The sequence below is a fragment of the Paracoccus zeaxanthinifaciens ATCC 21588 genome (assembly GCF_000420145.1).
Lineage (GTDB): Bacteria > Pseudomonadota > Alphaproteobacteria > Rhodobacterales > Rhodobacteraceae > Paracoccus > Paracoccus zeaxanthinifaciens.
On record NZ_ATUJ01000007.1, the window covers coordinates 55322 to 110375 of the forward strand.

The 55054-nt window shown below is 67.3% G+C and carries 56 protein-coding genes, 2 tRNA genes, 1 other RNA gene and 2 pseudogenes (2 of these 61 cut by a window edge); 19 read left to right on the forward strand and 42 right to left on the reverse strand.

Features of this window, described 5'->3' with window-relative positions; all coding sequences use genetic code 11:
• The 11 genes and pseudogenes from F804_RS17170 to F804_RS0108665 form a co-directional block, all read right to left on the reverse strand.
• A pseudogene (locus F804_RS17170) lies at positions 1-59 on the reverse strand (transposase); its annotated part reaches 232 nt to the left of the window's first position; the annotation flags it as partial.
• A 250-nt stretch (positions 60-309) separates the two neighbouring features.
• Positions 310-945, reverse strand: coding sequence for a phosphoribosylanthranilate isomerase (locus F804_RS0108620; RefSeq protein ID WP_022707349.1), 636 nt, complete (start codon positions 943-945; stop codon positions 310-312).
• Positions 946-949: 4 nt separating this feature from the next.
• Positions 950-1333 (reverse strand): LapA family protein, encoded by a 384-nt coding sequence (locus F804_RS0108625; protein ID WP_022707350.1) that lies wholly within the window; start codon positions 1331-1333, stop codon positions 950-952.
• Positions 1334-1390: 57 nt separating this feature from the next.
• Complete coding sequence (gene ihfB / locus F804_RS0108630; protein WP_022707351.1) at positions 1391-1675, reverse strand: integration host factor subunit beta; 285 nt, start codon at positions 1673-1675, stop codon at positions 1391-1393.
• 178 nt (positions 1676-1853) lie between these two features.
• The gene (rpsA, locus tag F804_RS0108635) at positions 1854-3533 is read right to left on the reverse strand and encodes a 30S ribosomal protein S1 (RefSeq protein ID WP_022707352.1); all 1680 of its coding nucleotides are present in this window, start codon (positions 3531-3533) and stop codon (positions 1854-1856) included.
• A 187-nt stretch (positions 3534-3720) separates the two neighbouring features.
• Positions 3721-4512: a metallophosphoesterase family protein gene (locus F804_RS0108640; RefSeq protein WP_022707353.1), complete on the reverse strand. Its 792-nt coding sequence runs from the start codon at positions 4510-4512 to the stop codon at positions 3721-3723.
• Complete coding sequence (locus F804_RS16055; RefSeq protein WP_022707354.1) at positions 4509-5456, reverse strand: diacylglycerol/lipid kinase family protein; 948 nt, start codon at positions 5454-5456, stop codon at positions 4509-4511. Before F804_RS16055 ends, F804_RS0108640 begins: the two co-directional genes overlap by 4 nt.
• A 63-nt stretch (positions 5457-5519) precedes the next feature.
• Positions 5520-6314 carry a formate dehydrogenase accessory sulfurtransferase FdhD gene (fdhD, locus tag F804_RS0108650; RefSeq protein WP_022707355.1) on the reverse strand — a complete coding sequence of 265 codons (795 nt, stop codon included), beginning with the start codon at positions 6312-6314 and terminating at the stop codon, positions 5520-5522.
• Complete coding sequence (locus F804_RS16060; RefSeq protein ID WP_022707356.1) at positions 6311-7378, reverse strand: ABC transporter substrate-binding protein; 1068 nt, start codon at positions 7376-7378, stop codon at positions 6311-6313. The genes fdhD and F804_RS16060 overlap by 4 nt, the downstream gene beginning before the upstream one ends.
• Entirely contained in the window at positions 7348-8739 is a 1392-nt protein-coding gene (locus F804_RS0108660) for a sensor histidine kinase (protein WP_051142332.1), read from the reverse strand. Before F804_RS0108660 ends, F804_RS16060 begins: the two co-directional genes overlap by 31 nt.
• Positions 8736-9401, reverse strand: coding sequence for a response regulator transcription factor (locus F804_RS0108665; RefSeq protein WP_022707358.1), 666 nt, complete (start codon positions 9399-9401; stop codon positions 8736-8738). The genes F804_RS0108660 and F804_RS0108665 overlap by 4 nt, the downstream gene beginning before the upstream one ends.
• A gap of 108 nt (positions 9402-9509) precedes the next feature.
• Between F804_RS0108665 and F804_RS0108670 the strand changes: the two genes are divergently transcribed.
• Genes F804_RS0108670 through F804_RS0108690 form a run of 5 tightly spaced genes read left to right on the forward strand, consistent with a single transcriptional unit; the run spans position 9510 to position 14099 of the window.
• Entirely contained in the window at positions 9510-10469 is a 960-nt protein-coding gene (locus F804_RS0108670; protein WP_022707359.1) for a Bug family tripartite tricarboxylate transporter substrate binding protein, read from the forward strand.
• On the forward strand, positions 10466-10909 hold the full coding sequence (locus F804_RS0108675; protein ID WP_022707360.1) for a tripartite tricarboxylate transporter TctB family protein: 444 nt from the start codon (positions 10466-10468) through the stop codon (positions 10907-10909). Before F804_RS0108670 ends, F804_RS0108675 begins: the two co-directional genes overlap by 4 nt.
• 4 nt (positions 10910-10913) lie before the next feature.
• Positions 10914-12440, forward strand: coding sequence for a tripartite tricarboxylate transporter permease (locus F804_RS0108680; RefSeq protein WP_022707361.1), 1527 nt, complete (start codon positions 10914-10916; stop codon positions 12438-12440).
• A gap of 1 nt (position 12441) precedes the next feature.
• Positions 12442-13791 carry an acyclic terpene utilization AtuA family protein gene (locus F804_RS0108685; RefSeq protein ID WP_022707362.1) on the forward strand — a complete coding sequence of 450 codons (1350 nt, stop codon included), beginning with the start codon at positions 12442-12444 and terminating at the stop codon, positions 13789-13791.
• Positions 13788-14099: a DUF4387 family protein gene (locus F804_RS0108690; protein WP_022707363.1), complete on the forward strand. Its 312-nt coding sequence runs from the start codon at positions 13788-13790 to the stop codon at positions 14097-14099. The genes F804_RS0108685 and F804_RS0108690 overlap by 4 nt, the downstream gene beginning before the upstream one ends.
• Here F804_RS0108690 and doeB read toward each other — a convergent pair.
• The 10 genes from doeB to ehuR form a co-directional block, all read right to left on the reverse strand.
• Positions 14096-15088, reverse strand: coding sequence for a N(2)-acetyl-L-2,4-diaminobutanoate deacetylase DoeB (doeB, locus tag F804_RS0108695; protein ID WP_022707364.1), 993 nt, complete (start codon positions 15086-15088; stop codon positions 14096-14098). The genes F804_RS0108690 and doeB overlap by 4 nt on opposite strands.
• Positions 15085-16281: an ectoine hydrolase DoeA gene (doeA, locus tag F804_RS17350; protein WP_022707365.1), complete on the reverse strand. Its 1197-nt coding sequence runs from the start codon at positions 16279-16281 to the stop codon at positions 15085-15087. Before doeA ends, doeB begins: the two co-directional genes overlap by 4 nt.
• Positions 16282-17241, reverse strand: a complete 960-nt coding sequence (locus F804_RS17355; RefSeq protein WP_022707366.1) for a cyclodeaminase — start codon at positions 17239-17241, stop codon at positions 16282-16284. It abuts the gene before it with no gap.
• Positions 17238-18188 carry a hydroxyectoine utilization dehydratase EutB gene (gene eutB / locus F804_RS16065; RefSeq protein ID WP_022707367.1) on the reverse strand — a complete coding sequence of 317 codons (951 nt, stop codon included), beginning with the start codon at positions 18186-18188 and terminating at the stop codon, positions 17238-17240. The genes F804_RS17355 and eutB overlap by 4 nt, the downstream gene beginning before the upstream one ends.
• The gene (locus F804_RS16070) at positions 18182-18886 is read right to left on the reverse strand and encodes a maleate cis-trans isomerase family protein (protein ID WP_022707368.1); all 705 of its coding nucleotides are present in this window, start codon (positions 18884-18886) and stop codon (positions 18182-18184) included. Before F804_RS16070 ends, eutB begins: the two co-directional genes overlap by 7 nt.
• Positions 18887-18896: 10 nt before the next feature.
• Complete coding sequence (locus tag F804_RS0108720) at positions 18897-19340, reverse strand: universal stress protein (RefSeq protein WP_022707369.1); 444 nt, start codon at positions 19338-19340, stop codon at positions 18897-18899.
• A 3-nt stretch (positions 19341-19343) separates the two neighbouring features.
• The gene (locus tag F804_RS0108725) at positions 19344-20630 is read right to left on the reverse strand and encodes a TRAP transporter large permease (protein WP_022707370.1); all 1287 of its coding nucleotides are present in this window, start codon (positions 20628-20630) and stop codon (positions 19344-19346) included.
• Between the two features lie 3 nt (positions 20631-20633).
• Positions 20634-21293: a TRAP transporter small permease gene (locus F804_RS0108730; protein ID WP_022707371.1), complete on the reverse strand. Its 660-nt coding sequence runs from the start codon at positions 21291-21293 to the stop codon at positions 20634-20636.
• Between the two features lie 113 nt (positions 21294-21406).
• Positions 21407-22420, reverse strand: coding sequence for a TRAP transporter substrate-binding protein (locus F804_RS0108735; RefSeq protein WP_022707372.1), 1014 nt, complete (start codon positions 22418-22420; stop codon positions 21407-21409).
• 198 nt (positions 22421-22618) lie between these two features.
• On the reverse strand, positions 22619-23980 hold the full coding sequence (gene ehuR, locus F804_RS0108740; RefSeq protein ID WP_022707373.1) for a MocR-like ectoine utilization transcription factor EhuR: 1362 nt from the start codon (positions 23978-23980) through the stop codon (positions 22619-22621).
• A 72-nt stretch (positions 23981-24052) separates the two neighbouring features.
• Between ehuR and F804_RS0108745 the strand changes: the two genes are divergently transcribed.
• From F804_RS0108745 to F804_RS0108755, 3 genes are all read left to right on the forward strand, one after another.
• Positions 24053-24544: an Lrp/AsnC family transcriptional regulator gene (locus F804_RS0108745; RefSeq protein ID WP_022707374.1), complete on the forward strand. Its 492-nt coding sequence runs from the start codon at positions 24053-24055 to the stop codon at positions 24542-24544.
• A 116-nt stretch (positions 24545-24660) separates the two neighbouring features.
• A complete protein-coding gene (locus F804_RS0108750; protein WP_022707375.1) occupies positions 24661-26121 on the forward strand; it encodes an NAD-dependent succinate-semialdehyde dehydrogenase in 1461 nt (486 codons plus the stop codon).
• Positions 26122-26132: 11 nt separating this feature from the next.
• Positions 26133-27503, forward strand: coding sequence for an aspartate aminotransferase family protein (locus tag F804_RS0108755; protein ID WP_022707376.1), 1371 nt, complete (start codon positions 26133-26135; stop codon positions 27501-27503).
• Positions 27504-27639: 136 nt separating this feature from the next.
• Here the strand turns inward: F804_RS0108755 and rpmG are convergent, their stop codons facing one another.
• From rpmG to F804_RS0108770, 3 genes are all read right to left on the reverse strand, one after another.
• A complete protein-coding gene (rpmG, locus tag F804_RS0108760; RefSeq protein WP_022707377.1) occupies positions 27640-27807 on the reverse strand; it encodes a 50S ribosomal protein L33 in 168 nt (55 codons plus the stop codon).
• Between the two features lie 183 nt (positions 27808-27990).
• Positions 27991-28065: transfer RNA gene (locus F804_RS0108765), tRNA-Glu, on the reverse strand.
• A gap of 167 nt (positions 28066-28232) precedes the next feature.
• Positions 28233-28307, reverse strand: a tRNA-Glu gene (locus tag F804_RS0108770).
• Between the two features lie 233 nt (positions 28308-28540).
• Here F804_RS0108770 and gatC point away from each other — a divergent pair.
• The 5 genes and pseudogenes from gatC to rnpB all read left to right on the forward strand — a co-directional run bounded on the left by gatC (position 28541) and on the right by rnpB (position 31705).
• A complete protein-coding gene (gatC, locus tag F804_RS0108775; protein ID WP_022707378.1) occupies positions 28541-28828 on the forward strand; it encodes an Asp-tRNA(Asn)/Glu-tRNA(Gln) amidotransferase subunit GatC in 288 nt (95 codons plus the stop codon).
• The gene (gatA, locus tag F804_RS0108780; RefSeq protein ID WP_022707379.1) at positions 28825-30309 is read left to right on the forward strand and encodes an Asp-tRNA(Asn)/Glu-tRNA(Gln) amidotransferase subunit GatA; all 1485 of its coding nucleotides are present in this window, start codon (positions 28825-28827) and stop codon (positions 30307-30309) included. Before gatC ends, gatA begins: the two co-directional genes overlap by 4 nt.
• A gap of 28 nt (positions 30310-30337) precedes the next feature.
• Positions 30338-30667, forward strand: coding sequence for a hypothetical protein (locus tag F804_RS16935; RefSeq protein ID WP_022707380.1), 330 nt, complete (start codon positions 30338-30340; stop codon positions 30665-30667).
• Positions 30664-31308 (forward strand): annotated as a pseudogene (locus F804_RS16080) (N-acetylmuramoyl-L-alanine amidase); the annotation flags it as partial. The gene F804_RS16935 and the pseudogene F804_RS16080, both read left to right, overlap by 4 nt.
• Positions 31309-31328: 20 nt before the next feature.
• Positions 31329-31705: RNase P RNA component class A (gene rnpB / locus F804_RS16940), an RNA gene on the forward strand.
• A 6-nt stretch (positions 31706-31711) separates the two neighbouring features.
• Here the strand turns inward: rnpB and F804_RS0108795 are convergent.
• The 6 genes from F804_RS0108795 to nth form a co-directional block, all read right to left on the reverse strand.
• Positions 31712-32158, reverse strand: a complete 447-nt coding sequence (locus F804_RS0108795) for a hypothetical protein (RefSeq protein WP_022707381.1) — start codon at positions 32156-32158, stop codon at positions 31712-31714.
• A 91-nt stretch (positions 32159-32249) separates the two neighbouring features.
• The gene (gene mltG / locus F804_RS0108800) at positions 32250-33434 is read right to left on the reverse strand and encodes an endolytic transglycosylase MltG (RefSeq protein WP_022707382.1); all 1185 of its coding nucleotides are present in this window, start codon (positions 33432-33434) and stop codon (positions 32250-32252) included.
• Positions 33434-34693 carry a beta-ketoacyl-ACP synthase II gene (gene fabF / locus F804_RS0108805; RefSeq protein WP_028725803.1) on the reverse strand — a complete coding sequence of 420 codons (1260 nt, stop codon included), beginning with the start codon at positions 34691-34693 and terminating at the stop codon, positions 33434-33436. The genes mltG and fabF overlap by 1 nt, the downstream gene beginning before the upstream one ends.
• A gap of 186 nt (positions 34694-34879) precedes the next feature.
• On the reverse strand, positions 34880-35017 hold the full coding sequence (locus tag F804_RS17360) for a Hint domain-containing protein (protein ID WP_022707384.1): 138 nt from the start codon (positions 35015-35017) through the stop codon (positions 34880-34882).
• A 219-nt stretch (positions 35018-35236) separates the two neighbouring features.
• Complete coding sequence (locus tag F804_RS0108815) at positions 35237-36247, reverse strand: adenosine kinase (RefSeq protein ID WP_022707385.1); 1011 nt, start codon at positions 36245-36247, stop codon at positions 35237-35239.
• Positions 36244-36900 (reverse strand): endonuclease III, encoded by a 657-nt coding sequence (gene nth, locus F804_RS0108820; protein ID WP_022707386.1) that lies wholly within the window; start codon positions 36898-36900, stop codon positions 36244-36246. Before nth ends, F804_RS0108815 begins: the two co-directional genes overlap by 4 nt.
• Positions 36901-37107: 207 nt before the next feature.
• Between nth and F804_RS0108825 the strand changes: the two genes are divergently transcribed.
• Positions 37108-37779, forward strand: a complete 672-nt coding sequence (locus tag F804_RS0108825) for a YiaD family glycine zipper/OmpA-like lipoprotein (RefSeq protein ID WP_022707387.1) — start codon at positions 37108-37110, stop codon at positions 37777-37779.
• 102 nt (positions 37780-37881) lie between these two features.
• Here F804_RS0108825 and F804_RS0108830 read toward each other — a convergent pair whose 3' ends face one another.
• From F804_RS0108830 to F804_RS0108850, 5 genes are all read right to left on the reverse strand, one after another.
• The gene (locus F804_RS0108830; protein WP_022707388.1) at positions 37882-38445 is read right to left on the reverse strand and encodes a F0F1 ATP synthase subunit B; all 564 of its coding nucleotides are present in this window, start codon (positions 38443-38445) and stop codon (positions 37882-37884) included.
• Positions 38442-39071: a F0F1 ATP synthase subunit B' gene (locus tag F804_RS0108835; protein ID WP_022707389.1), complete on the reverse strand. Its 630-nt coding sequence runs from the start codon at positions 39069-39071 to the stop codon at positions 38442-38444. Before F804_RS0108835 ends, F804_RS0108830 begins: the two co-directional genes overlap by 4 nt.
• Positions 39072-39145: 74 nt before the next feature.
• Positions 39146-39382, reverse strand: a complete 237-nt coding sequence (locus tag F804_RS0108840; RefSeq protein ID WP_022707390.1) for a F0F1 ATP synthase subunit C — start codon at positions 39380-39382, stop codon at positions 39146-39148.
• Positions 39383-39464: 82 nt separating this feature from the next.
• Positions 39465-40214 (reverse strand): F0F1 ATP synthase subunit A, encoded by a 750-nt coding sequence (locus F804_RS0108845; RefSeq protein WP_028725805.1) that lies wholly within the window; start codon positions 40212-40214, stop codon positions 39465-39467.
• 2 nt (positions 40215-40216) lie between these two features.
• Complete coding sequence (locus F804_RS0108850) at positions 40217-40564, reverse strand: AtpZ/AtpI family protein (RefSeq protein WP_022707392.1); 348 nt, start codon at positions 40562-40564, stop codon at positions 40217-40219.
• A 181-nt stretch (positions 40565-40745) separates the two neighbouring features.
• Between F804_RS0108850 and F804_RS0108855 the strand changes: the two genes are divergently transcribed.
• The 3 genes from F804_RS0108855 to F804_RS0108865 are packed head-to-tail and all read left to right on the forward strand — an operon-like array spanning position 40746 to position 42890.
• Positions 40746-41114, forward strand: coding sequence for an ArsR/SmtB family transcription factor (locus tag F804_RS0108855; protein WP_022707393.1), 369 nt, complete (start codon positions 40746-40748; stop codon positions 41112-41114).
• Positions 41098-41979 carry a PfkB family carbohydrate kinase gene (locus F804_RS0108860; protein ID WP_022707394.1) on the forward strand — a complete coding sequence of 294 codons (882 nt, stop codon included), beginning with the start codon at positions 41098-41100 and terminating at the stop codon, positions 41977-41979. Before F804_RS0108855 ends, F804_RS0108860 begins: the two co-directional genes overlap by 17 nt.
• Positions 41979-42890: a pseudouridine-5'-phosphate glycosidase gene (locus tag F804_RS0108865; protein WP_022707395.1), complete on the forward strand. Its 912-nt coding sequence runs from the start codon at positions 41979-41981 to the stop codon at positions 42888-42890. Before F804_RS0108860 ends, F804_RS0108865 begins: the two co-directional genes overlap by 1 nt.
• On the opposite strand, the gene F804_RS0108870 is transcribed toward F804_RS0108865, so the two are convergent.
• Positions 42891-43952: a patatin-like phospholipase family protein gene (locus F804_RS0108870; RefSeq protein ID WP_022707396.1), complete on the reverse strand. Its 1062-nt coding sequence runs from the start codon at positions 43950-43952 to the stop codon at positions 42891-42893.
• A 72-nt stretch (positions 43953-44024) separates the two neighbouring features.
• Complete coding sequence (gene prfB / locus F804_RS0108875) at positions 44025-45152, reverse strand: peptide chain release factor 2 (protein ID WP_022707397.1); 1128 nt, start codon at positions 45150-45152, stop codon at positions 44025-44027.
• A gap of 204 nt (positions 45153-45356) precedes the next feature.
• Here prfB and F804_RS0108880 point away from each other — a divergent pair, with 204 nt between their 5' ends.
• The gene (locus F804_RS0108880) at positions 45357-46799 is read left to right on the forward strand and encodes a peroxidase family protein (RefSeq protein WP_022707398.1); all 1443 of its coding nucleotides are present in this window, start codon (positions 45357-45359) and stop codon (positions 46797-46799) included.
• On the opposite strand, the gene F804_RS0108885 is transcribed toward F804_RS0108880, so the two are convergent.
• From F804_RS0108885 to F804_RS0108895, 3 genes are all read right to left on the reverse strand, one after another.
• Positions 46796-49348, reverse strand: a complete 2553-nt coding sequence (locus F804_RS0108885; protein ID WP_022707399.1) for a penicillin-binding protein 1A — start codon at positions 49346-49348, stop codon at positions 46796-46798. The two genes, F804_RS0108880 and F804_RS0108885, sit on opposite strands and share 4 nt — an antisense overlap.
• 67 nt (positions 49349-49415) lie before the next feature.
• Positions 49416-50624, reverse strand: coding sequence for an N-acetylmuramoyl-L-alanine amidase (locus tag F804_RS0108890; protein ID WP_022707400.1), 1209 nt, complete (start codon positions 50622-50624; stop codon positions 49416-49418).
• A complete protein-coding gene (locus tag F804_RS0108895) occupies positions 50621-51754 on the reverse strand; it encodes a pyridoxal phosphate-dependent aminotransferase (protein ID WP_022707401.1) in 1134 nt (377 codons plus the stop codon). Before F804_RS0108895 ends, F804_RS0108890 begins: the two co-directional genes overlap by 4 nt.
• A 159-nt stretch (positions 51755-51913) precedes the next feature.
• Here F804_RS0108895 and F804_RS0108900 point away from each other — a divergent pair, with 159 nt between their 5' ends.
• Positions 51914-52660, forward strand: coding sequence for a DsbA family protein (locus F804_RS0108900; protein WP_022707402.1), 747 nt, complete (start codon positions 51914-51916; stop codon positions 52658-52660).
• A 309-nt stretch (positions 52661-52969) separates the two neighbouring features.
• Here F804_RS0108900 and F804_RS0108905 read toward each other — a convergent pair whose 3' ends face one another.
• On the reverse strand, positions 52970-54400 hold the full coding sequence (locus F804_RS0108905) for a mannose-1-phosphate guanylyltransferase/mannose-6-phosphate isomerase (protein WP_022707403.1): 1431 nt from the start codon (positions 54398-54400) through the stop codon (positions 52970-52972).
• Positions 54401-54552: 152 nt separating this feature from the next.
• Positions 54553-55054: the 3' portion of a TSCPD domain-containing protein gene (locus F804_RS16085; RefSeq protein WP_022707404.1), read on the reverse strand. 2462 nt of this gene lie beyond the right edge of the window; only the last 502 of its 2964 coding nucleotides appear in the window; the start codon falls outside the window, past its right edge; its stop codon occupies positions 54553-54555.

Consider the following 55054-nt stretch of genomic DNA (forward strand, 5'->3'; position numbering starts at 1 on the left):
GATATCCGTCCGAGCTTTTCCTTCCGGCCGCTGGAATTTGCTCGCGGCGTGAGGCCGACCCGCCCCATTCCATGTCATTCATCTGAAACTGCCCCGCCTCGTGTCCTGTCCGCACGAGCAGAGAAACGAAAAGGCGGCCCGAGGTGTCACCCCTTGCCCACTTCTCCCAGCATGTAAACTTTGTACCCAAGGGCGTTCGCAAAGTCAATCACTATCGCATGGGTTGTGCGCAACAGGCGAACGCATCAAGTGATTTCAAGGACTTGCCCGCGCAACACCCGTTGCACGGATCGCGCAACGCGGGACGCTTCAGCCCCGCGCAGCGTCGATGAAGTCACGAATCCGGTCGGGATCCTTCACCCCCGGCGCGGATTCCACGCCCGAGCTGACATCGACGACCGGCGCACCGGTCAGGCGCACGGCCTCGGCGACGTTGTCCGGCGTCAGGCCGCCCGCAAGCATCCAGGGCCGCAGCCAGCGCCGCCCCACCAGCAGGCGCCAGTCGAAGGCCAGGCCGTTGCCACCCGGCAGCACGGCATCCTTCGGGGCCTTCGCATCGACCAGCAGCATGTCGGCCACCAGCCCGTATTCGGTCAACTGGCCCAGATCGTCGGGGCCGGAAACGCCGATGGCCTTCATGACCGGCAGCCCCGTCAGGGCGCGCACTTCGGATACCCGTTCGGGGCTCTCCTTGCCATGCAGCTGGATGATGTCCAGGGGGGCCTTGTCCAGCACCTCGGTCAGCAGCGCGTCGTCGGGGTTCACGAACAGCCCGACGCGGGCCACGCCCACCGGAACCTCGGTGACCAGTTGCGCGGCCTCGTCGGGCGTCACCGCACGCGGGGATTTCGGAAAGAAGACGAACCCAACGTAACGCGCGCCCGTCTCGATCGCGGCAGCAAGCTGCGCCTTGTCGCGCAGCCCGCAGATCTTCACATCGGCCATGGGATCAGCGCGCAGGCAGGCTGGCGCGCGATTTCGGTGCCGAGGGCGCATCGAGGATGGCGACCACGTCGTCCTTGGGCGCCTTGTGACGCTCGCGCAGGTGATCCATCTCGGATTCCAGGCGGTTGACCTGTGCATTGCCGCGCTTGGCCGCACGGCGGAAATGCGCCTCGCGCAGCCATTCCCAGATCAGACCCGCCAGCATCCCAAGCGCGAACGCGACGAAGATGATCAGGAACAGCGGCAGTTCCAGCGACCACGTTCCGCCAAGAAAACGACCCATATCGGCCGGAAAGGCCTTGAGAACGACAGCCTGCCGGTTCGCCAGGGCGACGGCCACAAGCACCAGCGCCAGCGCGGCGACAAAGATCAGTCGGATGAAACGCATATGGCCCTTCCCTTCACAGCCTTGGGGCCGGATCGGCCCGGATACGTTCTACGACGATCACGCCTCGTCGTTCAACCGATCCCGCAGCAGCTTGCCGGTCTTGAAGAAGGGAACGTGCTTCTCGTCGACATCGACGGATTCGCCGGTGCGCGGATTGCGCCCCAGACGGGCATCCCGCTTCTTGACCGAGAACGCGCCGAAGCCGCGCAGCTCGACCCGGTCGCCACGCGACATGGCGTCGATGATCTCCTCGAAGACCGTGTTGACGATCCGCTCGACGTCTCGGCGGAACAGATGCGGGTTCTCGTCTGCGATCATCTGGATCAGTTCGGACCGGATCATGCTTCCCTCCAATGGACCACGTGGCAATCAACGCGCGATGCAAATCGGTGGTTCACAGCGTTGCCAGCTTTACCCCCACCACGCAAGGCGCTTGACGCACAACCCTTCGATTCGGCAAGAAAAAGCCCGCCCCGCGTGATGCGGGGCGGGCAATGTGCAGGTGCTGAACCCGAAGGGATCAGTTGCCGCGGTTCAGCGCGGCGCCCAGGATGTCGCCCAGCGAAGCGCCCGAATCCGAGCTGCCGTACTGTTCGATGGCGTCCTTTTCCTCGGCGATCTCGCGTGCCTTGATCGACAGGCCCAGACGACGGGTCTTGGTGTCGATGTTGGTGACGCGCGCATCGACCTTGTCGCCGACCTGGAAGCGCTCGGGGCGCTGGTCCTGACGGTCGCGGGCCAGATCCGAACGGCGGATGAACGACTTGACGCCGTTGTATTCCACCTCGACGCCGCCGTCTTCGATGGCGGTGACTTCGACGGTCACGATGGTGCCACGCTTCACGCCGTCAACGGCTTCGGCCATGCCTTCGTTTTCCAGCGACTTGATCGAGAGCGAGATGCGCTCCTTCTCGACGTCGACGTCCTGGACGACTGCCTTGACGACGTCGCCCTTGCGGAAGTCCTGGATCGCGTCTTCGCCGCGGGTGTCCCAGCTGATGTCCGACAGGTGAACCATGCCGTCGATATCGCCTTCGAGGCCGACGAACAGACCGAACTCGGTGATGTTCTTGACTTCGCCTTCGATGACGGTGCCCGACGGATGGGTCTCCGAGAAGACTTCCCACGGGTTGCGCATGGTCTGCTTCAGACCCAGCGAGACGCGGCGCTTGGCTTCGTCGATCTCCAGGACCATCACGTCGACTTCCTGCGAGGTCGAGACGATCTTGCCCGGATGGACGTTCTTCTTGGTCCAGCTCATCTCCGAGACGTGGACCAGGCCTTCGACACCGGCTTCCAGCTCGACGAACGCACCGTAGTCGGTGATGTTCGTGACGCGGCCCTGGTGGACCGAACCGATCGGGAACTTCGATGCGACGGTATCCCACGGATCGGCCTGGAGCTGCTTCATGCCCAGGCTGATGCGGTGGCTTTCCTTGTTGATCTTGATGACCTGAACCTCGACCGTCTCGCCGATCGACAGGATCTCGGACGGGTGGTTCACGCGGCGCCACGCCATGTCGGTGACGTGCAGCAGGCCGTCAACACCGCCCAGATCGACGAAGGCGCCGTATTCGGTGATGTTCTTGACGACGCCCTTGACGGTCTGGCCTTCCGACAGGTTGGCGATGACCTCGGCGCGCTGCTCGGCGCGGCTCTCTTCCAGGATCGCACGGCGCGAGACGACGATGTTGCCCCGGCGGCGGTCCATCTTCAGGATCTGGAACGGCTGCTTCAGACCCATCAGCGGGCCGGCGTCGCGCACGGGACGGACGTCAACCTGCGAACCGGGCAGGAACGCGACAGCGCCACCCAGATCGACGGTGAAGCCACCCTTGACGCGGCCGAAGATCGCGCCTTCGACGCGCTGCTCGTCGGCATATGCCTTTTCCAGACGGTCCCAGGCTTCCTCGCGGCGTGCCTTCTCGCGGCTGATCGAAGCTTCGCCACGGGCGTTCTCGACGCGGTCCAGATAGACCTCGACTTCGTCGCCGACGCTCAGGTTGGCTTCTTCGCCGGGATTTGCGAATTCTTTCAGATCGACGCGGCCTTCCATCTTGTAGCCGACGTCGATGATGGCCTGGCCCGCCTCGATGGCGATGACACGGCCCTTGACAACCGAACCTTCGTCCGGAGTGTCGATTTCGAGGCTTTCATTCAGGAGGGCCTCGAATTCCTCCATGGTCGCTTTAGCGCACATGCGTTTACAGTTTCCTTTACGTCCGTTTGACTGGCCTGACGGTTGGCTCCGCCGGTCTGTAGCGCCCCCCGTGGCAACGACAAAGGGTCCGGCGAATACGCCCGACCCATGTGCAAGCGGTCTGTTCTGACCATGTCGCCCGTGTGACTGGCGTCCACATAACGCCGATCGCGGGAAAACTCAACGCCTAAACGCGTGCCCAGCGCCCGCCGCGCAGGGCATATTCGCGGATTTCGGGCGGGCCGAAGCCATCGCGGTCCATCGGCGCGACATGGCGTTCCAGCCGGACCGCGTCGCGTTCCACGTCCAGGACCGCGATCTCGTTCCGGGCGTCGCTTGGGCGCGCGCACAGCGCGGTACCGCCCTGCAACTGCAACAGGCCCGGATGCCGCCCCGTCGCCAGCAGCTCGTCCAGCGCGAAGATGTGCAGATGCCCCGACAGCGCGATCCGCACGCCCGCATCCTGCAACCGACGCGCGGCCTCGGGGGCGCGGCGCGCGGTCCGCTTCTCGACCGAGGGAAGCTGTTCCAACGGATGATGCAGCGCGACGATGTTCACGGCATGGGGATCGGCGCTGCCGACAAGGCGGCCGATCTCGCCCTCGCGGAACAGGCCGCGCTGCCAGGCAAAGGGATCGGCGCTGTTCACGCCCAGCACCCGCGCATCGCCCGCCTGCGCCACCGGCGACAGGTTCGCGCCGAAATGCCGCCGGAATCCCCGAAACGGCCAAAGCAGACGCGCCAGCGGGTTCAGCAGTGGAATGTCGTGATTGCCCGGCACGATCAGCGTCCGGGCCTCGATCCGGTCCAGGAAACGCTGCGCCTCCTCCATCTGCGGGACCAGCGCGCGATGCGTCAGGTCGCCCGTCACGACCACGATATCCGCATGCGCCTCGGCGATCAGCGCCAGAAGCGGCTCGACCAGGTCCTGCCGGTGGAAGCCGAAATGAAGGTCCGACAGGTGAACGATCCGGGTCATGCGCGCGTCTTGTCCCGTCCATCCGCCGGCAGCAGGACGCGCAAGGCATCGCGCCGGACCGACATGCGGAACGGGCTGGCCAGCCGCGTCTTCTCGCCGTCATGGGCCACCAGCTGCGCCTTGGCGGGGGTCTCTATCTCCATCCGGTCGGTGACGATCATGTCGAAATCCTCGTCCCGCGCGCTGTGACCGAAGGCAAGGCGCAGCGCGGACCGGAACAGGGGCATCGCGCGGCTGGCCTTGGCGACCAGCACCACCATGCGCCCGTCGCGGATCGCGTCCGCGCCCTCCAGCCCGAAGGTCTCCAGCTGATAGGCGCTGCGGGCCACGAAGACCAACGCGCTGGTGAAGTGACGCTCCTCTCCGTCGACGCGCGCAGTCAGGCGCATCGGGTTGCGCAGCCGCCGCAGCGCCACCGCGACCGACCAATAGGCCGCCAGCCGCGACCGCCCCCAGCGGCGATAGATCCCCTCGCGGGTCTTCAGGATCTGCGGATAGGCCCCGAGGCTGATGTTGTTGAGGAAGATCAGACCGTTCACCTCGCCCAGATCGGTCAGCGACTGGCGCGCATCGAGGATGGTGTCGATCCCCTCCTCGATCGTCTCGCCCACGCCAAGGTCACGCGCGAAATAGTTGAAGGTCCCGCCCGGCAGGACGCCCATCGGGATCCCCGTCCCCGCAAGCGCGCCCGCCACCGCCGATTGCGTGCCGTCGCCGCCCACCGCGATCACCAGGTCGAACCCTTCGGACGCCACATCGCGCGCAAGCTGCGGCAGATCGCGGCCATGTTCGGCCACGCGCGTCTCGAACCGGCCGCAATGCGGGGCAAGGCGCTTGTTCAGCAGGGCGGCGGTCTCGTGGTGCCTGCGCCGCCCCGAGCCCGAATTCATCACCGCGCAGACCCGGGCCGTGCCCAGATCGAACCGCAATTCCGCCTTGTCCATGATCACCTGTCCCCGTGTCGCGCAAATCGGCAGCGGACCAACACCGCGACGCGGCGCAGGGTTTCATGCGGTCACGACGCGCCCCGGATGGCAGAACAGCTCGAACCCGCCGCCACGGGCCAGCGCCGCAAGGGTCAGGCCCGCCCCTTCGGCCAGCCGCAGCGCATGGGCGGTGGGCGCGGACACGGCGACCAGCACCCCCGCACCCGCCATCGCGGTCTTCTGCACCATCTCGACCGAGACGCGGCTGGTCAGCACGATCGCCCCCTTTGACGCATCCATCCCCTGCCGCACCATCGCGCCGATCAGCTTGTCCAGCGCGTTGTGACGGCCCACATCCTCGCGGGCCAGGACGATCCCCTGCCCCGGCAGCAGAAAGCCCGCCGCGTGAACGGCGCGCGTCTCGTCGTGCAGGGGCTGCATCGCGCGCAGGGCATCGGTCGCGGCGGCGATCTCGGGTTCGGGGATGCCGACGCCGCCGACCTGCGGCAGATCGCGCATGGCGGCGGACAGGCTCTCGATCCCGCACAGCCCGCAGCCGACCGGGCCGGCCATGCTGCGACGGCGGGCGGCCAGCCGCTCTCCGCGGTCGCCCGCAAGCCACATCTGCGCCTCGATGCCCGCGTCATGGGCGACGATGCGCAGATCCTCGATCTGGGAGGCATCCTCGATCACGCCCTCGGTCAGGGTGAAGCCGGTCGCGAAATCCTCGATGTCCTGCGGGCTGGCCATCATCACCGCATGGGTCGATCCGTGATAGACCATGGCGATCGGCGTCTCCTCGGGCAGCGACCGCAGGATGGGGCTGGCGCCGGGGTGGCGGGTGGCGGCATGTCGGGCAAAGGGGTGCTGGCTCATGGTGCCTCGGGGGTCGTCGGGGTTTCGCCCGCAGGCATATCCTGTATCAGCGCCGCCCGCCATTCCGACAGAAGTGAGGCCCGCCGCAGCCGATCGTCATAGACCAGCAGCCCCGCATCCAGCCGGATCGGGCGCAGCGACGGCCCCGGCGCGGGCCCCGTCCCGGGGATCAACGCGACACCTGCGCTGTCGGCGATGATGCCCTGCGACCAGGGCGACAGCAGATGCGCCAGCAGCAGCTCTCCTCCTTCGGGGTCGGGGGCCGCCACGGGGACGAAGGCCGACCGCAGGATCGCCAGCACGTAATCGTCCAGCTCCAACTGCACCAGGTCGGGGTCGTCGGGCCGGAACCGCGCGGCATAGCTGGCGACGACGTTATAGGCCAGCGCCACGCGCCCCGCGCGCAACTCCTCGATCATGTCGCCCGAACAGCAGAACAGCCGCGCATCCAGGCGGCCCATCACCTCGGCCAGGCGCCAGAACCCGTCCGAGCCCTGATCGTCCTGCGACACGAGGAAGTAACCCACGCCCGACACCTCGGGGTCGTAGGATGCGATGCGCCCCGCGAAACGGTCGGGGTTCTCGCGCAGGGTCGCGATCAGTTCCCGCCTGCTGCGCGGCAATGGCAGATCCCCGAACCCCCTGCGCGAGGCCAGCGTCACGACCGGCTCCAGCGCCATGCCCCACAGCTGATCGCGCCAGCGCGCCCAGTCCGGCAGGCCCGGCACATCCAGTTCGACCGAGGCCGCGAAGCCGTCATTCGCCAGCTTCATCTGCAGATCCATCGCGGACGAGATCACCAGGTCGAACCGCGCCCCCTCGTCGCGGATCGCGCGCTGGATCTCGGCCGAGGAAGCCTGGACGTAATGCACGCGCCGCGTCGGATGACGGGCGGCGAAATCGGTCAGCACGGCGGCCATCGCCTCGATATCGGCATTCGACAGCACCTCGATCGGGGCGGCCGGCGGCAGACCGAAATCCTGTTCGGCCTCGATCTCGAATGCATGGGCCGGATTTGCGGACAACCAGGCCGTCAGGCCCAGGGAAATGATAATGCGGCGCATGTTCCCCCCGTTTCGCGCGGCGCGACGATCAGCCGCCCGCCATGTGCGGCGGCGACCTCGGACACGATGGTCAGCCCCAGCCCCGATCCGCCGGTATCCCCGACATTTCCCCCGCGCCGGAAGCGGGCGACCAGCGCGGCCGGGTCCCCCTCGATCCCGCGCCCGTCATCCAGCACCTCGATGCGCAGTTCGGTGCGCGAGGGGCGGATGGCGACATGCACATGCCCTTCGGATGGGGTGTATTTCAACGCGTTGTCCATCAGGTTGCGCAGCGCGATCTCGAACATGCGCGCATCGCCATGCATCTGGACGGGCAGCGCCAGCCCTTCGGTCGTGACCTCGATCTCGCGCATCTCGGCGATGGGGGCGGTCGCGCGCACGACCTCCTGGACGATGGCGGCGATGTCCAGCGGCCCCGCCGCGAACTGGTCGCTGCGATAGAGCACCATCGCATGATCCAGGATCTGGTTCGCCGAACGGCTGCTCTCGCCCACCGCGCGCACGATGCGGCGCAGCCTTGCGGCGGTGGCGGGGTCGTCGGTCTCCGACAGGGCCAGCTCGGCCTCGGTGCGGACCAGCGACAGGGGGGTGCGGATGCGGTGCGCGGCCTCGAAGATGAAGGTCTCGGTCATCTCCAGCGCGGCACGCAGGCGCGCGATCAGCCCGTTGATCGAGCGCAGCAGCGGCTGCAACTCGCGCGGCGTCTGGTGGCGCACGGGGCGAAGATCGCGCGGACCGCGCGCGGCCACGACCTGTGCCAGCCGCCGGATCGGCCCCAGCACCGCGCCCGCCGCCAGCAGCGCGACAGGCAGCGCCAGCGCCATGAACGCCGCCGCCGCCCATGCCGCGCTGCGGGCCGTGTCGCGGGCGATCGCGGCCTGCCCGTGGCGCGTCTGGCCCAGTGTCACCACCACCTGCCGCGCCCGATCCTCGATCAGCAGGCTGCGACTGACCGAGGCAAGCCGCAGCCGCGCATCGCGGAAATCAGTGGACCAGAAGACGGGCACCAGCCCCTCGGGGGGCATGGGGGGCATGGGCAGGTCGTCATACCCGGTCGCCGGATCGCCATCGACGCGCACGGCATAGAAGATGCGTTCCTCGCCCATCGCCCCCAGCATCGAGAAGGTGCCATAGGGCAGCTCCAGCTCCAGCCCGTCATCGACGCTGCGGATACCGTCCGCGACCGCCGTGACCGCCGCCCCCAGAACCGCGTCCTGCGACGCCCGCGACGCGCGATCCGCCACCCAGCCCACGGTGAAGGCCAGCCCCGCCACCAGTACCGCCGACAGCAGGATGAATTGCCAGACCAGCCTGCGCCGCAGCGAGACGCCGCCGCCCGGGCGCATCATCGTGCGGATCATTCGGGAAACAGCCGATAGCCGACGCCGCGCAACGTCTCCAACCGCGCGCCCGACCCTTCCAGCTTGCGGCGCAGGCGCCCGACATAGACCTCGATCGCGTTGTCGCTGACCTCTTCGTCGAACGAAAACAGCCGGTCGATCAGGTGCGACTTCGAGAAGGCCTGCCCGGGCCGCGACAGCAGGATCTCCAGCAGGCGCAGCTCGCGGGCGCGCAGTTCTCGGGTCTCGGGGCCGATGGTAATGCTGGCGGCCAGCGCGTCGAAGGTGAAGCCCGCGAAATGGCGGCGGCTGTCGGCGGCCCCGTCGCGTCGGCGCAGGACGGCACGGCAACGGGCCTGCAACTCGGCAAAGTCGAAGGGCTTGGTGATGTAATCGTCGGCACCCTGATCCAGTGTCAGCACCCGGTCGCCGACCGAGGCCGAGGCCGTCATCATGATCACCGCCGTATCGCGCCGCGCCGATCGCTCGCGCGCAAGAAAGTCGCGACCGTCTCCATCCGGCAGCGAAATATCAAGCAGTATCAGATCGTAAGGCGCGGAATCCAGAAATTCTCGAGCGTCGCCAAGCGTGGCCGCGTGATCGACGGCATGCCCCTCCATCGCCAGACGAGAGGCGACCGCATCCGCAAGCTCGCGGCTGTCCTCGACCAGAAGAAATCGCATTCGCCCAAACTTTCGGCATCCGTGACAGGTTCGTGTCAGCTTTCCACCAAAACATGAATCCCGCAAGCCTGCCGGGACCAACCCGCAGGCACGTCTGGGAGGACAAGCATGAAAATCATCGTTCGCGGGGCCGCCCTGGCCCTTCTGACCTCGGTTGCGCTGCCGGCATCGGCCGCCGAATGCATCGCGCCCGCCAACCCGGGCGGCGGCTGGGACTTCACCTGCCGCCAGATCGGCCGCATCATGACCGAACTGGAACTGGTTCCGAACATGGTGCAGGTGACCAACCTTGCCGGTGCGGGCGGCGGCGTCGCCTATGCGCAGGTCGTCTCGAAGCGCAGCGACGACCCCGAACTGTTCGTCGCCGCATCCTCGGCCACGACGACGCGCCTTGCGCAGGACGCCTTCGCGGGCGCAACGGCCGACCAGGTGCGTTGGGTCGGCTCGATCGGCGGCGATCCCGGCGTCATCGTGGTGGCCAAGGACAGCCCGATCCAGGGCCTGAACGACCTGGTCGAGGCCGTGAAGGCCGATCCGGGCAGCGTGGCCTTCGCGGGCGGGTCGGCCGTGGGCGGCTTCGACCACCTCAAGGTGCTGATGCTGCTGGGCGATGCGGGTGTCGAGGACATGCGCAAGATCAAGTATATCGGCATGGACGGCGGCGCGGACGCGATCACGCAGACCGTGGGCGGATTCGCGCAGGCCATGACCGGCGACATGTCCGAGATCACGGGCTTCATCCGTTCGGGCGATGTGCGTCCGATCGCGGTCCTGTCCGAGGAACGCGTCGCGGGCTTCGACGACGTGCCGACCGCGAAGGAACAGGGCGTCGATACCGTCGCGATGAACTGGCGCGGGATCTATGTCCCCAAGGACATCAGCGACGAGGATTACCAGCGTTGGGTCGATCACCTGACCGCCGTCGGCCAGTCCGAACAGTGGCAGACCGTCATGGCCGAGAACGGGCTGGAGCCGTACCTGGTCACCGGAGCCGAGTTCCAGAGCTTCGTCGACGAGAACATCGCCGAGATCCAGGAACTCTCGCGAGAGATCGGGCTGCTGAAATGATCCGAGGCGACCGCATCTTCGGCGTCTGCATGATCGTCCTGGCGTTGGGGTACATCCTCAGCGCCAGCGGCATCCAGACCAGCTTCATGTCGGACCCGGTCGGTCCGCGCGCCTTCCCCTACATGGTGGCGGGCGTGGTGATCCTGACCTCGGTCGTGATGATCCTGCGCCCCGATCCGGACCAGGAATGGCCGGCCGGGCCGATGCTGGGTCAGCTGGCCATCGCGCTGGCGGTGCTTGCGGGCTATGCCAAGGCGATCTCGCCGCTCGGGTTCCTGATCCCGACCGCCATCGCGGCGGGCGTCCTGTCCTGGCAGATCGGAGGCCGCCCCGTGCGCGCCGCGATCGCGGGGATCGGGCTGTCGGTGGGCCTGTTCGTCCTGTTCCGCGTCATTCTGGGCCTGGGCCTGCGCGGCCTTCCCTCGGGCATGGGGTTCTGATCCGATGGACATTCTTTCCAATCTTGCGATGGGTCTGTCCATCGCGCTCTCTCCCTACACGCTGGTGCTGGCGATCGTCGGCTGCTTCGTGGGCACGATCATCGGCGCGCTTCCGGGCCTCGGCCCGTCGAACGGCGTGGCGCTGCTGATCCCGATCTCGTTCTCGCTCGGGCTGGATGCGATCTCGGCGCTGGTGCTGCTGACTTCGGTCTATTACGGGGCGATGTATGGCGGGCGCATCAGCTCGATCCTGCTGAACATCCCGGGCGACGAGCCCGCGATGATGACGACGCTGGACGGATACCCGATGGCCCGGCAGGGCATGGCCGGCGAGGCGCTGGTCGTTTCGGGCGTCGCATCCTTCGTCGGCGCCTTCCTTGCGACCGTCGGCCTGATGGTCTTCGCCCCCTACCTGGCGCGCGTGGCCTACCAGTTCGGTCCGGCCGAGTATTTCGCGCTGTACATGCTGGCCTTCTGCACGCTTGGCGGCATCGGTTCGTCGAACCAGGCCAAGGCCGCGCTGGCCGCCGCGATCGGCCTTGCCATCGCGATGATCGGGCTGGACAAGACCACCGGCATGCCGCGCTTCACCTTCGGTGAACTGCACCTGATGGACGGCGTGGACTTCCTCGTGGCGATCGTCGGCCTGTTCGCCGTGGCCGAGATCTTCCACTTCATCGAGAGCCATGGCCGCGACAGCGCCATCGGCGTCAAGCTGGGCAAGATCCTGGTGCCGTGGAAGATGCTGCGCCAGACCTCGGGCGCGATGCTGCGCGGGTCGGGCATCGGCTTCATCGCGGGCGTTCTGCCCGGCGCGGGCGCCTCGCTCGGGTCGTTCCTGGCCTATATGGGCGAGAAGTCCGCAGCCTCGGACAAGGACAGCTTCGGTCGCGGCAACCCGCGCGGCGTCGCCGCCCCCGAGGCCGGCAACAACGCGGCCGCAGGCGGGGCGCTGGTCCCGATGCTGACGCTTGGCGTGCCGGGTTCGGGCACGACCGCCGTGCTGCTGGCGCTGCTGCTGACGCTGAACATCACCCCCGGCCCGCTGCTGTTCACCGAACGCCCCGAGGTCGTCTGGTCGCTGATCGCGTCGCTTCTGGTCGCCAACGTCGTGCTGCTGCTGATGAACGTGCCGATGGTCAAGGTCTTCGTGAAGATCCTGTCGGTCCCCGCATGGGTGCTGCTGCCGGGTGTGACGATGATCGCCTTCGTGGGCATCTACTCGTTGACCGGGTCCAGCTTCGACATGCTGATGATGGTCGGTTTCGGGGTGCTGGGTTATGTCATGCGCAAGCTGGACATCCCGACCGTGCCGGTGATCCTGGGCATCCTCTTGGGCAACTCGATGGAGGACAACCTGCGCCGCGCCATGGTGCTGTCGGACGGGGACTGGACCTATCTCTTCTCCTCGCCCATCGCATTGGGGCTGTGGATCGCCGCGATCATGGGCTTCGTCGCCCCGATCTTCCTGCGCCGCTTCCTGAAGAAGCCGCCGCTGCCTGCAACCGACCCGACCCTGAACGAGGACTGAGATGGCAACCCGCGTACTTGTTCCCTCGGGCGTGCTGGGCCTCGGCTTCGATGCCGACGCGCTTGCCCGGGGGGTGGACATGGCACCCGACATCATCTGCATCGACGGCGGGTCCACCGACAGCGGGCCGTTCTCGCTCGGGGCCGGGGTGTCGAAATATTCGCGCGCGGCGACGCGGGCGGAATGGCGCGTGCTGATGCAGGCGCGTGCCCGTGCGGGCGTGCCGCTGGTCATCGGCACCGCGGGCACTTCGGGGACCGACAGCACGGTCGACTGGATGTACGACATCACGACCGAGCTGGCCGCCGAACTGGGCCAAAGCCTGCGCATCGCCCGCATCTACAGCAGCCAGCCGCAGGACCGTATCGCCGCGGCCCTGCGCGCGGGCGCGATCACGCCCCTGACGCCCGCGCCCGAATGCGACCCCGAGGGGCTGGCCAATATCGTGGCGCTTGCGGGGGCCGAACACATCCAGGCCGCGCTGGAAGGCGGCGCCGACATCGTGATCGCGGGCCGCACGACCGACACCGCGACCATCGCCGCCCTGCCCCTGATGCGGGGCGAGGCTGCGGGCGCGTGCTGGCACGGCGCCAAGATCGCGGAATGCGGCGCGCTGTGTTCGACGCATCCGACCTCGGGGGTGATCATGGTCGATTTCGACCGCGATGGTTTCACCGTCGAGGCGCTGCACCCCGATGCGCGCTGCACGCCGCATTCGGTCTCGGCGCATATGCTCTACGAGAATTCGGACCCGTTCCGGCTGTACGAGCCGGGCGGATACCTGGACGTGACGGCTGCGCGCTATGCCGCGCTGGACGACCGCCGCGTCCGGGTCGAGGGGTCGGAATGGGTGCCCGGCCCCTATACCGTCAAGCTGGAGGGCGCGCGCATCGCGGGTTTCCAGACGACGATCATGGCGATCCTGCGCAACGCCCATTACGTCGCGAACGCGCAGGCATGGGTGGACCGGCTGAACGGCTTCCTCGCCCCCGAGATCGAGCGCCGCATGGGCCTGACCCCCGACGCCTATTCGCTGGATTTCCGGCTGATCGGCGTCAACGGCGCGCTTGGTCCCATCGAGAACCGCAAGGGCGACCCGGTCGAGGTCGGCGTGCTGGGCATCATCACCGCCGCCACCCAGGCCGAGGCATCCGAGATCGGCAAGCTGATCAACCCCTTCGTCCTGCACTATCCGCTGACCGACGACGAGGAACTGCCGACCTTCGCCTTCCCCTATTCGCCGGCCACGACGGATCGCGGCGCGCTGTACGAATTCGCACTGAACCACGTCATGGCGCTGGACGATCCGATGTCGGCCTTCCGGCTGCAATTCGACGAGGTGACGGCATGACCCGCAATCCGACGCTTGGCCAGATCGTGACCAAGGTGCGGTCCAAGAATGCCGGACCGTTCTGGGTGACCATCGACATCTTCTGCGGCACCGAGGACGCGTTCACGCGCGTCACCGAAGGGCTTGCCACGGATCGCGTCGCGCGACTGTTCGCGGTCGAGCCGCAGCTGCTGAAACGCTTCGACATCGCGGATCTGCGCGTGGTCAAGTTCAGCCTGCCGCGCCCCGTCATCCAGGGCGCGGCAGCGGATCGCGACATGCACGGGGCGCAATACGCCGCCCTGCTCGAGGAGCTGGCGCTGGACTAGGCGCCCGTTTCCGGCACGGCGATCACCGCGACGCAATCGCCCAGCTGCACGAGGCCGGGGAAATGGCGCGCGGCGATCACGCCCGCACGGTTCGCACGCAGCTCGACCGGCTGGGCGCCCATGCGGTCGCCCGCCCAGATCCGGGCGATGGGCTGACCTTCGGTCACGCTCTCGCCCAGATCGACCAGCGGGTGCAGCAGGCCTGCACGCTCGGCAAAGTGGAAGCAGTCGTCGCCCGGCATGTCCAACATCACGCTGTCCGCCTGCGCGACCGCATCCGACAGGATGCCCGCATGGGCCAGCACATTGCGCGCCCCGCGAATGGCGATCCGCGCCGATGCCGCGGTCGCGGTGCCGCCGCCGCCCAGCTCGGTCGTGACGAAGACCTTGCCCTTCTCCTCGACGGCGGTGTCGAACATGCCGACCGCGTCGATTTCCCGCATCATCATCGAATATGGCGCGCCGAAGGCCCGCATCGCCGCGACGCAGGCGGCCTGCTGGTCCGCATCGTCCAGGTAATGCGCCGCCGCATAGGGCAGGAAGTCCAGCGTCTTGCCCCCCGAATGGTAATCCAGCACCACATCCGCCATCGGCACCAGCACGCTGTCGAAGTAATGCGCGATCTTCTGGGTCACCGTCCCGTCCGGCCTGCCCGGAAAGCAGCGGTTCATGTTCACCTGGTCGATCGGGCTGACCCGCGTGCCCGCCGCGAAGGCGGGCATGTTCAGATAGGGCACGATGATGACGCGCCCGGTGATGTCCTGCGGCTCCAGCTCCCATGCAAGCTGCTGCAGCGCGATGGGGCCTTCGTATTCGTCGCCGTGATTGCCGCCGGTCAGCAGGGCCGTCGGCCCTTCGCCATTGGCGATGACGGTGATCGGGATCATCACGCTGCCCCAGGCGCTGTCGTTGCGCGAATGGGGCAGCCGAAGGAAGCCGTGATGCTTGCCGGGCCCGTCCAGCGGGATGGTGGGACTGATCGGGTTCATGCCTTCACCAGCATTCGACGGGGGATGTTGCAGAACAGCTCAGGCTCTCGTTCGGTGATGACGATGGATTCCGTCGTCTCGTAGCCCCAGCCCTCCATCCAGAGACCGGTCATGAAGTGGAAGGTCATGCCCGGCTTCAGCTCGGTCTGGTCGCCGCGGCGCAGGGACATGGTGCGCTCGCCCCAGTCGGGCGGATAGGACAGCCCGATCGGATAGCCGGTGCGGTTGTCCTTGACGATGCCATAGCGGTCGAGGACCGTGAAGAAGGCATTGGCGATATCCTCGCAGGTATTGCCCGCGCGCGCGGCCTCGAGGCCCGCGTCCATGCCCTCCAGCACCGCCTTCTCGGCGTCCAGCATTTCCTGCGGGGGCGTGCCCAGGAAGATCGTGCGCGACAGCGGCACGTGGTATCGCTGATAGCAGCCGGCGATCTCGAAGAAGGTGCCCTCGTCCTTCTTCAGCGGCAGGTCGTCCCAGGTCAGATGCGCCGCCGCCGCGTCGGGGCCGGAAGGCAGCATCGGCACGATGGCCGGATAATCGCCGCCATGCTGGGACCATTCGTCGTAACGCAGACCCGCGTCATAGATCTCGGCCACGAGGTCGCATTTGCGCATCCCCACCTCGATCTTGTCGGCGATGCGGCGATGCATGCGCTCGACGATGCGGGCGGCCTTGCGCATATAGGCCAGCTCCTTGGGCGTCTTGACCGCGCGCTGCCAGTTGACCAGCCCCGTCGCATCCAGGATCTGCGCGTCGGGCAGGCCATAGACCAGCCGTTCATGCGCCTTGGCGGAATACCAGTAATTGTCCATCTCGACGCCGATGAAGCCGGTATGCCAGCCCCGGTCGGCCAGCTGCGCCCACAGGTAATCCATCGGGTGCCGCTCGACCGACATGACGTAGTAATCGGGATAGCCGACGATGCACTCCTCGGGCATCCAGACGGTGCGCAGCGCGCCCGGCGCGTCGATGCCGCGACCGTACCAGATGGGCGGCCCCTCCGGCCCCACGATGACGCATTGATGGACATAGAAGGACCAGCCGTCATAGCCGGTCAGCCAGGCCATGTTGGACGGGTCGCTGACGATCAGCAGATCGAGGCCCAGCTTTTCCATGCTGGCGCGGGTCTTCTTCAACCGTTCCTCGTATTCCTCGGTCGAGAAACGCTCGGGGGTCCTTTGCAGTTCGGGCATTCACGTGTCTTTCGAAAACGCGGCAAGCGCGTGGGTGGCAATGGCGGTGTCCTGCACGCCGGTACCCGTCAGGTCGCAGATGGTGATCTGATCGGGATGGGTTCTGCCGGGGCGCTGCCCGGCAATGATCTGCCCCAGTTCGGGGATGACGGTGCCGTCATGGGCACCCGCGGCGATGGCGGCACGCAATTCGCCCATCAGCCGCACCTGGTCCGCGCGATCCGCCACATAGAGATCGGCGCGGGAAATGCATTCGGGGGTCAGCTCGTTCTTGCCGGGCTGGTCGCTGCCCATCGCGGTCACGTGCTGACCGGGGCGCAGCCATTCGGCCCGCAGGATCGGCTGCGCGGCGGGCGTGGTCGTGACGACGATGTCGGCCATGCCCACGGCCTCGGCCGGGTCGGCGGTCGCGCGGATGCGCAGGTCGGGTCCGTCCAGTTCGCGGGCCAGCGCCTGTGCGCGATCCGGGTCGCGCGCCCAGATGGCCGCGCGCGTGATCGGCCTGACCAGCCGCAGCGCCCGCAGCTGCATCCGCGCCTGCAGCCCCGCCCCCATGATCGCGGCCGTGCTGGCATCGCCCCGCGACAGGTGCCGCGCCGCGACGCCCCCCGCCGCCGCCGTCCGCAGGTCGGTCAGGTATCCGTTGTCCAGAAGCACCGTCCGCACGCGCCCCGTCACCGCATCCAGCACCACCATCAGCCCCGAGGTGGACGGCAGCCCCCGCGCCGGATTGTCGAAGAACCCCGGCGAGATCTTGACCGCGAAGCCGTCGAAGCCCGGAACCCAGGCGGTCTTGACATCCACCTCTCCGTTCACCTCGGGCAGGTGCATGGACATGACCGGCGGCTGAACCACGCCGCCCGTGGCCAGCCTGCGGAACGCGTCTTCGATCACGTCGATGGCGGCGTGGTCCAGATGCAGCCTGTCGCGCAGCTGCGCCTCGGTCAGAACGGCGGTCATGGCCCCTCGCGGAGGATGGCGGCATGGGCCGCGGGGTCGATATTTCCGCCCGACAGGATCAGGACCAGCGGCCCGCGAGAGGTCAGCTGCCCCGACAGGACCGCGCCCGCGCCGACCGCCGCCGCCCCCTCGACCACGTGGCCCTCGGATGCAAGGTGGCGGATGCCCGCGGCGATGTCCCTCTCTCGGACCAGGATCAGGTCGTCCATCAGGGCGCGGACCATGTCGAAGGTCAGGCGGTTGCGCAGCCCGATCCCGCCGCCAAGGCTGTCGGCAAGGGTCGGCAGTTCCTGCACCTCGACGGGGTGGCCCGCCCGAAGGCTGGCGGCCATCGCCGCACCGCGCTTCATGCTGATGCCGACGATGCGGATGTCGGGGCGGCGGGCTTTCATCGCCGCGGCGACGCCCGCCAGCAGGCCGCCCCCCGACAGCGGGATCGCGACGGTCGCGGCATCGGGCACCTGCTCCAGCAGCTCCAGCCCAAGCGTGCCCTGCCCCGCGATCACGTCGGGATGGTCGAAGGGCGGGATCAGGGCGAACCCCTCGTCACGCTTCAGGCGGCGAGCCTCGTGGAATGCCTCGTCCTGGCTGTCGCCGATCACGCGGGCCTCGGCGCCCAGATCGCGGATGGCCTCCAGCTTGTTGTCCGGCACCAGCGAGGACATGCAGATCACCGCCCGCGCCCCCGCCTGACGCGCGGCATGGGCCAGCGCCCGCCCGTGGTTCCCGGTCGAGGCCGTGGTGACGCCCGCCACCCGGCCCATCCGCATCACCGCGTTCGTGGCCCCGCGCAGCTTGAACGCCCCGGTCGTCTGGCGATGTTCCAGCTTCAGCCAGACGGGGGCGCCGACCAGCGCCCCAAGCGCCGCCGAGGGCGCGACCGGCGTTTCCAGCACCTGCCCCGCGATGCGGTCGCGGGCGGCAAGGATGTCGTCCAGCCCTACCACGTCCGTCTGCCGAACAGCGCCCCCGAACCGGTCGCGGGGATCTGCGCCTGGTCCAGCATCGCCCAGAACAACGCCTGGTTCGCGCTGAGGACGGGCTTGCCCAACGCCTCCTCGATCCGCGGGATCAGGGGCATCACCGGCAGCGCGGTGCAGCTGATGAACAGCGCCTGCGCGTCGGGATGATCGCTGCCGACGGCCATTTCCACGATCCGTTCCGCCGGCAGGACCGCCATGTCGCGGTCGTCCGGGAAGTTCATGGAGACGCGGCGGACCACGTCGATGCCATGCGCCTCGAAATGGTCGCCGACCAGGTTGGTCGTGGCCTCGAGATAGGGTGTCATCAGCGCGACGCGTTCCGCGCCAAGCGCCGCGAAGCCGCGCAGCGCGGCGCCCGCGGGCGTGGTCACATGCGCCCGCCCCCCGGCCAAGGCGTCCATCTGGTCGCCCAGCACCGCCGAGGCCGAGGTGCAGCCGAAGCCGATCCCGTCCAGATGCACCCCCGGCACGATCAGGTCCACCGCCGCCCGCAGGCGCGGGCCGGTATTGCGCAGGTTCTCTTCGGTGGTGGGGTTGTCGAATTCGATGCGGGTCACGTGCAGGCGCGTGCCCTCGGGCATGACCAGGCGGGCATCCCCCTCGATCGTCATGTCGGTCGCCAGCGCGATCAGCCCGAAGCGGCGGATGTCGTCCTTCCACATGGCGGCCACCTCAGACGGTCAGCACGGGACAGGGCGCAAGCCCGGTCACCTTGTGGCTGACGGAACCCAGCAGGTAATTCTCGGTCGCGCCCAGCCCGCGCGAACCGATGACGATCAGGTCGCACTCCTTTTCGCGGGCGACGGCGACGATTGTACGGGCGGGCTGCCCCGCGCGGATGAAGGCGCTGACCCGTTCGACGCCCGCATCGCGCGCCAGGCTTTTGGCGTAATCGGCCGCGTCGCGGGCATGGCTGCGCATGGCGTCGTCCAGGCTGCCGCCCTGATCGCGCGCGCCGCGCGTCATCGACAGCGACGCCTCCAGCATCGAGTGGTGGCGATAGACGGTGAGGATGATCAGCTGCGCATCGCACAGCCTGGCCATCTCGGCCGCCTTTTCCAGCGACCTTTCGGCCCCGTTCGATCCGTCATAGGCGACAAGGATGCGTTGGAACATGGATCACTCCGCAAAGGCCAGGTCGCGCAGGAACAGCGCGATGTCGGGGAAGAAGATCAGCCCCACCGCGACCGACAGCAGGATCACGATGAAGGGCGGCGTGCCCGCGATCACCTCGGCATAGGGGCGCTTGAAGACCGCGATGGCCGTGAAGATGTCGCAGCCGAAGGGCGGCGTGGCGCTGCCGATGGCCACCTGCAGGGTGATGATCGTGCCGACCAGCACCGGGTCCAGCCCGACCGACGCCACCACGGGCGAGAAGATCGGCACCAGGATCAGGATCACGACGATCGGGTCCACGAACATGCAGCCCACGAAGAACGCGATCGAGATGGTGAACAGCACGCCATAGGGGCCCATGTCGTCGATGCCGATGCCGCCCAGGATCGCCTGCGGGATCTGCGCGAAGCTGATGATATAGCTGAAGGCCGCGCCCGCACCCACCAGGATGAACACGACCGCCGTGATCAGCCCCGTCGATTTCGCGGTCGCATAGAGCTGCTTCACCGTCAGTTCGCGGAAGACGATCATCTCCAGGATCAGCGCATAGAGGACGCAGGCCGCCGCAGCCTCGGTCGGCGAGAAGACGCCCCCGTAGATGCCGCCGATGATGATGACCGGGAAGCCAAGCGGCCAGATCGCGCGGCGGATGGCGCGGGCGCGTTCGCCCCAGGTCGCGGGCGGTTCGGTCGGCACGTCGTGGCGCACCGCATAGATATAGGCATAGATCGAGAACAGCACGAGGATCAGCACCCCCGGCCCGATGCCCGCGATGAACAGTTCGGAAATCGAGGTGCCCGACACCACGCCATAGATGATCATCCCGATCGAGGGCGGGATCAGGAAGGCGATGTCGGATGCGTTGATGATCAGCGCCAGGCTGAACTTGTCGCTGTAACCCGCCTTCAGCAGGCGCGGGCGCAGCGGGCCGCCGATGGCGACCACGGTGGCCTGCGTCGAACCCGACACCGCGCCGAACATCGTGCAGGCGCCCGCGGTCGAAATCGCCAGCCCGCCCTTCACATGGCCCAGGAAGGCCATCACCAGGTCGATCAGCCGTTCGGCCGACTGGCCGCGCGTCATGATGTCGGCGGCGAAGATGAACATGGGCACCGCGATCAGGCTGGCGGGCTGGATCCCCGCGATCACCTGCTGGACCAGCGTGTCCAGCTGGCCGATGCCCCCGAAGATGCCGACGAAGCCGACGGTCGCGCCGATGATCAGCGGCACCATCATCGGAAAGCCCAGCAGAAGCAGGACGATCATCGTCCCCAGAATGGCCGTGGTCATCGCTCAGACCTCTTCTTCGTCGTTGTTGTCATAGCCTTCGAGCGTCGAGGTCGAGAGCCAGATGGCCCGATCGATCAGGTTCTTGATCGCCGTCAGCGCGTATTGCAGGCCGGTCAGGAAGAACCCGAGCGGCGCCCAGACCAGGATCCACCAGTTCGGGATCTGCAGCGCGGGCATCACGCGGCCCCGCTGCGCCTGCGTCATGACGTAATCGAAGGCGTACCAGGCCAGCCCCAGCATCACCGTCGCGGTCACCGCCGAGATGACGAACATCGCCACCTTGCGCGGGCGGAAGGGCAGCGCGTCGAAGAAGGCCGACATGCGGATGTGCCGACCGTGCCGCGCGGCATAGCTGATGCCCGCAAAGGTGATCAGCACGATCAGCGCCGTGTTCACCTCCTCGGAGAAATAGAGAGAGCGTCCGAAGCCGAAGCGGCCCACGACATTGGCCATGGTGTTCAGCGCCATCAGCAGGACGCCCGATGCCAGAAGCACCGCCTCGATCCGGGCGATCACGGTATCGACGACCCCCAGGATCCCCGGCAGCCCCGAGGAATAGGAGCTGTCGTCGATATCGTCATCGGCCAGCGAGACGGCCTCGGCGGCGGCGATGATGTCCGGGTCGACGGCAGGTCGGCGGTCGGGTTCGGGGTGCGATGTCATGGCTGGGGTCCGATGGGCAGGGGTCCGATGGGGAGAGGTTCGGAGAATGTCGGACCCGGGCCGGTCCGACCGGTGGGCGGGCCGCGCGATACGCGGCCCGCGATGTCAGGGGATCAGCCTTCGCTGCCCGCGGCCTCGAGGTCGGCCTTCATCTGGTCCAGCACTTCCTGCGCACGCGGACCGCCGATTTCTAGGAAGGTCGCCTCGACATCCGATGCGGTGTCGCGGAAGGGCGCGCGCTCTTCCTCGGACAGCTCGGTCACGGTCATGTCGGGCTTGGCCTCCATGATCATCTCCAGCGACTTGGCGGTCAGGCCCTGCTGGTATTCGACGATATGGTCGAAGGCGGCCGAAACGGCGTCCTGCACGACGGTCTTGTCCTCGTCGGACAGGCCCTCGTAGAACTCCTGGTTGGCCATCAGCGCGGTGGTGAAGTTGTTGTGGCCCAGGCGCGTGATGTGGTCCGTGACTTCGTACATGCGGGTGGATTCGATGTAGAAGGCAGGGTTTTCCTGACCGTCGATGATGCCGGTCTGCAGGCCGCCATAGACCTCGCCCCAGGGCAGCGGCGTGGGCGTCGCGCCGAAGGCCTTGTAGCTTTCGACCAGCAGCGGGTTGGTCATGACGCGGACCTTCACGTCGCTCAGGTCGTCAGGCCCCGATACGGGCTCCTTGGTGGTCAGCATGACCTCGCCCTCGGGATACATGCTCAGCAGTTCCAGCCCCTGCTCGGCATAGAGTTCCGGGAAGATCGAGTTGATGGCTTCCGAGTTGCGGAAGAAGCTGACCAGCTGCTCCTGATCCTCGGGCAGCAGGTAGGGCACGAAGAAGACCTGCGCCTCGGGGATGACCGCGCCGGTGAAGCCGGGCGACTGGTTCACGAATTGCAGGATGCCCGACTGGGTCTGTTCCAAGATGTTGTCGCTTTCGCCCAGCGTGCCATAGGGGAACAGCTGGACCTCGTGGTCGGAATTGGCCTCGACCTCTTCCTTGAACTTCTGGGCGAAGACGCCCTGCACCTCGTCCAGCGCCTCCTCGAAGGCATAGCGCCAGGTGTCGGCGGTGGCTGCGCCCGATCCCAGCATCAGTGCTGCGATACTGGCGGCGGTCAGGGTCTTGATGGTCATGTTACCTCCTTTGGGGGGTCGTCTCTTCGCGTTGCGCGTCCGGCCCTCGGGGTTGCGGGATACCGTCCGGCATCCCGATGGCGCTTGGGCCGAGAGTTCTGCCCATGCGGATTCCAAGTCAATTTCTATATTAAACCATGACAATTATACCGATGGGTGTCAAATAGCCCCCCGGAATGTCCTGCTTTGGAAGTAATCTCAGCGGTGCAATACTGCCGAAAGGTTGCGCAGCGCCTGTTCCAGTTCGCCCATGCCCGCCCCCCCGATCGAGACCCTGATCGCAGGCCCCGAGGGCAGTACGGCAAAGCCCGCGCCGGGCGCGATGGCGACCTGCCTGTCCAGCGCGGCAGCGACGGTGGCGGGCTCGTCCGCGCCTTCGGGCAGCGGCAGCCAGCGGTGCAGGCCGTGCAGGAACCCCTGCGAGCCCGTGCCGAGGTATCGCAGGGCCATGCGGTTGCGGGCGGCCAGCTCGGCCCTCTGGGCCTCGAGCAGGGCGTCGGCGGTGCCCCCGGATATCCAATCCTGCGCGATCTCGGCCATCAGGGGCGTCGCCATCCAGGCCATCGACAGATGCCGGTTCAGCGCGGCCTCTGCCAATTTTTCGGGCAAGGCAAGAAAACCCAGCCGCAGCCCCGGCGACAGGCATTTCGACAGCCCCGTGAAATAGAAGCTGCGTTCCGGCGCAAAGCCCGAGATGGCGGGCGGTCGGCGCGGCGGCATCGGTCCGGTCGGATCGCTTTCGAGGATCATCAGCCCGGCGGTCGCGGCGGCCTCGGCCAGCGCCTCGCGGCGGTCGCGGTCCACGATCCGCGCCTGCGGCCCCCCGCCCGAGGGCAGCAAGAACACCGCGCGCATCCGACCCCCCGAACGCGCGGCGGCCTCGATCAGGGCCTCGGGGATCATGCCGCGGTCGTCGCATTCCACGCCCTTCAGCCGCAGGTGCAGATGCTGGGCCGCTGGCTTGATCGTGTGGCAGGTGACCGCTTCCGTCGCGATCCAGTCGCCCGGCTGGGCCACCGTCAGCAGCGCCACGAACATCGCGGGCGTGGTGCCGTTGGTGATCAGGATGCGCTGCGCGGGTACGGTGATCCCGCAGCGCGACAGCCATGCCGCCGCCATCCCGCCGTAAAGCGACATGGTCTGGCGCGGGCGAAAGGACAGCATCGCGGATTGCGGCAGCCGGTGCGCAAGGCGCGTCATGCTGTCGGCCCAGGCATCCGCGATGCGCGGCAGGTGGACGGGCGTCATCATCGACAGATCCACCGGCGGGCGGTCGGTGGGCGCGCGGAACCACGGCACCTCGATCGATTCGCGGGGGCCGGACCTGACGAAGCTGCCGCGACCCACCTGCCCCGAGATCAGGTCGGCGCGGATCAGTTCCTCGTAGGCGCGGCTGACGGTCTGGACCGACACGCCCAGCTGCCATGCCAGGTCGCGATGCGGCGGCAGGCGCTGGCCCGGACGCAGGCTGCCCGCGTCGATGGCGGCGGCAATGCCCTGCGCAAGGCTGCGATAGGCGGGGCGGATGATATCCTCGCGGCGGAGTGGCCAATGCGACATGGCCGCAAGATCGCCGCAGGCGAAGCCATTGTCCAGATTGACATTCGTGCGGCGCAGGGGAACAACCCCGACATGACCCCGCCCAACGCCCCGAAACTGGACGACCGCGACATCGCGATCCTTGCGACCCTGACCCGCGAGGGGCGGATCGCCAAGACCGAGCTTGCCGCGCGGGTGAACCTGTCGCCCACCCCCTGCTGGGACCGCATGAAGCGGCTGGAGAAGGCGGGCCTCATCCGTGGCTACCGGGCCGAGATCGACCTGACCCGCATGGGCCCGCATGTCCATGTCTTCGTCACGGTCGAGCTGGACAGCCACCGCGCCGAAAGCTTTCAGACCTTCGAACGCATCATGGCGCGGATGGATGCCGTCACCGGCTGCTGGGCCATCGGCGGGGGCTTCGATTACCTCATGTCGGTGATCTGTCGCGACATCGCGGAATTCCAGGACATGATGGACGGCCTGCTGGAAAGCCGCGCGGGTGTGCGGCGCTATTTCAGCTATATCGTGACGAAGCCGGTCAAGGACCTGCCGCCCGTGACGGCGCTGCTGCCGCAAGGGTAATTCTCGGGTTCGGGGGGCCTGCGGCAGCGGATTCCTCTGCGGAATAACTTGCATTCAGTGAAAACCACCCCGCGCCACGGCGCATCCTGACCGCGCAATCAGTCAGGAGGTGGCCCATGTTCGACGATCATCGCAGCCCGCTGGAAGATCGGCTGGCCGATCCGGGCCTGCTGCCCGGCGCGGGCGATTTCCCCGCCGCAGGACGGCTGGCCGTCCGCGATCCCGCAAACGGCGCGCTTGTCGCGCAGGTCGCGATCAGCGACGCGAACGGCGCCCGCGCAGCCGTCGATGCCGCGCAGGCGGCCTTCGGGGACTGGTCCACGACCCTGCCCCAGAACCGCGCCGCGATCCTGCATCGCTGGCACGCGCTGCTGACCGAGGCCAAGGAGGATCTGGCCCGCATCATGGTCGCCGAACAGGGCAAGCCCATTTCGGAAGCCCGCGGAGAGATCGACTATGCCGCAAGCTTCGTGCAGTTCTATGCCGAGGAGGCCCTGCGCCCGAATATCGAGGGTGTCACCAGCCACCTGCCCGATGCCGAGATGGAGCTGTGGCGCGAACCCGTGGGCGTCGCGGCACTGGTCACGCCCTGGAACTTCCCCTGCGCGATGATCACCCGCAAGGCCGCGGCCGCGCTGGCGGCAGGCTGCACCGTGGTCATCCACCCCTCGGCGGAAACGCCACTGTCGGCGCTGGCGCTGGCCGAACTGGCGCGGCGCGCGGGCTTCCCGGACGGCGTGGTCAACACGGTGATCGGCGATGCCGCCACCATCGTGGGCGAATGGACCGCCGACAAGCGCGTGCGCGCGCTGTCCTTCACCGGCTCGACCGAGGTGGGGCGGCTGCTCTATCGTCAATCGGCCGACACGGTGAAGCGGCTGGTCATGGAGCTGGGCGGCCACGCGCCCTTCATCGTCTTCGAGGGCGCCGACCTGGATCGCGCCGTGGCCGAGGGCATCAAGGCCAAGTTCGCCACCAGCGGCCAGGACTGCCTGGGCGCCAACCGCTTCTATGTCCAGGACGCGATCTATGACGAGTTCTGCGCCCGCTTCGCCCGCGCGACCGAGGCGCTGAGCCTCGGCGCAGGCATGCAGGATCCCGATATCGGCCCGCTGATCCACGACCGGCAGGTGGCGAAATCGCAGGCCCATGTGGACGACGCGCTGGAACGCGGCGCGCGCCTGCTGACGGGCGGCGGCGTCGATGCCGAACTGGGTCCGCTGTTCTTCCGGCCCACCGTGCTGGCCGACGTCTCCGACGACGCCGCCATCATGTCCGAGGAAACCTTCGGCCCCGTCGCGGCCATCAGCCGCTTCACCACCGAAGAGGAAGTCACTGCACGCGCCAACGCCAGCGAATACGGGTTGGTCGCCTATGTCCACAGCATGGACCCGCGCCAGATCTATCGCATGACGCGGGCGCTGCAATACGGCATGGTCGCCGTGAACCGCACCAAGGTCACGGGCGCACCGATCCCCTTCGGGGGCATGAAGCAATCGGGGCTGGGCCGCGAAGGCGCCCGCCAGGGCCTCGAGGCATTCACCGAAATCAAGTATATCTGCCGCAACTGGGCCTGAAAGGAGCAATCATGCTGACGAATGACGAACTTGCGAAATGGGACCGCGAGAGCTTTTTCCACCCCTCGACCCATCTCGGTCAGTTCGAACGCGGCGAGGCCCCGCAGCGGATCGTGACGGGTGGCGAAGGCGTCCACATCACCGACCGTGACGGCAACCGCCTGCTGGACGGGTTCGCGGGGCTGTATTGCGTGAACGTGGGGTATGGCCGCACGCAGATCGCCGATGCCATCGCCAAGCAGGCGCACGAGCTGGCCTATTACCACTCCTATGCCGGCCATGGGTCCGAGGCGTCCATCACGCTGGCCAAGATGGTGATGGACCGCGCCCCCGAGGGCATGGCCCGCGTCTATTTCGGCCTTGGCGGGTCGGACGCGAACGAGACGAACGTGAAGCTGGTCTGGTACTACAACAACATCCTGGGCCGCCCGCAGAAGAAGAAGATCATCAGCCGCTGGCGCGGTTATCACGGGTCGGGCCTGGTGACCGGGTCGCTGACGGGGCTGGAGCTGTTCCACAAGAAGTTCGACCTGCCCCTGTCGCAGGTGGTCCATACCGAGGCGCCCTATTACTTCCGCCGCCCCGACCTGAACATGTCCGAGGCCGACTTCACCGCCCATTGCGCGCAGAAGCTGGAGGAGCTGATCGAGGCCGAAGGCGCCGACACCATCGCGGCCTTCATCGGCGAGCCCGTGCTGGGCACCGGCGGCATCGTCCCGCCCCCCGCCGGCTACTGGGAGGCGATCCAGAAGGTGCTGGACAAGCACGACATCCTGCTGATCGCGGACGAGGTCGTGACCGGCTTCGGGCGTCTGGGCAGCATGTTCGGCAGCGACCATTACGGCATGAAGCCGGACCTGATCACCAGCGCCAAGGGTCTGACCAGCGCCTATGCGCCGCTGTCCGCGACCATCGTCGGCCAGCGCATGTGGGAGGTCCTGTCGCGTGGCACCGACGAGAACGGCGTGCTGGGCCACGGCTGGACCTACAGCGCGCATCCCATCGGCGCGGCCGCGGGCATCGCCAACCTGAAGCTGATCGACGAGCTGGGCCTGGTCGGGAACGCGGGCAAGGTCGGCGCCTATCTGAACGCGCAGATGACCGCCGCCGTGGGCGATCACGCCCATGTGGGCGAGGTGCGCGGCGAAGGCATGCTCTGCGCCGTGGAACTGGTCGCCGAACGCGACGGTCGCCGCCTCTTCGACCCGTCCGAGAGCAAGGGCGCCAAGGTCGTGGCCGCCATGCTGAAGCGCGGCGTCATCGCCCGCGCCATGCCGCAGGGCGACATCCTGGGCTTCGCCCCGCCCCTGTGCCTGACCGAGGCCGAGGCCGACAGGATCGTCGAGGTCACCCGCGACAGCATCGCCGAGGTGCTGGGCTGACGAACCGGACCCCCGCCCCGATCAGGGCGGGGGTTTTCCGTTCACGCGCCGAATTCGTTCCCGCGCAGGCAAAGGAAAAGGGCCGCGTTCCGATCCGGAACGCGACCCTTTTTTCATCGACCGGACGGTCAAGATCTTACTTGATCTTGCCTTCCTTGTACTCGACGTGCTGACGAACGACCGGATCGTACTTACGAACGGTCATCTTTTCAGTCATCGTGCGGGCGTTCTTCTTGGTGACGTAGAAGTGCCCGGTGCCGGCGGTCGAGTTCAGCCGGATCTTGATGGTGGTCGGCTTCGCCATGAGTGTCGCTCCTGCTTCGGGGCAATCGCGCGCCGCAAACCCCGTGGAATTCGTATGGAAGCCGCCTTTTAGCTGTCCGTGCTGCGAAGTCAACCGCTTTCGGCGGGTTTTTTCACAAGGTTTTCCACAGACATGCCAACAGCCCCGGACGGGGTTGCAAGGCGTATTCCGAAGGTAAGGAAGTGGCAGCCCGTAGGGGAATCGAACCCCTCTTTCCAGGTTGAAAACCTGGCGTCCTAACCGATAGACGAACGGGCCACTTGGTTTCACCGACGACATCTGCCGCCCGTGGAAGCCGCCTTTTAGCGATCCTTGCGATGGTGTCAACAGCCTTTCGGCAAGTTTCTCACCCGCGCCGGATCAAGGCGCATCCCATGCGAAGGGTCCGACCTGGTGGTCAGGGTCCGTTCCGCGATGGAAGGAAGTGGCAGCCCGTAGGGGAATCGAACCCCTCTTTCCAGGTTGAAAACCTGGCGTCCTAACCGATAGACGAACGGGCCACTTGTCACGCTGCAGGTCTTCCCTGCGGCGTGAGGCGGTGTTTAGGCAAAGCCGTTCCGCCCCGCAAGAGGAAAAATGCAGCCGTCCCGTTTTTTTCGCCCGGACAGGCCAAACCCCTGAAAAGACGGGCCTTCCCCCCTGCCCCCTTCATCCGCGCGCGCATATGGTGGCGCGAAATCTTGCGGGATCATCGCGGGCAAGGTAGACCCGCGCCCGAACGAAAGGAAATGTCATGTCGATCACCGAAGACGAGGCCCGCAAGGTCGCGCATCTGGCGCGCATCGCGGTCGATGACGCCCAACTGCCGGCTCTGGCGCGCGAACTCAGCGGCATTCTGCATTTCATGGAACAGCTGAACGAGGTCGATGTCGAAGGCGTCGAGCCGATGACCGGCGTCACGCCCATGCGCCTCAAGCGCCGCGAGGATGGCGTCACCACGGGCGGCATGCCCGAGAAGATCCTGTCGAATGCCCCCGACGCGCGCGAGGGCTTCTTTGCCGTGCCGAAGGTGGTGGAATGACCGAACTGAACCGCATGACCATCGCCGGGGCCCGCGACGCGCTGGCCAAGGGCGAGACCACCTCGGTCGAACTGACCGAAGCCTGCATCGCCGCGGCCGAGGGCCAGGGCGCGCTGAACGCGTTTGTCCACAGGACCGCGGACATGGCCCGCCAGATGGCCGCCGAGGCCGACAAGCGCATCGCGGCGGGCAATGCGACCGCCATGACGGGCATCCCCGTCGGCGTGAAGGACGTGTTCGCCGTCAAGGGCGTGCCGACCCAGGCGGGCAGCAACATCCTCAGGGGTTTCGTGCCCGAATATGAATCGACCGTCACGCGCAACCTGTGGGATGCGGGCGCGGTCATGCTGGGCAAGCTGAACCAGGACGAGTTCGCCATGGGCTCGACCAACGAATCGAGCTGCTACGGCCCCGCAGTGAACCCGTGGCGCGGGCCGGACGGCCAGCAGCTGACGCCGGGCGGATCGTCGGGCGGGTCCGCCGCCGCCGTGGCCGCCGACCTGGTGATCGCCGCGACCGGCACGGATACCGGCGGCTCGATCCGCCAGCCCGCGGCCTTCACCGGCACGGTCGGTCTGAAGCCCACCTATGGCCGTGTCAGCCGTTGGGGCACGATCGCCTATGCCTCCAGCCTGGACCAGGCGGGTCCGATGACCAAGACGGTCCGCGACGCCGCGATCATGCTGGGCGCGATGGCGTCGGCCGATCCGATGGACAGCACCTGCGCCGACCTGCCCGTCCCCGATTTCGAGGCCGCGCTGACCGGCGACATCCGCGGCAAGCGCATCGGCATCCCGCGCGAATACCGCATGGAGGGCATGCCCGATGCCATCGACGCGCTGTGGAAGCAGGGCGCCGAGATGCTGCGCGACGCGGGTGCCGAGATCGTGGATATCAGCCTGCCCCACGCGAAATACGCGCTGCCGGCCTATTACGTGATCGCCCCCGCCGAGGCGTCCTCGAACCTCGCGCGCTATGACGGCGTGCGCTACGGGCACCGCGCCAAGCTGGCGCAGGGCGACGGCATCGTCGAGATGTACGAGAAGACCCGCGCCGAGGGCTTCGGCCCCGAAGTGCAGCGCCGCGTGATGATCGGCACCTATGTGCTGTCGGCGGGCTTCTACGACGCCTATTACAACCGCGCCCGCAAGGTCCGCGCGCTGATCAAGCGCGACTTCGAGAACGCCTTCGCCGACGGGATCGATTCGATCCTGGCGCCGACCACCCCCTCGGCGGCCTTCGCCCTGGGTTCGGTCGACAAGGGCGATCCGGTGCAGATGTACCTGAACGACGTGTTCACGGTCACGCTGAACCTGGCAGGTCTGCCCGGCGTCGCGGTGCCGGTCGGTCAGGACGCGCAGGGGCTGCCGCTTGGCCTGCAGATGTTCGGTCGTCCCTTCGAGGAGGGCGATCTGCTGAACCAGGCATCGGTGCTGGAACGGGCCGCAGGTTTTGTGGCCAAGCCCGACCGCTGGTGGTAACGTCGGCGGACAAGCGAACGGAGGCGTGATGCGCGGCTGGAAGGTGATCTTTGTGCTGGCGCTGGCCGGCTGTGGCGTCAACCAGGGTTGGAACCCGAACTATCAGTTCGAGAACAACCCCTATGGCGAATATCGCGCCGCCCGCGAGGCGGCGCTGGTATCGAACAGCGGCCCCGTGCAGGAGATCCCTGTCGCGCGTCCCTTCTATGCGCCCAAGGCTGCCGATATCGCGAGCAAGGACCCTGTCCCCGCCCCGGCCACCATGGGCGTGCGCAAGCTGCGGATCGTCAGGCCCGCCGCACAGGCGGACGCCCCGGTCGATATCGCCCCGCAGATGCGGGCCGAACAGGCGCCATGACGCATCCCAGCCCGAATCATGGCGACAGGCGCGGCCAGCGCCCGTCGCTGATCGTGCTTCACTTCACCAAGATGATCGACGCGGCCTCTGCCCGCGCAAGGTTGTGCGACCCCGCGGCCGAGGTCAGCGCCCATTGGCTGATCGACGAGGACGGCAGCATCGACGCGCTGGTCCCCGAGGATCGCCGCGCATGGCATGCGGGCGCGGGCAGCTGGCGCGGGCAGGACGACGTGAACAGCCGTTCCATCGGGATCGAGCTGGCCAATCCCGGCGATCGCCCCTTTGCCGCGCCGCAGATGGCCGCGCTGCGCGACCTGCTGCGCGGCATCATGGAGCGCTGGCAGATCGGCCCTGAAGCGGTGATCGCGCATTCCGACCTTGCACCGGGGCGCAAGGACGATCCCGGCCCCCGCTTCGACTGGGAAGGTCTGGCCCGCGAAGGGCTGGCCGTGTTCACCCGCAGGACCGCCGCCGACGCGCCGCTTGCGCAATCGCTGACGGCCATCGGATATCCCGAATGCGACGCCGATGCGCGGCTGGCGGCCTTCCGCCTGCGCCACCGCCCCTGGGCGCGCGGCCCCGAAACCGCTGCAGACCGCGCCGTCGCCGCCGCGCTTCGCGACTTGACGGCCCAGGGCCCCTCGTCCATATCCGCAGCTGCGCGGAGGGCCGGATGACCGTGGCGGTGCAGACCGTCGAGGAAAGTCCGGACTCCATGAGGTAACGGTGCCGGGTAACGCCCGGCGGGGGCAACCCCAGGGAAAGCGCCACAGAGAACAGACCGCCCGTGTCCGCACGGGTAAGGGTGAAACGGTGGGGTAAGAGCCCACCGGGGGACTGGCAACAGGACCCGCATGGCAAGCCCCACCGGGAGCAATGCCGAATAGGGATCGCGCGCGGGGGCAACCCCGCAGGGCCACCTTGCCCCAGCAGATCCGGGTAGGCAGCTAGATCCGGCCGGCAACGGTCGGGGCAGATGAATGGTCATCCAGCCGCGCAAGCGGTGGACAGGATCCGGCTTACAGGCCCTCCGCGCGCATCACATCAGGTTTTCTTCGACTTGGCCCGCGCCTCGGTCGCCTTGGCGATGGCATCGGCGGCCTCGCCCTGCATCTTCTGCGCGAACCCCACCATCTGCGCGGCATAGGCCTCGGCCCAGTCGGCAAAGCCCTTGCCGTCGCCGCCCGTCATCTTCATGGCCGAGGCGCGCATCTCCTCGCCCTGCTTGCGCATGGTCTCGTACTGGGTTTCCAGCGTGCCCTGCATCTGCTGCCACTGGTTGCGCACGGTATCGCTGGCCTGGGACAGATGCGCCTGCATCTGGCGGTTGACCTCTTCCTGCTGGGCCATCGCCTGTTCCTGCCACTTGCGGGCCTGGGTCATGGCCTCCTCGCTGTTCTTCGACATGGCATCCTGCCATTCGCCCATGCGTTCCTCGAAGGTGCGGGCGTTGTCGGCCAGCGCGTTCAGCATGTCGGACATCTTCATCATCGCAGAATCCTCCTGGTGGCGGGGCGGAATGCGAAAGGCCCCCGGTTGCAGGCTGCATCCGGGGGCCTCTGCTTGTCAAATGCGATGCGCGTTACTGGTCCGTCTGGACGGGGCTGTCGGTCGGCAGACCGCGATTGGCCTCGATCTCGCGCCAGCGGGCGACGGCGGCGTTGTGTTCCTCCAGCGTGCGCGAGAAGGCGTGGCCACCCGTGCCGTCGGCGACGAAGAACAGGTATTCCGTCTCGTCGGGGTTCAGCGCGGCGCGGATCGCGGCACGGCCCGGATTGGCGATGGGCGTCGGCGGCAGACCGTCGATCTGGTAGGTGTTGTATTCCGTCCGCGCGTTCAGTTCGGACCGGCGGATGCCGCGGTCCAGGATGCCCTGCCCGTTCGTGATGCCGTAGATGACGGTCGGGTCCGTCTGCAGGCGCATACCCTGGCGCAGGCGGTTCACGAAGACGCTGGCGACCTGCGGGCGTTCATCCGCGACGCCGGTCTCCTTCTCGACGATCGAGGCCATGATCAGCGCCTCTTCGGGGCTGTCATAGGGCAGACCGAAGGGGCGATCCTCCCATGCCTGGGCCAGGATCGCTTCCTGGCGGCGGGCCATGTCGGCCAGGATCGCGTTGCGGTCGGCGCCCTTCTGCAGCTGGTAGCTGTCGGGCGCGAGGCTGCCCTCGGCGGGGATCTCGGTCACCTCGCCGGTCAGGAACTCGGCCGCGCGCAGGGCCTCGACGACCTGCCAGCTGGTGACGCCCTCGGCCATGACCAGCGACAGGCGCACATCGGCCTTGGCCTCGGCCTGCGCGATCTCTTCGGGGCGTTCCTCGGTGGCGGGGTTGAAGCGGGCCATCTCCTCGTAGGCGCCCGTCTCGGGGTTCATGTCACGCAGCAGGACGCTGTTCTCGCGGACGCCCACGCGGACCAGCACCTCGGTCCCGCAGGTGGACGGGCCGCCCGCCGTGACCGTATCGACGATCTGTTCCATGCTGGCGCCCGGAGGCACGAGGAAGCTGCCGAATTTCAGGTCGCGCGCCTTGCCCATGTAATCCGCGCCCGCGCGGAAGATGTATGCGTGGCTGATCGCCCCCAGCGAGGCCAGCTGGTTGCTGACCGCGTTCAGGCTGGCCCCAGGCGAGATCTGGACGCATTGCGCAACCTCGCTTGGACCCGGACCGCTGAATTCGCGCTTGGCCCATGCGATGGCGGCGGCAATCGCCACCATCAGCACGATCAGCAGCGTCAGAAAGTTCGACGCGATGTTGCGCCAGATCATTACCGGACCTTCCCGATGATCAGGCAGGCATTGGTGCCCCCGAAGCCGAAGCTGTTGGACAGCGCGACATCGACCTTGCGGCGGACGGCGGCATTGGCGGCCAGATCCAGCTGCGGCTCGACCGCGGGATTGTCCAGGTTGATCGTCGGCGGGCAGATCTGGTCGCGGATCGCGAGGATGCTGAAGATCGCCTCGACCGCGCCGGCGGCACCCAGAAGGTGGCCGATGCTGGACTTGGTGGACGACATGACCGCGTTCTTCGCGTGATCGCCTAGCAGGCGTTCCACCGCGCCCAGCTCGATCGTATCGGCCATGGTGCTGGTGCCATGCGCGTTGATATAGTCGATCTGCGACGGCTCGATCCGGGCCGAGGCCAGCGCCGCCTTCATCGCGCGGAAGCCGCCATCGCCATCCTCGGCAGGGGCGGTGATGTGATAGGCGTCGCCCGACATCCCGTAGCCCAGCACCTCGGCATAGATCTTGGCGCCACGCGCCACCGCGTGCTCGTATTCCTCGAGCACGACGACGCCCGCGCCCTCGCCCATGACGAAGCCGTCGCGGTCGTCGTCATAGGGGCGGCTGGCCGATTTCGGATCGTCCTCGCGCTTGGTGGACAGGGCCTTGCAGGCGTTGAAGCCCGCGATCCCGATCTCGCTGATGGGGCTTTCGGCGCCGCCCGCGACCATCACGTCCGCGTCGCCGAAGGCGATCATGCGGGCCGCGTCGCCGATGGCATGGGCGCCGGTCGAACATGCCGTCACCGGCGCGTGGTTCGGACCCTTGAAGCCATAGCGGATCGACACCTGGCCCGAGATCAGGTTGATCAGCGCGCCGGGGATGAAGAAGGGGCTGACGCGCTTGGGGCCGCGTTCCTTGATCAGGACCGCCGTCTCGGCGATCGAGGTCAACCCGCCAATGCCCGAGCCGATCATCACGCCGGTGCGCAGCAGGTCCTCTTCGTCCTCGGGGGTCCAGCCCGCATCGGTCACCGCCTGATGCGCCGCCGCCATGCCATAGAGGATGAAGTCGTCGACCTTGCGCCGGTCCTTGGGCGCCATCCAGTCGTCGGGGTTGAAGGTGCCGTCCGTGCCGTCGCCGAAGGGAATCTCGCAGGCGTATTTCGTCACCACGTCCTTCGCGTCGAAGCGGGTGATCGGGCCCGCGCCCGACTGCCCTTCCAGAAGCCGCGACCAGGTTTCCTCGACCCCAGAGGCCAGAGGCGTGACCATACCCAATCCCGTAACGACAACCCTGCGCATCTTGGAAACCCTTGCCTGCCTTAGTTTGCGCGGTGATACACGCAGGAACCCCGGCACGCAACGCAACAACGCCTGCCCGTCCCGTGGAACAGGCAGACGTGAAGCCACTGAGGGGTCAGTGGAATTCCAGGACGGACTTGTCGTTCGACAGGTGACGCTCGGCCAGTTTCCGCCCGTGGACGCCCTTCACCAGCGGACGGACGGGATGCGATACTTCTGCGAGACCAGCAGATCCGCAACAGGCAGCCTCTGTCGCGGGGCACCCGCGCGGATGCGGACGGGCCACATGTTCGGCGCATTGGTGCCGACGCCAACGAGCGGCATGGAGTTCCCACCGAAGCCATCTGCTTGGCTGACGGAGTTTTCAAGACCAATTTTGCAGGCACAGTGCACTGCGCCTTGTCCGTCAGTCGTCAAACACGAAGCCGAGTTGCTTCGCTGCATCAATACAGCCCGAGGGCGAGCGGACATGTCCACCCGCCCTCGACGAAGATGTTCAATTTCCGCCGTGCGATGTGCATCGAGGCGGCAGCCGGCGCTCTGTCACAGACCCGCAGCGCGGAAATCCGCCAGCAGGTCGCGCTCGGGGCGGGCGCCGACATGGCCGATCACCTCGGCGGCGGCGATGCAGCCCATGCGGCCCGCGACCTCCAGCGGCCGCCCCGAGGCAAGGCCATAGATCAACCCGGCGGCGAACTGGTCCCCCGCGCCCGTCGCATCCACCGGCACCACGCGATGGACCGGCGCGGTCACGCGCTCCTCGTTGCGGATCAGGATCGCATCGTCGCCCGAGCGCGTGCAGACGACCGTGCCGCAATCGGCGGTCGCAAGGCGCAGCGCCTCTTCCAGGTCCTCGACCTGATAGAGCGACTGCCATTCGTGGACATTGCCGATGACGTAATCCATCCGCCCCGCGACCAGTTCGCGGAAATCGTCGCGATGCCGGTCCACGCAGAACGGGTCCGACAGCGCGATGCCCGCCTGCCCGCCCGCGCGGTGGATCTGGTCGGCGGCCTTCATGAAGGCGTCCTTGCCCTTCGGCTTGTCGAACAGGTACCCCTCCAGGAACAGCCAGCCCGCACCGTCGAAGACCGCCGGATCGACATCCTCCGGCCCCAGCTCGGCCGAGATGCCGAGATAGGTGTTCATCGACCGCTCTCCGTCGGGGGTCACGAAGATGATGGTGCGAGAACTGGGCAGGCTGCCGCCCGGAACCGGCGCGTTGACGAAGCGCGTGCCCGCACCCTCGGTCTGGGCGACATAGCTGCGGCCGATCTCGTCATCGGCGACGCAGCCGATGAAGGCGGTGCGCAGGCCCAGCTTGCCGATGCCCGCAAGCGTGTTCGCCACGCTGCCGCCCGCCGCCATGCGCGATCCCGAATGGCGTTCGGAATGGTCGTCCGCCTGCGCCGCCATCAGGTATTCCGAGCGTTCGCGGTCGACCAGCTGCATGATCCCCTTCTCGATCCCCAGCTGTGCCAGGCGCTCTTCCTCGGTGGGGGCGATGATGTCCATGACGGCATTGCCGATGCCGATGACATAGGGCTCGTTCATTCGGTCTTCTCCTCGAATGCGCAGAATTCTTCGATGGGGCAGATGGCGCAGCGGGGCCGCCGCGCCTGGCAGACATAGCGTCCGTGCAGGATCAGCCAGTGATGGGCATGGGTCTGGAAACGCGCGGGGACGTGATCCTCGATCGCGCGCTCGACCTCGTCCACGTCGCGGCCCGGGGCGATGCGGGTCCGGTTGCCGACGCGGAAGATATGGGTGTCGACGGCCTGCGCGGGATGCCCGAAGGCGCAGGACAGGACCACGTTCGCGGTCTTGCGCCCCACCCCCGGCAGCGACATCAGCGAGGCGCGGCTGTCGGGAACCTCGCCGCCGTAATCCTTGACCAGAATGCGAGACAGGGCGATGACGTTCTTCGCCTTCTGGCGGAACAGGCCGATGGTCTTGATATGCTCGGTCACGCCTTCGAGGCCCAGATCCAGCATCTTCTGCGGCGTGTCGGCCTGCGCGAACAGCCCGCGCGTGGCCTTGTTCACCCCGACATCGGTCGCCTGGGCCGACAGCGCGACCGCCACGACCAGGGTGTAGGGGTTCACGAAATTCAGCTCGGTCTCGGGCGCGGGGTTGGCGTCCTGCAACCGCGAGAAGATCGCGACCTGCGTGCCGAAGGGCAAGGCTGGGGGAAGGCGTTTCGACATGATCCCCCGCTTTTGACCGCGCCCGCGCGCCAATGCAAGCGCCGCGCGGAATTCCGCACCGGACCGTGCAGTTCACCGAAACTTGGCTTTCCATTTGCCCGGAACTGCGACAGCGTGCCACGCGTTGAAACCGGCCCGACAGCGGGCCGACAAGAACAAGACGGCGCGGCACATGCCCCGCCACCGGAACATCGAAAGGGAGCTCCGATGAAACTCCGCAGCACCGCAATCCTGGCCGTTTCCGGCCTCATGGTCCTTGGCGCCTGCGCCGATCCGAACGCCACGGGCACGGGGACCGGCACCGGTCTCAGCCGCACCCAGCAGGGCGCGCTGGCAGGGGCCGCCGTTGGCGCGCTCTATGGCGCGACGCGCGACGACGACAACAACAACGAAGGCCGCGATGCTGCGCGTGGCGCGATCATCGGCGCGGCTGCCGGCGCGATCGCGGGCAACATCTTGGACCGCCAGGCGGCGGCGCTGGAACAGTCGATCCAGAACCCGAACGTCCAGATCGTGAACCACGGGTCCTACCTGCAGGTCGTCATGCCCGAGGGCATCCTGTTCGCGACCGACAGCGCCGCGGTTTCCGGCCCCGCCCAGAGCGATCTCTATGCCGTGGCGCGGAACCTGAACCAGTATCCGAACAGCCGCGTCGAGGTGATCGGCCATACCGACAATACCGGCAGCGCGTCCTATAACCAGGACCTGTCGCAGCGCCGCGCGCAGTCGGTTCTGGGCATCCTGTCGGCGGCAGGCGTCAGCCAGAACCGCATGGTCGCCGTCGGCCGCGGCCTGACGCAGCCCGTCGCGTCGAACGACACCGCATCGGGTCGTGCGCAGAACCGCCGGGTCGAGATCATCATCCGCCCGACGCAGTAAAAGGACGGGCCGGTTCACCCCGGCCCCGCCCAATCGGAAACGAGAAACCCCCGGCTGCCACGTGGCACCGGGGGTTTCTTCATTCCAGGGACGGGGCGGCGCTCAGTTCAGGCGGCGCGCCACATCCTCGATCGCATCGTCGATCCCGGCCGAGCGGTTGCCCGCCTGGACCTGCTTTGCCAGCAGCTCGGAGGCGGCGGACACGGCAGCGGCGACGGCCTTGTCACGGACGGCGCGCACGGCGTCGTTCTCGGCGCTGGCGATCTGATCCTCGGCCGCCTGCAGGCGACGGTCGATCGAACGCGCCAGGTCGTCCTGCGCACGTGCGGCCTGAGCCTCGGCGTCGCGACGGGCATTGGCGACGATTTCCTCGGCCTGGCCCGTCACTTCGCGCTGGCGGCGCTCGTAGCTGGCATAGATCTCCTGCGCTTCCTCGCGAAGGCGGCGTGCCTCGTCCAGATCGGCGCGGATCCCCTCGGCACGCTTGTCCAGCAGGCCGCCCAGAAGGGCCGGAACCTTGAAGTAGACCAGCACGCCGATGAAGACGATGAACGCCAGCAGCACGATGAAATCGGTGTTGCGCAGCGAGAAGAACGGACCCGTCGCGGCGGCTGCCGGACCGGCGATCATCGCGCCGGCGGCTGCGGTTGCGAGAAGACGCTTCATTGCACCGCTCCTTTCATCCGGGCGTCGATGGCGGCGTCGATGCTGGCGGCATCGGCGTTGCCACCGAAGGACGCGACCAGTTCGGCGGCGACATCACGTGCGACTTCGCGCGCGCCGGCATCCGACGATGCGCGGATCTCGCGCAGGCGTGCTTCGGATTCGGCGGTGCGGGCCGCGATTTCGGCATCTGCCTTGGCGATTGCCGCGTCCAGCTCGGCCTGGATCTCGGCGCGGTTCTGCGCCACGATCGCCTGAGCTTCGGACCGGGCATCGGCCAGGGCCTTGTCATAGGCAGCTTCGGCCGCACGGGCCTTCTGCTTGAATTCCTCGGCGGCCATCAGATCGCCGGTGATCGCGCCCTGACGGTCCGACAGGACGGCGGCGATACGGGGCAGCGCGACGCGCGACAGGACCAGATAGAGGACCACCAGCGTCACGACCAGCCAGAAGATCTGGTTGCCGAACGTGGTCAGATCCAGCTGCGGAAGTCCCGCGGCTTCGGCATGGCCCGCTGCATCGGCCCCGTGGGCCGCGGCATCGGTGCCGTGGGCTGCGTCGTGACCGACGACTTCGCCCTCAGAGTGTTCGACCGCGTGGGTGGCGGCCTCTTGCAACAGGCTGAACATTTCCTACCCCATGGCCTTGAAGATCACGATGGGGCGGGGGCGAACCCCCACCCCGCCGCAAGGATGGCGTGGGATCAGACCGCGAACATCAGCAGAAGCGCGACGAGGAACGAGAAGATCCCCAGTGCTTCCGCAAAGGCCATGCCGATGAACAGCGTGGCGGTCTGACCGGCAGCAGCCGACGGGTTGCGCAGGGCACCGGCCAGGAAGTTGCCGGCGACGTTGCCCACGCCGAGGGCTGCGAAGCCCATGCCGAACGCGGTCAGGCCGACGCCGATGTACTGGCCCAGTTCTGCGATATTGCCTTCCATGGTATCTCTCCTTGCGGTTGGAAGATTGGCGATCTTGGTTGGGCGACCCCGGCAGGGGTCGCTGTCGCTGCGCGTCGTCGCCTCAGTGCGACGGGTGCAGCGCATCCTTGAGGTAGACGCAGGTCAGGATCGTGAAGACGTAAGCCTGCACGAAGGCCACCAGCACTTCGAAGGCATACATGCCGACGACGGCCACGATGGCGACGGGTGCGACCGCGGCGATTGCCGCGAAGCCTGCGAAGACCTTGATGACGGCGTGGCCCGCGATCATGTTGCCTGCCAGACGGATGGACAGGCTGAGCGGACGCACGAAGTAGCTGATGACCTCGATCACGGCCAGGATCGGGCGCACGGCCAGCGGCGCGGACTTGATCCAGAACAGTTCGAGGAAGTGGCTGCCGTTCTTGACGAAGCCGATGACGGTCACGCCGATGAACACGGCCATGGCCAGCACGCCGGTCACCGCGATATGCGAGGTGACGGTGAACGCGGTCGGAACCAGGCCCAGCATGTTGCCGAAGCAGATGAACATGAACAGCGTCAGCACGTAGGGGAAGTACTGCAGGCCGTCCTTGCCGGCGATGTCCTCGATCATCTTGTGGACGAGGCCGTATGCCATCTCGGCGACCGACTGCGCGCGGTTCGGGACCACGGCGCGGCCACGGGTGCCCAGCACCAGCAGCGCGATGGACGCAAGCGCGGTCAGCGCCAGCCACAGCGTGACGTTGGTGGGCGTCCACCAGTGGACCTCGGCCCCGCCGAAGAGCGGCTTGACCACGAACTGGTCCATCGGGTGGAATTCAAGGCCGCCGCCAGTCGCTTCCGTCGCCACGATCAATCCCTCTCGTCACTGCCCGACCTCGGGCCGGTATCCTTGTCGATCTCGCCCGCGGTGCGCATCATCGTCTTGATGCCGGCCGCGAGGCCGAGAAAAATGAAGACGACCATCATCAGGGGCATCGTCCCCAGAAGATAGTCCAGACCGTAACCGATCGCCCCGCCAAGCCCCAGCCCGGTCACAAGCTCGATCACCATCCGCCAGGCCAGGTTGGCCTGTTCGTACTTGCCCATCGGACCTGGGGTCCGCGGACCGGGTGCCTTCGCGGCCAGCTTCTCCTCGAGCGCGCGGAGACGGTCGGCATCCGATCCCTTTTCCGCGTCGTCCCGGGGTTCACCGGCCATGCTTCACGCCCCCGTGTTCGTTGCAGGCTGTCTAGAAAGAACAGCCCCCCAAGTCAAGCACGGGGTTCCCCGTTGCAAGCCCATGAAAAAGCGTCATATTCCCATTTCGTCGCGCGCATTGCATTCCGCGGCGCGGCAGGACATTATTCAACCCGCTGGTTGACCAAGGCCCGATCCCCATATGCCCCCTGCCCCCATTCCACCATCCGGCCCCGACCGGCTGGACCTGATCTTCGCGGCCCTTGCCGATCCCACGCGCAGGCGCGTCATGTCGATGCTGCTGGAAGACGACATGGCCGTCAGCGACGTCGCCCAGCCCTTCGAGATGAGCCTTGCGGCCGTGTCCAAGCACCTCTCGGTGCTTGCAGCCGCGGGCCTGATCCGTCAGGAACGGCGGGGCCGGATCACCTGGTGCATGCTGGACCCTTCGGGAATGCGCATGGCCTCGGTCTGGATGCAGGGCTTCGGACAATTCGATCCGGTGGACCTGGACGATTTCGAACGCTTCCTGGAAGCCGAACTGAGGGAAATGGATGACGACGACGCCTGAGGTCCTGTGCATCGGGGCGATGCTGTGGGACGTGATCGGCCGCGCGCCGCGCCGCATGGCGCCCGGTGCGGATGTGCCGGGACGGATCCGCCACATTCCGGGGGGCGTCGCGCTGAATGTCGCGGTCGCGCTGGCCCGTTGGGGCGTCTCGCCCGCCGTGCTGTCCGCCGTGGGCCGCGACCCCGAGGGCGAGGCCCTGATCGCCGAGGCCGAGCGCCTTGGCGTGCTGACCGGACACTTGTTCCGCGACGGCGGCCTGCCCACCGACTGCTACATGGGCATCGAGGACAGCGAGGGGCTGATCGCGGCCATCGCCGACGCCCATTCGCTGGAGGAGGCGGGCGACGCGATCCTCTCGCCCCTGGACGACGCGCTGGCCGCCTGGTCGCGCCCGGTGGTGCTGGACGGCAACCTGACCGAGGATCTGCTGGCCGTGATCGCCCGCGATCCGCGCCTGTCCCATGCCGATCTGCGCGTGGTGCCCGCAAGCCCCGGCAAGGCCGAGCGGCTGGAGCCCCTGATCGCCGCACGGCGCGGCTGCTTCTATCTCAACCGTCTCGAGGCCGAGATCCTGGCCGGGCGCGCCTGCGCGGATGCCGCCAGCGCCGCCGAGGCCGTGGTCGCGCGCGGCGCCGCCCGCGTGCTGGTCACGGACGGTCCCCATGCGGCGGCGGATGCGATGGCCAACGGGCCGACCCTGACCCATCGCCCGCCCCCCGTCACGGTCGCGCGCGTCACCGGCGCGGGCGACTGCTTCCTTGCCGCGCATCTTGCGGCCGAATTGAAGAACCAGCCGCGCGATGCGGCCCTGCGGCAGGCGGTCGAAGCCTCTGCCGCGCATGTCTCCGGAAAGGACGTCCCCTGATGAAAGATGCCCCCCTCAGCTTCTCGCCCGAAGTCGCAGATGCGTTGAAGCAGGGCCGCCCGGTCGTGGCGCTGGAATCCACGATCATCACCCACGGGATGCCCTGGCCGCAGAACCTGGAAATGGCCCAGAAGGTCGAGGATGTCATCCGCGAAGGCGGTGCGGTCCCCGCGACCATCGCCGTGATGGGCGGTCGCATCCATGTCGGCCTGACGACCGAGGAACTGACCGCGCTGGCCCAGACCCCGCCCGACCAGGCGATGAAGCTGAGCCGCGCCGATCTGGCCGTCTGCATCGCGAACGGTCGCACCGGCGCCACGACGGTCGCGGCCACGATGATCTGCGCCGAACTGGCGGGCATCCACGTCTTTGCCACCGGCGGCATCGGCGGCGTTCATCGCGGCGCGGAAACCAGCTTCGACATCTCGGCCGACCTGCAGGAGCTGGGCCAGACCCCCGTCACCGTCGTCGCGGCGGGCGCGAAGGCGATCCTCGACCTGCCCAAGACCTGGGAGGTTCTGGAGACGCTCGGCGTTCCGGTCATCGCCTTCGGTCAGGACGAGCTGCCCGCCTTCTGGTCGCGCGAGAGCGGCATCAAGGCGCCGCTGCGCATGGACGATCCGGCGGAGATCGCCGGGGCCGCGAAGATGCGCGCGCGCCTGGGCCTGAAGGGCGGCCAGCTGGTCGCGAACCCGATCCCGGCCGATGCCGAGATCGCGCGCGACGAGATCATGCCCGTGATCGAACAGGCGCTGGCCGAGGCCGAGGCGCAGGGCATTGCGGCCAAGGCCGTCACGCCCTTCCTGCTGGGCCGCATCTTCGAACTGACCGAGGGCCGCTCGCTGGCCTCGAATATCGAGCTGGTGCTGAACAACGCCCGCCTGGCCGCGAAGATCGCCGCCGCCTTCTGATCAGGCGACGGGATTGTCGAACAGGGTCCGCAGATCGAAGCTGTCGGCCCTGTTCAACTTGTCGGCGTGCCGGTCCAGGAATGCATCGGCCGCCGCCTGCCCCGCGGATTTCATGTCCTCCAGCATCCCGGGCCGCGGCAGCAGCTTGGACCGCGCGTTCAGGTCGTTCATCAGCTTGTCGTCGTCGATCAGGTGCACCAGCACGTTCTTCATGGCGCGGTTGTTCATCCGCCCCTCGTCGAACAGCTTCTTGACGAAATTGATCGCCCGCAGCTGCGACAGGAGCGAGCTGTTGAAGCTGACCTCGTTCACGCGATCCGCGATCTCGACCGGACTGCGCGGGACCACGTCGCGGACCAGCGGATTGATCGCCACGATCATGATGTCGCGCGGGAACCGCCCCTCGTACAGCGGAAACAGGGCCGGGTTGCCGGTAAATCCCCCGTCCCAATAGGCCTCGGTCATGCCCGATGCGGGGCACGCGATCTCGACCGCCTGGAACATCGTCGGCAGGCAGGCCGAGGCCATGATCGCATCGACCGTCGCATCCGCGCCCGTGAACACCCGCAGCCGCCCCGTCCGCACATTGGTCGCGGCCACGAACAGCTCGGGGCCGCCCGCGCAGGCGTAATCGGCATAGGGAAGCCCCTGCATCAGCGGCCCGAGCGGGTTGGTATAGAGCGGGCCGTAGTCGTAGGGGCTGAAGATCCGGGTCAGGTTCTCGAGCCAGGCCGAGGGCTGGAACATCTCGGTCCAGCGCTGCATCGTGCGGTTCATCGGCATCAGCGACTGCGTCCAGCGCACGATGCGGTTGTCGCTCATCAGGCCGACCTCGGACCAGAGGCGGTCCAGGTTCTCCTTGGCGGCCATGCGGCCCGCGCGCCCGCCATGCGCGCCCAGGCCCGCCTTCAGCGCCGCGCCGTTCAGCGCCCCGGCCGAGGTGCCGCTGACGGCGGCGATCTCCAGCCAGTGTTCGTCAAGAAGACGGTCCAGAACGCCCCAGGTGAAGGCGCCATGCGCCCCGCCGCCCTGCAGGGCCAGGTTGACCGATTTGCGTTCCATCCAGCCCCGCATTCCTTTCGCAGTCGCAGAAAGGATAGGAAGGCGGGGCCGATGACGCAAGCTGCCGGGGGATCAGTCCTCGGCGTTGGCCTCGGCGCGGCTTTTCCCGGCGACATCCAGCGCCAGCGTGGCGGCCATGAAGGCATCCAGATCGCCGTCCAGCACGCCCTGCGTGTCGCTGGTTTCCTCGGAGGTGCGCAGGTCCTTGACCATCTGATAGGGGTGCAGGACGTAGGACCGGATCTGGTTGCCCCAGCCGGCCTCGCCCTTGGCGGCGTGCTGGGCGTTGATCTCGGCGTTGCGGCGGTCCAGCTCCATCTGGTACAGGCGCGCCTTCAGCGCGGCCATGGCGTTGGCGCGGTTCTGATGCTGCGACTTCTCGGAACTGGTCACCACGATGCCCGTCGGGATGTGCGTGATCCGCACCGCCGAGTCGGTCGTGTTGACGTGCTGACCGCCCGCACCGGACGAGCGGTAGGTGTCGATGCGGATCTCGTTGTCGGGGACCGTGATCTCGATATTCTCGTCGACCACCGGATAGACCCAGACGCTGCTGAAGCTGGTGTGACGGCGCGCGGCGCTGTCATAGGGGCTGATGCGGACAAGGCGATGCACGCCCGATTCCGATTTCAGCCAGCCATAGGCGTTGTGCCCGCTGATCTTGTAGGCCGCGCTGCGGATGCCCGCCTCGTCGCCGCCGGTCTCGGACAGAAGCTCGACCTCGTAGCCCTTCTTCTCGGCCCAACGGACATACATCCGCGCCAGCATCGACGCCCAGTCGCAGCTTTCGGTGCCGCCCGCGCCCGCGTTGATTTCCAGGAAGGTGTCGTTGCCGTCGGCCTCGCCGTTCAGCAGGGCCTCCAGTTCCTTCTGCGCGGCCAGCTCGGCCAGCGATTTCAGGTTCGCCTCGGCCTCGGAGACCAGATCGGCATCGCCCTCTTCCTCGGCCAGTTCGACCATCTCGGCATTGGCGGTCAGGTCGGCGTCGATCCGGCGATAGGTCTCGATCGCGTCGGCCAGCGCCTGGCGTTCGCGCATCAGCTTCTGCGCGCGGGCCGGGTCGGACCACAGGTCGCCATCCTCGATCATGGCGTTCATTTCTTCCAGGCGATGGGGCGCGGTCTGCCGGTCCATGCGCTGACCCAGCAGCGTCAACGAGCGACGGATGGATTCGATTGTGGACTGCGTCTCGGCGCGCATGGAATTCCCCTTCTGGTGCGAGGGGCAGACATAGCTTGCCCCGCATCCGGCGGCAAGACCGGGCGAAGCCGCCGCGCCGAAAGGATTAATCCATTATGGATAATCAAATTACATTTAAATTGATTCAATTGTTATTTCCTTTATATTTTGGCCCGTGATCTTTTAAATGTCCCCGAGGTTATCATGTCCCATCAAAATCACGGAATGAGCGGTTTCGACCGCTTCGTCGAAGCCTGCCTTCACGGCGAGGCGCTGAACAGCACCGATCATGTCCTGCCCCAGGTCTTCGGTCGCCTTCTGAACCACAACCCGCTTGTCTGGCACGGCGACGAACAGGTGCTTCTGTCGGTCTTCGGCAGCCTGATCGACACGCTGCGGCTGGATGACGACAGCGGGCCCGCCGATGCGGGGCTGACCTTCTTCGGGCAGTTCATCGACCACGACGTGACCTTCGACGTGACCAGCGTCATCGGCCGCACCATCGACCCGCGCCGCATCCGCAACATCCGCACGCCCAACATGGACATGGATTGCGTCTATGGCGACGGCCCCGAAGCCAGCCCGCATCTCTATACAGAGCTGGAGGGCCACGAGGGTTACCTGCTGTTCGGGCGGTCGGACTATCACCTGGACCTGGCGCGCAACGCCAAGGGCACGGCGCTGATCGGCGACCCGCGCAACGACGAGAACATCTTCGTCAGCCAGATCCAGGGCGCATATATCTGCCTGCACAACCTGATCCTGCGGCAGCTTCACACCAACGGGCCGATGGCCTCGGACATCCGCGATCGCTCGATGGCCGGAACCTCGAACGACCTGTGGTCGGGAAATGCGAGAATACCGGTAAATGATTATGAAATCGCCCGGCGTTTCGTCCAATTGCATTATCAGACGCATGTCATGGACGATTTTCTTCCGGGTTTCGTGGCGCAGAATGCGCTTCACGACGCGAAGGAAGGCGCGGGTTATCTCAGCGACGCGCCGCTGATGCCGGTCGAGTTCTCGGGCGCCTGCTTCCGCTTCGGCCATGCGACCGTCAGGAACCGCTATCAGCTGTCGCCGGGGACCGAGATCTCGATCTTCGGGCATCGCGGCAAGCGGACGGCGGAACACCAGATGGACATGGGGCTGTTCTTCCAGTCGGGACACCAGCCTGCGCAGAAGGCCCGCCCCGTCGGGCTGGGCGTGGCCGAGGGCCTGTTCGAGCTGCCTTTCATCCATGACGGCCTGCACCTGCCAAACGGTACCGAAGTCCCGGTCGAACTGGCGCGCAAGCTGCCGCTGCGCAACATCCTGCGCGACCGTTACGCGCTGGAGATCGCAAGCGGCCAGCAGGCCGCGGCGGCGCTGGACCTGCCCGCCCTGCCCGCGCCCGAGGTTCTGGCCGATGCGGGGATCACGCGCACGCCGATGTGGTTCTATGCCCTGCAAGAGGCCGATGCCGGCGGCCAGGGTCGCCTGACCGGCGTGGGCGGACGGATCGTCGCGACCACGCTGATCCGCATCCTGCAGGCCGATCCAGACAGCCTGTGGCACGCCCACGGGTTCGAGCCGCTGCCCGAGCTGGCCCGGATCGGCGACTGCTTCGCCTGGGTCGAGGAGAACCGCGTCGACCTGCTGGGCCACGTGGATCTGCTGAACGGTTAATACAGCCCGCCCGAGGACATGGTCCCGAAATCGGGCCGCTTGGGGATGACCCGCTTCTGGCCGGTCGAGGTGGTGATCGACTGCCCCGTCCGGCCCGAGGCACCGGCCTCCCACGGCAGGATGACGGTGGCGTCCCCGAAGCCCGACACGACATAGGGCGACAGCCAGTCCGGATCGGTCCCGTCGCGGAAATATTCGCTGATGACGTTCGGCCCCGTCGCATCGTCCGGCAGGCGCTGGCCGGTCACGCGGTCGATCTTGACCCAGTAGCCGCCCGGCGGGACCTTGAACTCGGTCCCGCCGAATTCGCGCACGGCCTCGCGCATGAAGGCGTTGAAGACCGGAACGCACAGCGTCCCGCCATAGGCGCTGGACCCGAGCGACCGCGGCTGGTCGTACCCCAGATAGCAGCCCGCCACGATATTGCTGGAATAGCCGATGAACCACACGTCCTTTGCGTCGTTCGTGGTGCCCGTCTTGCCCGCGATCGGCACGGGCAGGTTCACGCCCTTGCCCGACCCGCGCTTGACCACGCCCTCCATCATCGAGGTCAGCTGATAGGCCGTGACCGCGTCCATCACCCGTTCGCGATTGTTGTCGATGACCGGCCCCTGGCCGAAGGGCAGCGCCTGCATGCCGCAGGTCTCGCACACACGCTTGTCGTGGCGATAGACGGTGCGCCCGCGACGATCCTGCACGCGGTCGACCAGCGTCGGCTCGACCCGCTCGCCGCCATTGGCGAACATCGCATAGGCCGCGACCATCTTGAACAGCGTCGTCTCCTGCGCGCCAAGCGAGTTGGCAAGGAAGGGCCGCAGCTTGACATAGACGCCGAAACTCTCGGCATAGCGGGCGACGTTCTCCATGCCGATATCGTCGGCGATGCGGATGGTCATCAGGTTGCGCGACTGCTCGATCCCGGTGCGCAGGGGAGTCGGACCGTAATGGCGACCCGAGCTGTTCTTCGGCTCCCACAGGCCCTGCGGCGTGTTGATGCGGATGGGTTCGTCCACCACGATCGTCGCGGGGGTATAGTTGTTGTCCAGCGCGGCGGCATAGACGAAGGGCTTGAAGGCCGAACCCGGCTGGCGCTGCGCCTGCGTCGCGCGGTTGAAGACCGAGGACTGGTACGAGAACCCGCCTTGCATCGCCAGCACGCGCCCGGTGTTCACGTCCATCGCCATGAAGCCGCCCTGCACCTGCGGCACCTGCCGCAGCGTCCAGCGGATGAAGCTGCCGTCGCTGTCGCTGGTCATCGCGCGCACCAGCACGACGTCGCCCAGTTCCAGAAGGTCGGACGCGACCTGCGCGCGCGGGCCCAGCTGCCCGCTGTCGCGGTCCAGCCTGCGCGCCCATTGCACGTCGCGGGCGGGGATCCAGTGGCCGTCGGCGTCCTCCTCGATCCCCTCGATGCCGATGCGGGCGTCGCTTGCGCCCAGTTCCAGCACGACGGCGGGGTGCCAGCCGGGAATGTCGCGCGGCAGGCGCAGGTCCCACAGGGCGCCGCGCCACTCGGCCTCGTCGTCCAGCAGGTCGGCGGCGATCACCTCGCCCGTGCCGCGCCAGACGCCGCGACCGCGGTCGTAATCCTCCAGCGCGCGTTGCAGTGCCGATGCGGCCTGGTCCTGCAGGTTCGGCTCGACCGTGGCGCGGATGGTCAGGCCGCCGCCGAAGAACTCCTCCTCGCCGAACTCGCGGCTCAGCTGGCGGCGGATCTCGTCGGTGAAGTAGTCGCGCGGCGGCATCTGGCTGCCGGCCGAGGGGAAGTCGCCGTTCTGGACCGAGCGCAGCGGCAGACGCGCCTCGGACTGATAGGTCGCCTCGTCGATGAAGCCGTTCTGCCACATCTCGCGCAGGACATAGTTGCGCCGCTCGGTCACGCGCTCCTTGGCGCGGACGGGGTGGTATCGGCCCGGCGCCTGCGGCATCGCGGCCAGCATCGCGGCCTCGTGCGGGGCCAGCTCGGCCAGCGCCTTGTTGAAATAGACCTGCGAGGCCGCGGCCACGCCGAAGCTGTTCTGCCCCAGGAAGATCTCGTTCAGGTACAGTTCCAGGATCTCGTCCTTGGTCAGCGTGCGTTCCAGCCGCGCCGCCAGGATCAGTTCCTTGACCTTGCGTTCGACGCTGCGGTCGCTGGACAGAAGGAAGTTCTTCATCACCTGCTGGGTGATCGTGGACGCGCCGCGCACGCTGTTGCCGCGACTGGCGACAGCCTGCCACGCGGCCCCCACGATGCCCCGCAGGTCATAGCCCGGATGGCTGTAGAAGTTCTTGTCCTCGGCGCTGATGAAGGCCTGCTTGACCAGGTCGGGGATTTCCTCGACCGGGACGAAGATGCGGCGCTCCTCGGCGAATTCGTCGATCAGCTGACCTTCGCCGGAATAGACGCGGCTGATCGTCTTCGGCGCATACTGGGCCAGCGTCTCGTGGCTGGGCAGATCGCGGCTGTAGATCCAGAAGATCCCGCCCACGGTCAGCGCGGCGAAGAACAGACCGGTCACGACCCAGGAAAAGATCGCACCGAAGAAGGACAGGATGGGACGCAGCACGCAATAACCGCCTTGTGAACGCAGGTGAGGTCTCTATACCGCCCTTCGCCCGGACGGTCAAAGCACGTCAGCGTCGAAGAAGCTGCGTCCGCGCACCCTCGTCCCGCCACCATCCGAGCGTGGCGTCGGCCACCGCCTCGACCATGCGGGCGCGCCAGGCCGGGTCGGTCAGGTTCTGCCGGTCGTTCGGGTCGCTGATGAAGCCCAGCTCCAGCAGCGCCGAGGCGATGTCGGGCGATTTCAGCACCGAGAACGCGGCCCCCTGGATGGGCCTGCCATGCAGCCCGATGCCCTTCAGCGCCATGCGCGACGCCAACAGCCGCGCGAAGGCGTCCGATCGGGGCTGCGTGTCGGTGCGCGCGAAATCCATCAGGACATGGGCGAGGGCGTCATCCTCGCCCGCAAGGTCCATGCCCGTCAGCAGGTCCGCGCGGTCGTGGCGCATCCCCAGTTGCCGTGCCGCGCGGGCATTGGCCTTGGTGTCCCAGACATAGACCGTCGCCCCCGCCGCCTGCCCCCGCGGCAGCGCGTCGGCATGCAGCGACAGCATCAGGTGAGAGCCCGCCTCCCTTGCCGTGGTCATGCGCGATTCCAGCCCGACATAGACGTCGCGATCGCGCGTCATGTTCACCGTCACGCCGCGCGCCTGCAACGCGTCGCGCAGCTCCTGCGCGAAGGTCAGCACGAGGACGGCCTCGGTCTCTCCTCCGGCCTGGGCACCGGGATCGAAGCCTCCGTGACCGGGATCCAGCGTCACGATCAGACCGTCGGCGCGTTCGAAGGGAACGATCTCGGCGGGATCGGGCAGATTGCGCAGCGCGGCAGCGGCCGAGGGGCGCGGCGCGAAAGCCTCGTCCGAGACCGGATCCAGCAGGATGCGCAGGCCCGCCTCGGCGCCGCCCACATCCATTCCGGCCTGGGTGACGCGGAAGGGACCGGGCAGTTCGAACACCATGCGCGACCAGCCGCGGCGGAAGGCGCCCCACCGGATCGCGGGAAGAAGATCGTTCCCGAACAATCCCTTCGGGCTGCTTCCGCGAAAGTCTATACCCTTGACATCGACGACCAGGCGCGCCGGATCCCCCACCAGGAAGACGCGCCACGGAACGGGGCGGTCCAGCACCAGCCGGAACTCCAGCGGCTGGGGGCCGAAGACGCGCTGCCACCAGCCGTCGGGTGCCTGCGTGATGGATGACGCCCCCGTCAGCAGGCGGGCATCCTCGGCCATGGCAGGGAACGCCATGGCCAGCGCAAGGATCGCAGCAAGCGCCTTCATCTTGCGGCCATGAAGTCCGTCAGGCGGCGCAGACCCTCGGCGATGTCCTCGGTCGCGCGGGCATAGCTGAAGCGCAGCCACTGCCCCCCGCGCTCCGGATCGAAGTCCAGCCCCGGCGTCACCGCGACACCCGCGCCGTCCAGGATCTCTCGGGCCAGGTCCAGCGAATTGTCGGTCAGGTGCGACACGTCGGCATAGACGTAGAACGCGCCCTCGGGCGGGGCGATGCGGTCGAAACCCGCCTTGGGCAGCCCCTCCAGCATCAGGCTGCGGTTGCGGGCATAGACGGCAAGGTTGGCTTCGGCCTCGGGGATGCAGTCCAGCGCGGCAAGGGCCGCGATCTGGCTGGCATGGGGCGGGCAGATGAACATGTTCTGGGCCAGACGCTCGAATGTGCGGACCATGTCGGGCGGCACCACCATCCAGCCCACGCGCCAGCCGGTCATCGAGAAATACTTGCTGAAGCTGTTGATGACGATCACGTCATCCGTCACCTCCAGCGCGGAATGGCAGCGATCGCCATAGGACAGCCCGTGATAGATCTCGTCCGAGATCAGCGTCATGCCGCGCGCCTTCGTGGCATCGGACAGCGCCTGCAGTTCCGGCACGGTCAGCACGGTCCCCGAGGGGTTGCCGGGCGATGCGACGATCAGGCCCTGCGCATCGGGCAGATCCTCGGGGCGCGGCTGGAAACGGTCCTCGGGGCGGGTCGGGATGCCGACCGGGTCCAGCGACATCGCCCGCAGGATCTGGCGATAGCTGGGATAACCGGGGAACCCCATCGCCACCTTGTCGCCCGCCTCGAACAGGGCCGAGAACGCCAGCACGAAGGCGCCGCTGCTGCCCGCCGTCACGACCACCCGCGCGGGGTCCAGATCGATCCCGTACCAGCGGCGATAAAGGTCCGCGATCCCCTGCCGCAATTCGGGCAGCCCAAGCGCGACCGTGTATCCAAGCGGCGCGTCCAGCGCATCGGCCAGCGCGCGACGGGCACCTTCGGGCGCGGGGGTGCCGGGCTGGCCGACCTCCATGTGGATGATGTGGCGGCCCGCCGCTTCGGCGCGGGCGGCATCGGCCATGACGTCCATGACGATGAAGGGGTCCACCTGACCCCGATCGGATTTGCGCATGCTCGGACCTCGGTTCTTTTGGCTGCCCTGATAGCGCGACAGGGGCTGCGGGGCCAAGCACCTTCCTGCGGGATCGGTCACGCCGCCGTGTTCGCAGGCTGCTTGCGCCGCCGGACCGGTCGGTCCACTGTTTGTCGCGAAACGACCAGAGGTTCGCAGATGAAGCGCATGATCGCCGCCCTTGTCATGGGCACCGCACTGGCAGGCCCAGCCCTGTCCTTCGACATCCAGTCCATGTCCGACGAAGAAAAGGCAGCCTTCGGCGAGGCCGTCCGCGAATACCTCGTGGCCAATCCCGAAACCCTGGTCGAGGCGATCACCGCACTTGAGGAACGCCAGGCCCAGACCGCCGCGATGGACGACCAGCAGCTGATCACCCAGAACAGCGAGGCGATCTTCCAGGACGATCACAGCTGGGTCGGCGGCAATCCGGACGGTGATCTGACCATGGTCGAGTTCATGGATTATCGCTGCGGCGTCTGCCGGCAATACAATGAATCGGTGTTCGACGCCGTCGAGGATGACGGCAATATCCGACTGATCGTGAAGGAATTTCCGATCCTCGGCGAGGATAGCGAACGCTCCAGCCGCTTCGCGCTGTCGGTCAAGGCGCTTGCGGGCGACGACGCCTACAAGGCTGCCCATGACGCGCTGATCACCCTGCGCAGCAGCGCCTCGGACGACGCGCTTCGCGGGATCGCGGACGAGATCGGCGTGGATGCCGACAAGGCCATTGCGGGCATGCAGGACGATGCCGTGACCGAGATCCTGCGCAAGAATTACGAGCTGGCGCAAAAGATGGGCATCCAGGGGACGCCCAGCTTCGTCATCGGCGACCAGCTGCTGCGCGGCGTTCCGCGCGCAGGCATCGCCTCGACGGTCGAACAGATCCGCGAGACGATGTGATCCCTGACGGACGAAGGGGCGGGCATGGCCTGCCCCCTCGTCCGGTCGGCGCATCCACTGCCGGTAGATGCTGATCCGGGCAGGTTAGGCCGTGAACGCGTTACCTGCCGCCTGCTGGATAAGGAAGGTCGGCCCCTCATCCCAGGGAAGGAATCTGCCTGCCAGCCCGAGCGATTGGTTTCTACGCGACGGTCAGGCTGCGAGCAGCGCAGCGACTGTGCCCCCGAACCCAGACAGCCCGCGACGCAGGTAGCGGGCTGTCGGACGGATCGGACGGAACCTGCCCCGGATCGTCCCCGGGGCAGCGCCTCAATCTTCGCTCGAGCGGGAATAGACGTCCTCGTAGCGGATGATGTCATCCTCGCCCAGATAGCTGCCGGTCTGGACCTCGATCAGGACCATCGGCACCTTGCCCGGGTTCTCCATCCGGTGGACGGCACCCAGGGGGACATAGATGGACTGGTTCTCGGTCACGAGGGTGACCTGATCGTCCACCGTGACGCGGGCGGTGCCGTTCACCACGATCCAGTGCTCGGACCGGTGGACATGGCTTTGAAGCGACAATGCGGCGCCCGGCTTGACAACGATGCGCTTGACCTGGAAGCGGTCGGCAAGGGCCAGCGTCTCGAACCAGCCCCAGGGGCGATGATCGCGCGGGAAGGATTCGGCCTGCTTGTGGCCCTTTTCCTTCAGCGCGGTGACGGCCTTGCGCACATCCTGCGCGCGCGACTTGTCGGCCACCAGAACCGCATCCGAGGTGGCGACGACCATCAGGTCCTTCAGCCCGATCCCCACGACCTGCAGATCGGAATCCTCGGAGCGCAGCAGCACATCGTCGCAATCGATCGCGGTCGAGTTCCGGCAGGCGACGTTGCCCCCTGCCTGCCCGTCCAGCTGTTCGCGCCAGACCGCGTCCCAACCGCCCAGATCCGACCAGCGCCCCGAGAAGCGCACGACGCTGAGGTTGTCGGCCTTCTCCATCACGGCAAAGTCGATGCTGTCGTCGCGCGCGCTGTCCCAGCCCGCACGCGCAAGGCGCAGGAAGCCCAGATCGACATGCGATTCATCGATGGCGCGGGTGACCGGCTCGATGAATTCGGGGGCGTGGGCCTTGAAGGCCTCGATCATGACGCGCGCGCTGAACAGGAAGATGCCCGCGTTCCACAGGAAATTGCCCGCCTGCAGCATCTGCTCGGCGCGCGCGGCGTCCGGCTTCTCGACGAAGCGGGTCAGCGGCTGCACCGCTTCGGGGCCGTTGCCGCCCAGTTCGAGATAGCCATAGCCGGTCTCGGGGCGATCGGGCGTGATGCCGAAGGTGACGATCCGCCCCTGGCGCGCGGCGACGGCGCCCGTCTCGACCGCTTCGCGGAATGCGCCCGCATCGGGGATCACGTGGTCCGAGGGCGCGACCAGCAGCAGCCCCTCGGGGTCGGTCTGCGCCTGCAGCAGGGCGGCGGCAAGGATCGCGGGCGCGGTGTTGCGGCCCGAAGGCTCGATCACGATGCGCCCGGGTTCGATCCCGGCCTGTTCCAGCTGCTCGGCCACGATGAAGCGGAAATCGGAATTGGTCATCACGACCGGCGCGGCGAAGCCGTTCCCCGACAGGCGCAAGGCCGAGGCCTGGAACAGCGTCTCATCCCCGATCAGCTGGGCGAATTGCTTGGGAAAGCTCTTTCTGGAAACGGGCCAAAGCCGCGTGCCGGAACCTCCAGCCATCAGAACCGGGGTGATCGTACTCATGACAAACCTCTTTGCGCGGCCCGCGCGTCAACAATGCTTCCTTGCGCGGCCCCCGCAGGGGCCACCCGCGCAGGATAGCCCCGAACCATACGCGGACAAAAGGCAATCCGTCACCTTTTATCGCAATGTTTCGAACGGAATGGGCCGGACGCTCAGTGTCCGCGGTCGCAGATCGGGCAATGCGGCGCGCCGTCCGACCCGACCGAGGTCGCCTCGCCGCAGATGCTGCAGGCGTGGTGGCGCAGGCTTGCGCGGCCCTGCAGCACCATCAGCTCCTGCGGCAGACGCTTGCGCAGGTAACCGGCGCTGCTGATCTGCTTGAGCATGGTCAGCGATTTCGGCTCGGGGCGCTCGGGCGTGCGCCGCCCCTCGGCGCGGCCGCCGCCCAGATCGTCGAAGCGCGCCCCCTCGGGCTTCACATGCGCCAGGTCCGTCCGGTCGAGATAGCTGACCGCCAGTTCGCGGAAGACGTAATCCAGGACCGAGGTCGCCGTCTTGATGCTGTCGTTCCCCTCGACCGGGCCGGCAGGCTCGAAGCGGGTGAAGGTAAAGGCGTCGACGAATTCCTCCAGCGGGACGCCGTATTGCAGCGCGACCGACACGGCGATGGCGAAGTTGTTCATCATCGCCCGGAAGGCCGCGCCCTCCTTGTGC

What these genes read in the sequence shown, in the direction of transcription:
- F804_RS0108620 (WP_022707349.1), bottom strand. Translation starts at nt 945, where the DNA reads ATGGCCGATGTGAAGATCTGCGGGCTGCGCGACAAGGCGCAGCTTGCT.
- F804_RS0108625 (WP_022707350.1), bottom strand. Translation starts at nt 1,333, where the DNA reads ATGCGTTTCATCCGACTGATCTTTGTCGCCGCGCTGGCGCTGGTGCTT.
- ihfB (WP_022707351.1), bottom strand. Translation starts at nt 1,675, where the DNA reads ATGATCCGGTCCGAACTGATCCAGATGATCGCAGACGAGAACCCGCAT.
- rpsA (WP_022707352.1), bottom strand. Translation starts at nt 3,533, where the DNA reads ATGTGCGCTAAAGCGACCATGGAGGAATTCGAGGCCCTCCTGAATGAA.
- F804_RS0108640 (WP_022707353.1), bottom strand. Translation starts at nt 4,512, where the DNA reads ATGACCCGGATCGTTCACCTGTCGGACCTTCATTTCGGCTTCCACCGG.
- F804_RS16055 (WP_022707354.1), bottom strand. Translation starts at nt 5,456, where the DNA reads ATGGACAAGGCGGAATTGCGGTTCGATCTGGGCACGGCCCGGGTCTGC.
- fdhD (WP_022707355.1), bottom strand. Translation starts at nt 6,314, where the DNA reads ATGAGCCAGCACCCCTTTGCCCGACATGCCGCCACCCGCCACCCCGGC.
- F804_RS16060 (WP_022707356.1), bottom strand. Translation starts at nt 7,378, where the DNA reads ATGCGCCGCATTATCATTTCCCTGGGCCTGACGGCCTGGTTGTCCGCA.
- F804_RS0108660 (WP_051142332.1), bottom strand. Translation starts at nt 8,739, where the DNA reads ATGATCCGCACGATGATGCGCCCGGGCGGCGGCGTCTCGCTGCGGCGC.
- F804_RS0108665 (WP_022707358.1), bottom strand. Translation starts at nt 9,401, where the DNA reads ATGCGATTTCTTCTGGTCGAGGACAGCCGCGAGCTTGCGGATGCGGTC.
- F804_RS0108670 (WP_022707359.1), top strand. Translation starts at nt 9,510, where the DNA reads ATGAAAATCATCGTTCGCGGGGCCGCCCTGGCCCTTCTGACCTCGGTT.
- F804_RS0108675 (WP_022707360.1), top strand. Translation starts at nt 10,466, where the DNA reads ATGATCCGAGGCGACCGCATCTTCGGCGTCTGCATGATCGTCCTGGCG.
- F804_RS0108680 (WP_022707361.1), top strand. Translation starts at nt 10,914, where the DNA reads ATGGACATTCTTTCCAATCTTGCGATGGGTCTGTCCATCGCGCTCTCT.
- F804_RS0108685 (WP_022707362.1), top strand. Translation starts at nt 12,442, where the DNA reads ATGGCAACCCGCGTACTTGTTCCCTCGGGCGTGCTGGGCCTCGGCTTC.
- F804_RS0108690 (WP_022707363.1), top strand. Translation starts at nt 13,788, where the DNA reads ATGACCCGCAATCCGACGCTTGGCCAGATCGTGACCAAGGTGCGGTCC.
- doeB (WP_022707364.1), bottom strand. Translation starts at nt 15,088, where the DNA reads ATGAACCCGATCAGTCCCACCATCCCGCTGGACGGGCCCGGCAAGCAT.
- doeA (WP_022707365.1), bottom strand. Translation starts at nt 16,281, where the DNA reads ATGCCCGAACTGCAAAGGACCCCCGAGCGTTTCTCGACCGAGGAATAC.
- F804_RS17355 (WP_022707366.1), bottom strand. Translation starts at nt 17,241, where the DNA reads ATGACCGCCGTTCTGACCGAGGCGCAGCTGCGCGACAGGCTGCATCTG.
- F804_RS16070 (WP_022707368.1), bottom strand. Translation starts at nt 18,886, where the DNA reads ATGTGGAAGGACGACATCCGCCGCTTCGGGCTGATCGCGCTGGCGACC.
- F804_RS0108720 (WP_022707369.1), bottom strand. Translation starts at nt 19,340, where the DNA reads ATGTTCCAACGCATCCTTGTCGCCTATGACGGATCGAACGGGGCCGAA.
- F804_RS0108725 (WP_022707370.1), bottom strand. Translation starts at nt 20,630, where the DNA reads ATGACCACGGCCATTCTGGGGACGATGATCGTCCTGCTTCTGCTGGGC.
- F804_RS0108730 (WP_022707371.1), bottom strand. Translation starts at nt 21,293, where the DNA reads ATGACATCGCACCCCGAACCCGACCGCCGACCTGCCGTCGACCCGGAC.
- F804_RS0108735 (WP_022707372.1), bottom strand. Translation starts at nt 22,420, where the DNA reads ATGACCATCAAGACCCTGACCGCCGCCAGTATCGCAGCACTGATGCTG.
- ehuR (WP_022707373.1), bottom strand. Translation starts at nt 23,980, where the DNA reads ATGTCGCATTGGCCACTCCGCCGCGAGGATATCATCCGCCCCGCCTAT.
- F804_RS0108745 (WP_022707374.1), top strand. Translation starts at nt 24,053, where the DNA reads ATGACCCCGCCCAACGCCCCGAAACTGGACGACCGCGACATCGCGATC.
- F804_RS0108750 (WP_022707375.1), top strand. Translation starts at nt 24,661, where the DNA reads ATGTTCGACGATCATCGCAGCCCGCTGGAAGATCGGCTGGCCGATCCG.
- F804_RS0108755 (WP_022707376.1), top strand. Translation starts at nt 26,133, where the DNA reads ATGCTGACGAATGACGAACTTGCGAAATGGGACCGCGAGAGCTTTTTC.
- rpmG (WP_022707377.1), bottom strand. Translation starts at nt 27,807, where the DNA reads ATGGCGAAGCCGACCACCATCAAGATCCGGCTGAACTCGACCGCCGGC.
- gatC (WP_022707378.1), top strand. Translation starts at nt 28,541, where the DNA reads ATGTCGATCACCGAAGACGAGGCCCGCAAGGTCGCGCATCTGGCGCGC.
- gatA (WP_022707379.1), top strand. Translation starts at nt 28,825, where the DNA reads ATGACCGAACTGAACCGCATGACCATCGCCGGGGCCCGCGACGCGCTG.
- F804_RS16935 (WP_022707380.1), top strand. Translation starts at nt 30,338, where the DNA reads ATGCGCGGCTGGAAGGTGATCTTTGTGCTGGCGCTGGCCGGCTGTGGC.
- F804_RS0108795 (WP_022707381.1), bottom strand. Translation starts at nt 32,158, where the DNA reads ATGATGAAGATGTCCGACATGCTGAACGCGCTGGCCGACAACGCCCGC.
- mltG (WP_022707382.1), bottom strand. Translation starts at nt 33,434, where the DNA reads ATGATCTGGCGCAACATCGCGTCGAACTTTCTGACGCTGCTGATCGTG.
- fabF (WP_028725803.1), bottom strand. Translation starts at nt 34,693, where the DNA reads ATGCGCAGGGTTGTCGTTACGGGATTGGGTATGGTCACGCCTCTGGCC.
- F804_RS17360 (WP_022707384.1), bottom strand. Translation starts at nt 35,017, where the DNA reads ATGCCGCTCGTTGGCGTCGGCACCAATGCGCCGAACATGTGGCCCGTC.
- F804_RS0108815 (WP_022707385.1), bottom strand. Translation starts at nt 36,247, where the DNA reads ATGAACGAGCCCTATGTCATCGGCATCGGCAATGCCGTCATGGACATC.
- nth (WP_022707386.1), bottom strand. Translation starts at nt 36,900, where the DNA reads ATGTCGAAACGCCTTCCCCCAGCCTTGCCCTTCGGCACGCAGGTCGCG.
- F804_RS0108825 (WP_022707387.1), top strand. Translation starts at nt 37,108, where the DNA reads ATGAAACTCCGCAGCACCGCAATCCTGGCCGTTTCCGGCCTCATGGTC.
- F804_RS0108830 (WP_022707388.1), bottom strand. Translation starts at nt 38,445, where the DNA reads ATGAAGCGTCTTCTCGCAACCGCAGCCGCCGGCGCGATGATCGCCGGT.
- F804_RS0108835 (WP_022707389.1), bottom strand. Translation starts at nt 39,071, where the DNA reads ATGTTCAGCCTGTTGCAAGAGGCCGCCACCCACGCGGTCGAACACTCT.
- F804_RS0108840 (WP_022707390.1), bottom strand. Translation starts at nt 39,382, where the DNA reads ATGGAAGGCAATATCGCAGAACTGGGCCAGTACATCGGCGTCGGCCTG.
- F804_RS0108850 (WP_022707392.1), bottom strand. Translation starts at nt 40,564, where the DNA reads ATGGCCGGTGAACCCCGGGACGACGCGGAAAAGGGATCGGATGCCGAC.
- F804_RS0108855 (WP_022707393.1), top strand. Translation starts at nt 40,746, where the DNA reads ATGCCCCCTGCCCCCATTCCACCATCCGGCCCCGACCGGCTGGACCTG.
- F804_RS0108860 (WP_022707394.1), top strand. Translation starts at nt 41,098, where the DNA reads ATGACGACGACGCCTGAGGTCCTGTGCATCGGGGCGATGCTGTGGGAC.
- F804_RS0108865 (WP_022707395.1), top strand. Translation starts at nt 41,979, where the DNA reads ATGAAAGATGCCCCCCTCAGCTTCTCGCCCGAAGTCGCAGATGCGTTG.
- F804_RS0108870 (WP_022707396.1), bottom strand. Translation starts at nt 43,952, where the DNA reads ATGGAACGCAAATCGGTCAACCTGGCCCTGCAGGGCGGCGGGGCGCAT.
- prfB (WP_022707397.1), bottom strand. Translation starts at nt 45,152, where the DNA reads ATGCGCGCCGAGACGCAGTCCACAATCGAATCCATCCGTCGCTCGTTG.
- F804_RS0108880 (WP_022707398.1), top strand. Translation starts at nt 45,357, where the DNA reads ATGAGCGGTTTCGACCGCTTCGTCGAAGCCTGCCTTCACGGCGAGGCG.
- F804_RS0108890 (WP_022707400.1), bottom strand. Translation starts at nt 50,624, where the DNA reads ATGAAGGCGCTTGCTGCGATCCTTGCGCTGGCCATGGCGTTCCCTGCC.
- F804_RS0108895 (WP_022707401.1), bottom strand. Translation starts at nt 51,754, where the DNA reads ATGCGCAAATCCGATCGGGGTCAGGTGGACCCCTTCATCGTCATGGAC.
- F804_RS0108900 (WP_022707402.1), top strand. Translation starts at nt 51,914, where the DNA reads ATGAAGCGCATGATCGCCGCCCTTGTCATGGGCACCGCACTGGCAGGC.
- F804_RS0108905 (WP_022707403.1), bottom strand. Translation starts at nt 54,400, where the DNA reads ATGAGTACGATCACCCCGGTTCTGATGGCTGGAGGTTCCGGCACGCGG.